We start from the raw sequence: 54,835 nt of genomic DNA on the forward strand, positions 1-54,835 counted from the left end.
CCGTTGATAGACAACCTCGCGAATTCCGGCCAGCAAGTGTTCGCCGACCTGGGCTAAAGAGCCCCCGACGACGATGACAGACGGGTTCAGCAGGCTGACGCACGTGGCCAGAACGCTGCCCAGGTCCCGCCCCGCCTGCCGGACTGCGGCAATCGCCTCGGCGTCGCCGTCGCGCACACGCTGCGCAACCATTGACGGAACGTTATGCCCGGGCTCGGCCGTGATTCCCAGTTTTTTGGCGATGGCTGGTCCGCTGGCGACAGCTTCCAAACACCCCAAATTCCCGCATGTGCACAGTGTGTCCGGACCGCCGGGAACCCGCACGTGCCCGAGATCGCCCGCAGTGCCTTGGGCGCCACGCATCAGTTGGCCGTGGGCTACAAGGCCGGCACCGATGCCGGTGGCGACTTTGACGAACAGGATGTCCTCGTCGTCGGGCAGATTCGCCTTGTGCTCGCCCAGAGCCATGATGTTCACGTCATTGTCGACCAGGACCGGGACGTCGTAGTCCTGGTGAAGTCGGGCCGGAAGGTCATAGCCATCCCAGCCGGGCATGATCGGCGGGCTCACGGGACGACCTGTCTGGAATTCGACGGGGCCAGGAAGGCCGACGCCGATGGCGGCCAGGTCGGAAGCGGTGCATCCCGCCTCCTCGAGCAACCTACCGATGGTTTGAGCCAGCCATCCGACGACTTTCTCTGGTCCGTCGGCAATGGGCAGGGGCTCCCAGAACTCTGCCTTCACTTCACCGGCCAGGTTGGCCAATACGGCCCGCGCGTGCGTCGCTCCGAGGTCTGCGCCGATGACGACGCGGGCGTTCGGGTTTAAGGCAAACAGCGACGGCGGACGTCCACCGGTGGACGTCGAATCGCCCACGGGGGAGACGTATCCGAGCTGCAGTAGGGTATCGACGCGCGAGCCCACGGTCGAGCGGGCCATGCCGGTCAACTGCGCCAACTCGGCGCGAGTGCGGGGCCGTCCGTCGCGGAGTAGTTGGAGGAACTCGCCGGCCTTGGCCAGGTCGGCGGTGCCGTTCTCGGCTGTCTCGATGGCCATCGTTCCTCGTTTCGTGGTCCCCAGTGGTCAGGTGCTTGCAGTGATCATGCCATCGGCCGCCCTCATTCCCGAGTTATTGCGGGAAGTTGTTGCCGATCGACCTTCTGAGTATATTCCTACAGCTTTTGCTTGACGTTCGTCAAAAGTGCTCGTACGCTCAATTTCAACGCCGATGTGACAGCGCTCACGCTAATCCGCAGCGGCTGATGAACCGCCCGACAGCGCACTCCAGAGGAGCTCATTTCATGACAACGTCCGGCCCCACGACTCGGCGCTCACCGCAGCCGAAACCCACCGATGCGCAGGGCGCTTCGGTCAGACCCGGCCTTTCCGTCCAGCTCTACACCGTTCGCGGCCACCTCGCCGAAGACCTCCCCGGAACGCTGGAGAAGATCGCCGGCATCGGCTTCACCAACGTCGAGCCCTACGCGTTCGTTGAGCGTGCCGCCGAGTACCAGGAGCACCTCACCCGGCTCGGCCTCGCCGCCCCGACCGCCCACGTGAAGCTCATCGACGGCGACCTCGAAGCCATCTTCGCCGCAGCAAAGCAGCTCGGCATCTCCACCATCATCGACCCGCACATCGACGAGTCCCGCTGGACCACCCGCGACTCCGTCGCCGGCATCGCCCGCGACCTGAAGGACATCGCCGCCCAGGCAGCCGACCATGGACTGGCCGTCGGCTACCACAACCACGCCTTCGAGCTGGAGAACCGCATCGACGGCACGGCAGCCCTGGAGATCTTCGCCGACGAGGTCGGTACCGCCGTCGTTCTCGAGGTCGACACCTACTGGGCCGAAGTCGGCGGCGAGGACGCCCCGGCCCTGCTGGCCCGCCTCGGCGACAAGGTCAAGGCCCTGCACGTCAAGGACGGACCGAAGAACAAGAACGACAAGGAGCAGGTCGCCGTCGGCGCCGGTTCCATGCCGGTGGCCAAGATCCTCGCCGCCGCCCCGAATGCGTTGCGCGTCGTCGAGCTCGATGACCACGACGGCGACGTCCTGCAGGCAGTGGCCGACTCCTACGCCTTCCTGGCGGGCACCAAGTGAGCGCCGCGACGACGGGCGTCGGCATCGTCGGCGCCGGAACCATCAGCGACCAGTACCTGGGCAACCTCACCCAGTTCCCCGACCTGAAGGTCGTCTTCATCGCCGACCTCGACGAGGAGCGCGCCGCATCCCAGGCCGAGAAGTGGGGCGTCCCGAATTCGGGTTCCTATGAGCAGCTGCTGGCCACTGACGACGTCGAGATCGTCGTGAACCTGACCATCCCCGCCGTCCACGTCGAGGTCGCCCTGCAGGCAGTCGCCGCCGGCAAGCACGTCTGGGGCGAAAAGCCCTACGCACTGGACCGTGAATCCGGCCGCCAGCTCATGGAAGCCGCGAAGGAAGCCGGGGTCCGCGTCGCCGTCGCCCCCGACACCTTCCTCGGTGCCGGCCTGCAGACCGCGCTGCGCGAGGTCCGCGACGGCGCCATCGGCCAGCCGCTCACCGCGCTGACCCTCTTCCAGGTTCCCGGCCCCGAGTCCTGGCACCCGAGCCCGGAGTTCCTCTTCGCCAAGGGCGCCGGCCCGCTGTTCGACGTCGGCCCCTACTACCTGACCACCCTGATCCAGGTCTTCGGGCCGATCCGCCGCGTCGCCGCCCTGTCCTCGCAGGCCCGCAGCTCGCGCACCATCGGTTCCGGTCCCAAGGCCGGTACCGACTTCGTTGTCGAGGTCCCCACCCACGTCAGCGCGCTTATCGACTTCGAATCCGGGGCCAGCGCGCAATCCGTGTTCAGTTTCGACTCCAAACTGCCGCGTGCCGGGTTCGTCGAAATCTCCGGAGCCGAGGGCACCGCGGTGTTCCCGGACCCGAACATGTTTGACGGTGAGACCACCATCCACACCGGCGAGGGCGAGCCGCGCGTCGTCGAGGCCACCGGGTCCTTCTTCACCCGGGGCACCGGCGTGGCCGAACTCGCGCAGGCCATCCGCGAGGACCGCCCCGAACGCGTCCCCGGCGAACTGGCCTTCCACGTCCTGGACGTCATGGCGTCCCTCGTCGAGGCCGCCGACACCGGCACGTTCGTCGACGTCGCCTCCACCGTGAAGATCTCCGCCCCGCTCGACGCGGACTGGGATCCCTCCCGGGCCAGCAACCCGGTCTCCTGAGCACCCGCGGCGGGCTCCGCCGTCGTACAGCTTCCATCACCGCACCACCTCCATCACCGCTCCATCTCACTCACAGCAGAGAAATGAGAACCGTCATGAAACGCACCATGAAATGGGCTGCCGTCCTCTCCATCGGCGCCATGTCCCTGGGCCTGTCGGCCTGCGGCAACAACGGATCCGCCGACACCGGGGACGCCAAGGCCGGCGGCACCATCACCTACTGGGCCTCGAACCAGGGCACGTCGGTCACCGACGACGAGCGCGTGCTGAAGAAGTCGATCGAGCGCTACACCGAGGAGACCGGCACCAAGGTCGAACTCGAGGTCATCCCGTGGAGCGACCTCTACAACCGCATCCTCACCGCCGTCTCCTCCGGCGACGGCCCCGACGTGCTGAACATCGGCAACACCTGGGCCGTGTCCCTGCAGGCCTCCGGCGCGTTCATGCCGTGGGAGGGCGACGCCCTGGAGAAGATCGGCGGGCAGGACCGCTTCGTGCAGACCAGCTGGGCGACCGGCGGCGCCGAGGGCCAGGCCCCGACTTCCGTCCCGCTCTACGGGCTGAGCTACTCCATGTACTACAACACCAAGATGTTCAAGGAAGCCGGGATCGACGCACCGCCGGCCACCTGGGACGAGTTCGTCGCCGACGCCAAGAAGCTGACCAAGGACACCAACAAGGACGGCAAGACCGACCAGTGGGGCGTCTCCCTCGCCGGATCCTCGGTGACCAACAACGCCCACGCCGCCTTCATCCGCGGCCTGCAGAACGGCTCGGCCCTCTACGACGACCAGGGCAACCCGCAGTTCGCCTCCGACGGCGTCGTCAAGGGCGTGAACCAGTGGGTCCAGCTCATGGGCGAGGACGGCGTGGTCAACCCGTCGATGGCCGAGGCCCAGAACGGCTCGGACATGGTGGAGGACTTCGCCGCCGGCAAGTCCGCCATGTTCTTCGACCAGGCTCCCGGCAAGACGCTGAATGCACGGGACATGAAGGACTGGAAGGCCGCACCGGTCCCGATGATGACCGCCGATGCCACCGGGCTGGAAGGCACGCAGTCCCACGTGGCCGGCATCAACGTCTCCGTCTTCGACAACTCCGACAACAAGGAGGCAGCCGTCGACTTCGTCAAGCACCTGACCAGCGATTCAGAGCAGAAGTACCTGAACAAGGAGTTCACCGCCCTGCCCGTGGTCACCGCCGCCTACGACGACCCGGCCTTCAAGTCCGAGGAGATCTCGCTGAAGAAGGACATCCTGGCCAACCACGCCCAGCCGATGCCGCTGTACCCCTCCGAGAGCCAGATGGAGACCCTGGTCGGCACCGCGGTGAAGAACCTCTTCGCCCAGATCGCCCAAGGTGAAAAGGTCACCGAGGCCGACGTGAAGAAGGCGCTCGAAAACGCGAATTCGCAGATGTGAGCACGCCCGCCCCACCCGCCTCGAAACGGCCGAAAGGACAGATGATGGCTCCCACCCTTGAAGCCGGGAACCGCCGCCGTGTAGAGCCGGATCCGGCCGCCCCCACCGAGGGGCGGCCGGTACCCCCGGCCCCGCAACGCAAGCGCAAGAAGGACCTGTTCCCGTACCTGCTGATCGCCCCGGCGACCATCATGGAGCTGCTGATCCACATCATCCCCATGATCCTCGGGGTCTGGATCGCGTTCATCGCGCTGACCCAGCTCAGCATCGGGAACTGGGTGAAGGCCAAGTTCATCGGGTTCGAAAACTTCGTGGCCGGGCTCAGTCTGTCGAGTCCGATCGGCACCCAGTTCTACGGGGCGCTGGGGCGGACCCTGCTGTTCACGGTCATCGTGGTGGCCCTGGCCTGGGCGCTGGGCATGTTCGCCGCGGTCCTGCTCTCCTCGAGCTTCCGGGGGCGTGGGCTGCTGCGGACGCTGTTCCTGGTGCCGTATGCCCTGCCCAGCTACGTGGGCACCATTGCCTGGGCGTTCATGTTCAACCAGCGCGACGGCGTCATCAACCGCTTCCTGGTCGACGACCTCGGGTTGCTGGACCACCGGCCGTTCTGGCTGTTGGGGTCCAATGCCTTCTGGGTGATGGTCATCGTGACGGTGTGGCAGTTCTGGCCCTTCGCCTTCCTGATGCTGCTGGCGGCACTGCAGAACATCCCCGGTGAAGTGTACGAGGCCGCCGCGCTAGATGGGGCCAGCCTGTGGAAGCAATTCACCAACATCACCCTGCCCATGATCAAGCAGGCCAACTCGGTGCTGTTGCTGATGCTCTCGCTGTGGATCTTCAACCAGTTCAACGTCCCGTACGTGTTGTTCGGGCCGGCCTCCCCACCGGAGGCGACGCTGATCTCGCCGCTGATCTACCAGCAGTCCTTCAGCAACTGGAACTTCGGTGTCGGTGGCGCCATGAGCGTCCTGCTCCTGGTCGTGCTGCTGATCGCCTCGGCGTTCTACATCCGACTCGTCATGCCCAAGGGAAAGGGACCCAATGCTTGAGACCCGTGGATTCCGCATCCTGCGCACGTTCGGGCTGCTGGGCCTGTCGATCATCGTCATCCTGCCGCTCTATGTCGTGCTCGTCACCAGCGTCAAGCCGCTCGAGGACGTGCGCGGGCTGTTCACCTGGTGGCCGAGCACCATCACCCTGCAGCCGTACCTGGACATCTGGAAGACCGTCCCGCTGGCCGACTACTTCGTCAACAGCCTCATCGTCACCGTCAGCGCCACCTTCTTCTCGGTGGTGCTGGCCGTCATGGCCGCCTACGCCCTCTCCCGCTTCCAGTTCAAGGGCGCACGGACGTTCTCCCTGGTGGTCCTCTCGACCCAGATGTTCCCGGGCATCCTGTTCCTGCTGCCGCTGTTCCTGATCTTCACGCAGATCGAACGCACGGTCGGACTGCAGCTCTCGGGAACCTACCTCGGGCTGATCCTGACGTACCTGACGTTCTCGTTGCCGTTCGCCATCTGGATGCTCACCGGCTTCCTGGCATCGATCCCGCGCGAACTCGAAGAGGCGGCGATGATCGACGGCACCGGTCGGATGGGCGCCCTGATCCGCGTGGTGCTGCCGGTCGCCAGGCCGGGGATCATCGCCGTGGCCGTCTACTCCTTCATCACCGCCTGGGGCGAGGTCCTCTTCGCCTCGGTGCTGACCAACTCCGACACCCGCACCCTGGCGATCGGCCTGCGTTCCTACGCCTCGCAGACCGATGTGTACTGGAACCAGCTGATGGCCGCCTCGGTGGTCGTCTCGCTGCCCGTGCTCATCGGGTTCATGTTCGTCCAGCGCCATCTCGTGGCCGGCCTGTCCGCGGGTTCCGTGAAATGACCCGCTCCGAACCCACCCGAAGGAGGACCTTGTGAGCCACCCATCCACTGCACCGCTGAAGGTCGGCATCATCGGCGGCGGCTTCATGGCCCGGATCCATGCCCAGGCCGCGCGCGCCGCCGGCGCCGATGTCGTCTCGGTGCTCTCCTCCCGTCCCGAGCGCTCCGCCCGGGCCGCCGCCGACCTGGGGATCCCGCACGCGGCGGCCACCCTGGACGAGTTGCTGGCACGCGTCGATGTCGTGCACGTCTGCTCGCCGAATGCCACGCATGCCGGGCACGCCCGCGCGGTGTTGGAGGCCGGCAAACACGTCGTCTGCGAAAAGCCGCTGGCCATCGCCCCCGAAGAGGCCTCGGCACTGGCCGAACTCGCGACCCGGGCCGGAGTCACCGCGACCGTCCCGTTCATCTACCGCTTCCATCCGATGGCCCGCCAAGCCCGCCACCAGGCCGCAGGCGGGGGTATTGGGCGGCTTCTGACCGTGCGGGGGAACTACCTGCAGGATTGGATGCTGCAGGAGGATGACACCGATTGGCGCGTCGATCCCGCTGCCGGGGGACCGTCCCGGGCCTTCGCCGACATCGGCTCCCATCTGGTGGACCTGCTCGAATTCATCGCGGGGGAGCGGATCGTGCGCATCAACGCCCGGCTCGGTATCGCCCACCCCACCCGCCGCGGACAACCCGTCGACACCGAGGACGCCGCCGTGTGCCTGGTGGAGATGGAAGGCGGCGCCATCGGCAGCCTGATGGTCTCGCAGGTCAACGCCGGACGGAAGAACGCGTTGAGCCTCGAACTCGGGGGGACCAGCGGATCGGTCGCCTTCGACCAGGAGCACCCCGACGAACTCTGGCTCGGCGGACGTGCGGGATCCACCACCCTGGCCCGCGACGCCCCATCGCTGGTCGACGACGCCGCCCGGCTCTCGGTAGTTCCCGCCGGGCACCCGATGGGCTATCTCGATGCCTTCAACGCCTTCGTCGCCGACACCTATGCGACGATCGGCGGGGGAGCACCTGCCGGGTTGCCGACCTTCGCGGACGGTCTGCGCGCCAGCATCCTCACCGCCGCAGTGCTGGATTCCTCCCGCAGCAACAGCTGGGTCGACGTCTCCGCGGCCTCCGACCACCGAGCCGTCCAGCACATCCAGTGAACCCCGAGCCCCCGACCGTCCCTCCGAGGAGGACCTCCATGACCCAGACCCCGCAGCCCGTCACCCTGTTCACCGGCCAATGGGCCGACATGCCGTTCGAGGAACTCGCCCGCCGTGCCGCCGACTGGGGCTACGACGGACTGGAGATCGCCGCGTCCGGCGACCACCTGGACCTGCAGCGTGCCGACGAGGACGACGCCTACCTGGCCTCCCGGCTGGAGATCCTTGACAATTACGGACTGAAGGTCTGGGCCATCTCCAACCACCTCGGCGGCCAAGCGGTGTGCGATGACCCCATCGACTTCCGCCACCAGGGCATCCTGCGCCCCTATGTCTGGGGCGACGGCGAACCGGAGGGCGTGCGGCAACGCGCCGCCGAGGACATGAAGCGCTCGGCACGCGTGGCCCGCAAGCTCGGTGCCGACACCGTCGTGGGCTTCACCGGGTCCAAAGTCTGGCAGTACGTGGCCATGTTCCCGCCCGTGCCCGGCGACGTGATCGACGCCGGCTACCAGGACTTCGCCGACCGCTGGAACCCCATCATGGATGTGTTCGACGGCGAAGGGGTCAAGTTCGCGCTCGAGGTGCACCCTTCCGAGATCGCCTATGACTACTGGACGACGGTCCGCACGCTGGAGGCCATCGACCACCGGGAATCGTTCGGGCTGAACTGGGACCCCAGCCACATGTTCTGGCAAGGGATCGACACCGTCGGCTTCATCACCGACTTCGCCGACCGGATCTACCACGTGGACTGCAAGGACACGCGGCTGCGCCCGCCCCTGGGCCGCAACGGCATCCTCGGCTCCCACCTGCCGTGGGGCGATCCGCGCCGGCGCTGGGACTTCGTGTCCACCGGCCACGGGGACATCCCGTGGGAGGACGCCTTCCGCGCGCTGGCCCACATCGGCTACGACGGTCCCATATCCGTGGAGTGGGAGGACGCAGGCATGGACAGGCTCCATGGTGCGGCCGAGGCCGTCGGGAAGATCCGCGAGCTGCTGTGGAAGCGGCCGGAGGCGTCGTTCGACGCGGCCTTCTCGAACCAATAGGCCGCTGGCGAACGTAGAGGGCATCCTTATCTATGAGCTGCCATGTTTGGCTGCACCATATGCTTTGCTGCCAGGTTCATCGTCGGGCAGCTCCTGATGAACTTTCCGGAGGAGCCCGAGTTCTCGAATCAATGAAACTCGAAGTACGTGAATCTGAGAAGGATAGTTTTCTGGGTCATGCCGGCTTCCATGCAGATAGTCATTACAATGCAGGGACATCTGGTCTAGGATATGGTGCACTTCGGAACTGTCTTCATCGCGGGCAGCCAATCGCGCTTCATCGACTGCATTGCGGACGTTAAAGACGGACGCCGATACAGCGTCAAAATCGCGGTGACCAGGACCGGCGCTCTCGACTCGGGATAGCGACTGAGGTTCGACGAGAGCTCGCTTCCGGGCTAAGTCTCCGATTAGGCGCCTTAGCCCACCGATTTCCTTCTTCTCCAACTCGCGTCGATAAGTGTGCCGTCCCAACAGCCATGTCGTGACGCCAGCGACGATCGCCACGAGGAGACCGCCCAAAACATCTGTAATGACATTGATCCACATGGGGCAAGATTAGTCCCGCGCGAGGGCATTTTGGAGTGAATCTGGCGCAGGGGGCCAAGACTTACATCGAATCAGAGATAGACAGCAATTCTCTGCAATCAATCAAATCCACCACGCTCGTAGTCAGTCCAGCACCCGACCGGCCGGCTTCTCTGGCGTAGGCAACACGCCCTCCATGATTTCCAGGACTCGCCGAGTCGCCCTATCGGGGGCATCGCCCCAAATGATGATCGCGGCTAGGAAAGACGGCTCACCGGCGAGATCCCGGTAGACCAGTCCCGGGGTTTCGATATGCCGGACCGAGGACACCGTCAACGACACGCCCACGCCTGCGGCGACCAGCCCCAGAATGGCGTAGGAATCGGGAGCCTCCTGGGCGATGCGCGGCGTGAATCCGGTCTCGTGCGCAAGCCTCAACCCCATGTCCCGGACATTCGATCCCTTCGTGGCGGGGAACGAAACCCACGGTTCGTGGGCCAGTTCGGCCAGCGGCACCTCATCGAGTGCGGCCAGCCGGTGGTCGGCAGGCAGCGCCACCAGCACGCGCTCGAAGGCGAACACCCGACCATGGACACTCGACTGGTGCAACGGCAGGCGCGAGAAGCCGATCTCGAGTTCACCCGCGGCCACAAGTCCCGGCGCGTGGCCGCCGTAGACCATGGAGCGAAGATCCAACTCGATCCCGGGTTCGGCGGCGCGTATTGCGCGCGCGATCGCCGGCAGGACCTCGCGGCTGCTGGCTCCCGCGTAGCCGATGCGGACCTTCCCGAACACCTCGGGATCGTTTGCCAGGACGGCCAATTCGGTGCGGCGCGCCCAGTCGATGGTCTGTCGGGCCGGTTTGAGGATCGCTTCGCCCTGTTGGGTCAGGTGCACCGAACGTGTATTGCGCGAGAACAGCGGTGCACCCAGATCCGCCTCCAAACGCTTGACCCACTGGCTCAATTGCGGCTGGGCGATGCCGAGCCGGTCTGCGGCCCGCCCGAAATGCAGTTCCTCGGCCACGACGGCGAAGGCCTTGAGGTGCTTGAGTTCCATCCGACCATTTTATAAGAATTCGTTCATAGGCAATGACCGATTGTTTATTGGACAGCTCATCGCGTGTGGGAGCAGTCTGGTCCATGTGCCCCGCGTCATGCCACGGGGTGACCGACCCCATACCGGCCCGGAACATGACGAATGGAACTGGAGGAGCACCATGAGCGCGGAAGCCACACCCCGTTGGACCCGCAGGCCCGAGGGGTCGACCTGGGGCGACTTCGGACCCGACGACCGGATCGGGAGGATGAACCTGCTCACCGCGGCCAAGCTCCGCCAAGGCATCGCCGAAGTCCGGGACTTCACCACCTTCGCGCTGGGCCTGCCGCTGACCCTGCCCGGCGGCACCGCGCTGAACCCGAACCGGCTGCCACCGATCATCCGGCCCAACCTGCGCTCCGGAGCGGTGAACGCCAACTGCCGGCTCGATCGGGTCTACCCCGGTTCCAGCGACATCATGAACGACGACCTGGCGATCCTGCACACCCAGTACTCCACGCAATGGGACGCCCTGTCCCACGTCGGTTCGCTCTTCGACGCGGACGACGACGGCGTCGCCGAATCCGTCTACTACAACGGCTACCGTGCCGGCACCGACGTCACCGGCCCGGCCGATGTCAGCGGAGCCGGACTCGCTGACCTCTCTGTCGGCACCACCTTCTCGGCGGGGCCCCTGGGCATCGACGCGCTGGCCGCCCGGCCCGTCCAGGGCCGCGCCGTCATGGTCGACCTGCACGCCCACCTCGGCGACGCCCACACCATCGTCGGCTTTGAAACACTCGCCGGCATCCTTCAGGCCGACGGCATCGTGGTCGAGGAAGGCGACATCCTCTGCCTCCACACCGGCTTCGCGGAGAAGCTCCTGGAGATGGGCGGGAACCCCGACCCGGAGGTCCTGCACCATTTCGGTGCCGTCCTGGACGGACGCGATCCGGAATTGCTGCAGTGGATCACCGACACCGGCATCGCAGCCATCGCCGCCGACAACTACGCGGTGGAACTCTACCCGGCCCGCGAGGCCGAGGCTCCGGCCTCGGTGCTGCCCTTGCACGAACACTGCCTGTTCCGGCTCGGCGTGCACCTGGGCGAACTCTGGCGCCTCACCCCGCTGGCCGCGCACCTGCGCCGCCAGGGACGCTCCCGCTTCCTGCTGACCGCGCCCCCGCTGAACCTGCCCGGCGCCGCCGGATCCCCGCTGAACCCCATCGCCACCGTCTAGACGCCCGCCGTCCGGGCACAACCGAAGGACACACCTGTGAGCACCACCCAACCACCCCGCGTCCTGATCACCGGGGGAGCGGCCGGCATCGGCGCCGCCATCGTCGAGCGATCCCGCTGCGACGGCTACACCCCCGTCATCATCGACCGGGCCGGCGACGGCATCCGCGCCGATCTCTCCGATCCCGACGACACCGCCCGGGCCCTGTCCGAGGCCCTCGCCGACGGTCCCATCACCCGCGTGGTGAACAACGTCGGCGCCGTCTTCCCCGGATCCGCTGAAGACCAGACCCTGAAGGACCTGGAGCTGGCGTGGTCACTGAACCTGCGCACCGCAGTCCAGGTCACCCAAGCCCTGCTGCCGGGCATGAAGGAGACCGGGTTCGGGCGCATCGTGAACATGTCATCCCGCGCCGCCTTGGGCAAGGAACTGCGCAGCGCCTACGCCGCCACCAAGGCAGGACTCCTCGGGCTGACCCGGGTCTGGGCCCTGGAACTGGGCCAGTACGGCATCACCGCGAACGCCGTCGGCCCGGGCCCCATCGCCACCGACCTCTTCAACGGCGCCAACCCCGCCGACAGCCCGCTCACCCGCGACATCATCGACTCAGTGCCCGTGCACCGCATGGGCACCCCCGACGATGTCGCCCACACCGTCGCCCACCTGCTGGACGAGCGCACCGGGTTCGTCACCGGACAAACCCACTACGTGTGCGGTGGCCTGACCGTGGGCAAGGCCCATGTCTGAGACCACCACCCCACCATCCGCCCAGCCGATCGCCGTGGTCGGTGGCGGCAGCATCGGTGTCGCGTTCGCCGTGGTCTTCGCCCGCGCCGGCCACCCGGTGTGCGTGTCCGATCCCAGCGCCGCGCGCCGGGCCGCCATCCCCGCCGAAATAGCCGCCCGGCTCGAGGCACTGGCCGGGCACGGCCTGCTCACCGAGACCCCTGACGCGATTGCCGCCCGGGTCACCACCACGTCGTCGGTCGCCGACGCCGTCAACGGTGCGGTCCTCATCCAGGAGTGCGCACCCGAACAGCTGGAGCTCAAGCGTGCCCTGTTCGCCGAGATCGACCAGCACGCACCCGCGGACTGCGTCATCGCCAGCTCCAGTTCGGCGATGCCGGCCAGCAGCTTCGCCGCCGGGCTTCCCGGAGCCCATCGCACGCTGGTGGCCCATCCCGGCAACCCGCCCCACCTGATCCCCGTCATCGAACTCGTCCCGGCACCCTTCACCAGCCCGGAGACCGTCGACCGCGCCGAAGCGCTCTACACCGCCGCCGGGCTCTGCCCGATCCGCGTCCACGGCGAACCCGAGGGCTTCGTCTTCAACCGGCTCCAGGGCGCCCTGCTGCGCGAGGCCTACGCCCTGGTCCGTGATGGCGTCGCCACCGTCGAGGACGTCGACACAGCGGTCCGCGCCGGCTTGGGGCGACGCTGGTCCTTCATGGGCCCCTTCGAGACCGTCGACCTGAACACGCGCGGTGGCATCGAATCCCACGCCGCCAAGATGGGCCCCGCCTACCAACGCATGGGCGCCGAACGCGGCCAGCACGATCCCTGGACCGAGGACCTCGTCGCCACCGTCACCGCCCAACGCCGTGCAGTGCTCCCGCTCACCGACTGGGAAGACCGAGTCGCCTGGCGCGACGAACAACTCATGAACCACCTGACCCGCCCGACCCACTCACCGCACCCGACCACGGAAGACCACTCATGACCACACCCACCCAAGAACAGCAGAAGACCAACGTCCTGCAGAAGATCACCGGCTTCTTCACCGAACTGATGCGCCGGTACCTGCCCGACCCGTTCGTCTTCGCCATCGGCCTGACCCTGCTCGCCTTCGTCCTGGCGTTCGCCGTCCAACACCAGAACCCGCTCGATGCGGTGGCCAACTGGGGCGACGGCTTCTGGAACCTGCTGGCCTTCACCACCCAGATGGCCGTCATCCTCGCCGCAGGGTTCGTCCTGGCCAATTCACCACTGGTGGACCGGCTGCTGGACCGGCTCGTCACCCACGTGCACTCGCCGCGGGTGGCCATCGTCGTGGCCACCCTCGTCGGAGGCGTCGGCTCCTACCTGAACTGGGGCTTCGGCCTGGTCATCGGCGGGGTCATCGCCCGCAAGCTGGCCACCGAGATCAAGGGCATCCACTACCCGCTGATCATCGCCAGCGCCTACTCCGGCTTCACCATGTACGGACTGGGCCTCTCGGCGACCATCCCGCTGACCATCGCCACCCCCGGCCACCCGCTGGAAAAGAGCATGGGGCTGATCGGCCTGGATGAGACGATCTTCTCGCTGCCCATGGTCATCACCGCCATCGTCGTCATGGCGACCCTGCCAGTGCTCAACGCGGCACTGCACCCCAAGGCCGGCCAGCCCGTGCGCGAACTGGACCCCGCGCTGTTCGCCACCACCTCCACCGGCCCGGCCACCGACGAGTTCTCCGAGAACACGTTCGCCAACAAGCTGAACAAGTCGCGGATCCTCTCCATGGTCATCGGCATCGCCGGCATCCTGTACGTGGTGCTGCACATGGTCGCCGGCGGCACCGTGGACCTGGACCTGATCAACTTCATCATCCTGTTCCTGGGCATCATCCTGCTCGGCACCCCGATCGCCTACGTGACCAAGCTGAACGAGGGCATCAAGACCGTCTCGGGCATCATCCTGCAGTTCCCGTTCTATGCGGGCATCATGGCGATCATGGCCGGCTCCGGACTGGTGCTGACCATCTCGCAGTGGTTCGTCAACGTCTCCACCGCCGAGACGCTGCCGTTCTGGGGCCTGGTCTCCTCGTTCGTGATCAACTTCTTCGCCCCCTCCGGCGGCGGCCACTGGGTCATCCAGGGCCCCTTCATGATCGAGGCCGCCCACACGCTGGGCGCCTCGCTGCCGCAGACCTCCATGTCGGTCATGCTGGGCAACGCCTGGAACGACCTGGTCCAGCCCTTCTGGATCCTGCCCGCCCTGGCCCTGTCCAAGCTCAAGCTCAAGGACATCATGGGCTACACCGTGGTGATGATGTTCTGGGTCGGCCTGGTCTACATCGTCTCCATCCTCGCCTGGGGCTTCCTGGGCTGATTGGAGCACACCATGGCCTACCTCATCGAAACCTGGGACCGCGACGATGCAGGTTCCCTGCGCGCTGACACCAGGGAAGAACACCTCGGCTACCTCGACGTGAATGCCCGGCTCCTGCTGGCGTGCGGAGCGAAACTGGACGATGCCGGTGAGGTCGCGTCGGGTGGGATCTACTTGCTCGACCTGGAAAGCCGGGACGAAGCAGAGGCTTTCATCGCCGCCGATCCCTTCAGCCGCGTCAATCTGTTTGAACGCGTCGTGGTGACGCGGTGGCGTCAGGCGTATCTGGGTGGGGTCAGCTACCTGTAGCCATGTTCGTGTCCTTCTCACCGAAGACGGGCTCCCTGATGCACGGCGGCGGCGCTCCTTGAGCGTCGTCGTCGTCCTCATTTGATTCAACCCGGGGGAGCCCGGCGTCTAATGACCATCGGGTAGTGAACTGTTGGCGTCAAGAGCGGCCGGCCCGTCCCGGCGATGACCACCGGGATCGCAGCTGCGACAATTGGCCGAAGATCGTCCGGACGGACGACGGGTGCCGCCACTTTCGCGGGGAAGAATGGTCGCCATGACACGTTCCGCCGACATCCACCGTCCGGAAGCCCCCGGAGACACCGAACTGCCTGGGCTGGCCTACCACCGCCTGACGCGCGCGTGGCCCGCCTACCGCTGGTGGAAGCCGCTGGTGGTCGGCGCACTGGGCGCGGGTTTCTACGCCGCGTTCTTCCTGATAGGCATGGTCATCCTGCTCATTGCCGGGATGATCATTCCAGACCTCGGACGCGCGGCCGACGGCTTCTTCGAGGGCCCAGACATCCTGGACCTGAACGACCCCTTCACGTTGGTCGTCACGTTGTCGTCCATCATCCTGATGTGGCCCGCCCTCTGGCTGGCAACGCTCGTGTTGGGTGCCAAGCCCGTGGGGCTGTTGTCCTCGGTTGCCGGCCGCATTCGGTGGACGTGGCTGCTGCGGTGCCTGGGCGTGGCATTCGTGGTGACCGTGGCCGCCCAAGGGATCTCGCTCGCCCTTCCCGGTGCCGGAGCCGACGACCCTGCTGCGCGGTTCGACGGGACAAGCACCCTGGTGGTGCTGGCCGCGGCGCTGGTGCTTGTGCCGATCCAGGCCACCGCCGAGGAATACGTCTTCCGTGGGTACCTGATGCAGACACTCGGCGGGTGGCTACGGCATCCCGCGTTTGCCATTCTCTTGCCCGTGCCGCTCTTCGTGCTGAGCCACGACTACGCGTTGTGGGGCATGATCGATGTTGCCGTCTTCGCCGTCGCGGCCGGCTGGCTGACCTGGCGGACCGGCGGACTCGAGGCGGCGATTGCCCTCCACATCGCCAACAACACGGGAATCTTCGTACTCGTCGCCTTTGGTGCCGTGGACGCCAACGCCGACGACGTCGGCTTCGTGGACCTGCTCATTTCCATGGCCATACTGACAGCGTCCATCGCGGTCATGACCCGCTTGGCGCGGCACCGGAAGATTCAACGGACGAGCTGGTCGACGGTTGGCTTGGCCCCCTCGCGCTAGCATCGGGCAGCAGCGGGCCCACTCGAGGCACGACGGCGGCGCCCCGGAAGCGCCGCCGTCGTGCTCTGGTGTTGCCGTGAAGCGGTGGCTAGCTGTCCACCGATTGCTGTTCGGGATCTTGCAGCTGGGCCAGGGCCGCGGGGTCCTGCAGGTGGGTCAGGGAGAGCGGGCCGGTGTTGCCGTTGATGTACTGGTCGACGTCGGGCGAACCCAACGTCGTGTCCAGATGCTGTGCCCGGCACGAGCCGGTCAGCCGGACGAAGTCCAGGGGGATGTTGGAGTCCGCGTCCGCCTTGTGGTGCGCCGGCGACGGGATGCGCTCCTGCCATTCCGCGGTGACGAGGTAGGCGTACTCCCGATGCTCGGCGATGAAGGCGCGCACGGCCGGGCAGAACGGGAGGACCGCCAGCCGGCTGGCGTGTGCGTCCGTCAAGACGTGGTGGATGAGCATGTCGGTCAGCAGCGCCGACTTGAACTGGCGCTTCATGGAGGTATGCAGGACCCACAGGTCGGCCCCGTCCATGCTGTACTGCACGAAACCCGCCAGTTCGCCCGCCTTGAAGATCTGGTACTGGAACTGGCCGCGGTTGTTCTCGATGGCGATGGGCATGCGCTACGCCACCTCCGTCACGACACTGGAAACGGTCCAAGGAGCGACATGGCGTTGGTGCGGGGGGAGGAAATGGTTCAGGGGGATCACGTTGGCTCCTGCGCAGAACTGGCGGCCCTCTGCTGAACCGGTAATAGCATAGGCAGACAGCAGTAGTGGTTGGCAACTCAGCGGCACAGCCGGTAGCGGGGAACCGACACTCCAGGGTGTGGTCAGCGATGCCAGGGAACGTTTTCGGCAGGACGTTTTGGCCAGCTTCCAACCCTAGGCGCGACCGCGTCAGCGATATATCGTTGAGTATCGCTACCCGATCGGTGGCGAACCACGGAGGAGACCACGATGAACACTTCACATTCGGCCGGAGGGTTCGGCGGAGCCGGCTTCGATGGCGTTTGGCAGGCCCTCGAGGACCTGCGCTCACGGTTCGAGAAGCGCACGGGCACCCGCGCGGGACGCGGTGAGGTGCGTTCGGCGGTACTGGCGCTGCTCGGGGAACGCCCGATGTACGGCTACCAGATCATCCGCGAAATCGAGGAGCGCAGCGGTGGCAACTGGAAACCCAGCGCCGGCTCCGTCTACCCGACTCTGCAACTGCTCGCCGACGAGGGGTTCATTAGCGCCGAGGAATCCAGCGGGCGAAAAATCTACTCGCTGACCGAAGCCGGCCGCGAGGACCTGGACGCCTCCGAGGGCCCGGCGCCGTGGGAAGCGACGGAATCGGAGCGAGGCGGCACCTTCGCGGCCCTGCCCAAGGCAGGCTTCGAACTCGCCCAGGCCGCATCCCAAGTGGGCCGCACCGGGTCGCCGGAACAAGTGCAGGAGGCCGTCGCGGTGCTCGATGAAGCGCGCCGGCGGTTGTACTCGATCCTCGCCCAGGGCTGACCTGGGTGACATTACCTGGCCGGAGCCCGGCACACCCGGGGCCGGGAGCGGGGAACACCCGTGCCCGCTACCGCCGGATCCTGCGGTTCGCGGCGTGGCACCTGGCGGTCGTCTGGTGGTTCGAGCTGTTCCTGCCCCGCATCGGCCTGGCCCGGCTCGCCGTACGCTCGCGGTCACGGCGGATGCGCAATTTCGCGCAACGCTTCCATGCCCTGGCCGTGGAACTCGGCGGCCTGATGATCAAGGTCGGCCAATTCCTCTCCTCCCGGCTCGACGTGCTGCCGCCCGAGATCACCGCGGAACTGGAGGGGCTGCAGGACGAGGTGCCGCCGGTCCCGTTTGCCGACGTTCGGGCCCTGGCCGAGTCCGAGCTGGGTTCGCCGCTGGATCGCGTCTTCGCATGGGTGGATGAGACGCCCGTCGCGGCGGCATCCCTGGGCCAGGCGCACCGGGCGCGGCTGCTGCCCGAAGCTGCCGCCGACGTCGCGTTCGCGGGCGTCATCGTGAAGATCCAACGCCCGGGCATTGAGGCGATCGTCGACGTGGACCTCGCGGCGCTGCGCAAGGTCGGCGGCTGGCTCAGCCACATCCGGTTGGTGTCCCGTCGCGCCGACATGCCGGCGCTGGTCGAGGAGTTCGCCCACACCAGCCTGGAGGAGATCGACTACCTGCACGAGGCCGCGCAAGCAGAACGCTTCGCCGACGAATTCGCCCACAACGACGCCGTTGCCGTGCCCCGGATTGTCTGGGAACGGACCAGCCGACGCGTGCTGGCGCTCGAGGACGTCACGGCCATCAAAATCACCGACCTGGAGGGGCTGCGCGCGGCGGGCATCGACCCGGCGGAGGTCGCCCCCGCCTTCGGCGCGGTCATGTTCGACCAGCTGTTTGGCAGCGGCTTCTTCCACGCAGATCCGCACCCGGGCAACATCTTCGTCACGCCCACCGCCCAACCGGTGGCCGGGCGCCCGTGGAAGCTGACGTTCATCGACTTCGGCATGATGGGCGACGTGCCCCCGGGCACCCGCCGCGGGTTGCGCAAACTGCTGATCGCCGCCGCGTCGCGCGATGGCAGGGGGCTGGTCGCCGCCATTGGCGAGGTGGGGGTGCTGCTGCCCACCGCCGATACCGCGGAACTGGAACGGGCCATGACGCACCTCTTCGCCCGGTTCGGCGGGATGGGATTTGCCGAACTGCGCGAGGTGGATCCACGCGAATTCAGGGATTTCGCCGCCGAGTTCGGTGATGTGGTCCGGTCCCTGCCGTTCCAGCTGCCGGAGAACTTCCTGCTCATTATCCGGGCGATGTCGCTGACCTCCGGGGTGTGCAGTTCCCTGGATCCGAAGTTCAACCTCTGGGACACCGTGGAGCCCTACGCGGCGCAGCTGATCCGCGAGGAGCGGGGAAGCATCGTGCAGGACGTGGCCCAACATGCACTCGACGCGGCGACGACGGCGGTGCGTCTGCCCGGGCGATTGGACGGACTGGTCACCCGCCTCGAGGACGGATCGCTCGCGGTCGCCACGCCGCGCCTCGAACGCCAGGTGGCCCGCCTGGAGCGTACGGCGCGACGGGCCATTTCGGCGCTGGTCTTCGCGGCACTGCTCATTGCCGGGGCGCTGGTCCGGCCGGATGACCAGGTGCTGGGTACCGTGCTGATGAGCGTGTCGGTGTTGCCCCTGCTGCACGGTCTGTTGGCCGGCCGCCGCAGGCTTTGAGCGCGCCTTCCCGGGACGCCCGTCCGCCGGGGCAATAGCCCCTTAACCCACCGACGGCGGCGCAACGTGTGCGCCCCCGTCGTTCTCAGGGGTCCTGCGGGGTCAGCCGAGCGTCGAGGTGTCGATGACGGCGCGGTAGCGGACCTTGGAGGTCATGACGCGCTCGTACGCCTCGTTGATCTGGTCGGCCCCGATGAGCTCGGTGGCCGCGTTGATGCCGTGCTCGGCGCAGAAGTCGAGCATCTCCTGGGTCTCCCGGATGCCGCCGATCAGCGAACCGGCGAAGGAGCGGCGGGCGCCGATCAGGGTGAACGGGGTGACGGGCAGGGCCGCCGGCGGGGCGCCGACGTTGACCATGGTGCCGTCCACGTCCAACAGGGACAGGTAGGCGTTGAGGTCGATCTCGGCACTGACCGTGTTCAGGATGAAGTCGAACGAGCTGGCGAGCTGCGTGAACGTCTCCGGGTCGCTGGTGGCGAAGTAGTGGTCGGCGCCGAAGCGCTTGCCGTCCTCCTGCTTGGAGAGCGTCTGCGACAGGACGGTGACCTCGGCGCCCATGGCGTGGGCGATCTGCACGCCCATGTGGCCCAGGCCGCCCATGCCCACGACGGCGACGCGGGATCCGGGGCCGACCTTCCAGTGGCGCAGCGGGGAGTAGGTGGTGATGCCCGCGCACAGCAGCGGGGCCGCGGAGGCGAAGTCCAGGGCCTCGGGGATGGAGAGCACGAAGCCGGCGTCGACGACCACGTGGGTGGAGTAGCCGCCCTGGGTGATGGTGCCGTCGCGGTCCACCGCCCCGTAGGTGCCGGTGTTGCCCTGGACGCAGAACTGCTCCTCGCCGCGCCGGCACTGCGCGCACTCGCCGCAGGAGTTGACCATGCAGCCGACGCCGACACGGTCACCGACCTGGTGGGTGGTGACGTCGGAACCGACCTCGGTCACGAAGCCGACGATCTCGTGGCCGGGGACCAGCGGGTACTGCTGGGGACCCCAGTCGCCCTGGACGGTGTGGATGTCGGAGTGGCAGATACCGGCGTACTTGATGTCGATCAACACGTCGTTCGGGCCGACGTCGCGGCGTTCGATGGTCGTGGGGGCCAGGGGTTCCCCGGCCGCGGGTGCTGCATAGGCGTTGACGGTCAGCATGGTGTCCTTCGGGTGGGGGACTAAAGTACGATGAACAGCGTAGTACGATGATCATCGTCGTAGCGAATCCCGCCCCGAACCGAAGATGGACTGATGAGCACCCCCCGCACCCTGGAGCACCCCGACGTCGTGGAGCTGTCCCTGGACGCCGTGCTGTCGGCGCTGGCCGATCCGATGCGCCGGCGGATCGTGGTGCAGCTGGCGAACGGCTGCCACGACCAGGCCTGCATCGCCTTCGAGCTGCCCGTCAGCCGATCCACGGCCACCCACCATTTCCGCGTGCTGCGCCTGGCAGGAATCATCGAACAGCGCTACCAGGGCACCGCGATCCTGAACACCCTGCGGAGCTCATGCCTGGAGGAGCGCTTCCCCGGCCTGCTGGCCGCGATCGTCGGGGCCGAGGCGCCGTCCAGTTCGTGATGTAGGGTGTCGCCGCGAAACGGCTTGTTTCGCCAGGTGCGCGACCGGTTCCTCCGCACGTACAGCCGGACGGCGCAAGGCTGCGCCGTCCGGCCGGTGGGCGTTTCCCAGGACGCCCGGCGTGTGTCCCGGGTCAGCCGTTGTTGGCCGCCCGGGGTGCTCCGATCCCGGCGTCGATCTGGTGCGGCCCATCCGCCGATGGCCGGATGTCGAAGTTGAACATCGCGGTGGGCAGGTAGATCGTCGAACACGAGTTCGGGATGTCGACCACCCCGGAGAGCCGTCCTTCCACGGGCGCCGCACCGAGGAGCAGGTAGGCCTGCTCCGGGGCGTAGCCGAACTTGGCCAGGTAGTCGATGGCGTGCAGGCACGCGCGCTGGTAGGACAGATGCGAATCCAGGTAGCGCTGCTCGCCGTCGAGGGTCACCGAGGTGCCCGAGAAGGCCAGCCATTCACTGAACTGGGGTTCGACCCGGCCGGGCATGAAGATGGCGTTCTCGCTGACGCCGTAGGTTTCCATGCCACCGCGGATCAGGTCGACCCGCAGATCGATGAAGCCGCCCATTTCGATGCCGCCACAGAAGGTGATCTCGCCATCGCCCTGGGAGAAGTGGAGGTCGCCCACCGAGAGGTTGGCCCCGTCGACGAACACCGGGTAGAAGACGCGGGTTCCCTTGGACAGGTTCTTGATGTCCTGGTTGCCACCGTTCTCGCGCGGGGGAGCGGTGCGCGCCGCCTCGCCGCCGACCCTGCCCCATTGGTCGCGGGGCAGGCCGCCCAGCACCGCGTGTTCTGCCTCCGGCGGTAGTGCCAGTGGCGGGACGCGGTTCGGGTCCGTGGCGATGAGGTCGCCCTCGCGCTTGTTCCACTTGGCGAGCAGGTCCGCCGACGGTGCGGTGCCCATCAGGCCCGGGTGGATGAGCCCCTCGAAGGAGACTTCGGGGACGTGCCGCGAGGTGGCCACCTGGCCCTGGAAGTCCCAGACGGCCTTGTAGGCGTCGGGGAACTGATCCACCAGGAAGCTGCCGCCATTGTTCTTGGAGAAGATCCCCGTGTAGCCCCAGCCCTGCCCGGCCAGGGGACCGGAGTCCTCCTGCGGGATCGGGCCGACATCGAGGATGTCCACGATCAGCAGGTCGCCTGGCTTGGCGCCCTCGACCGCGAACGGGCCACTGAGCGTGTGCACGGTCAGGAGCGGTGCATCGAGGATGTCCTGGGCCGAGTCGTCGTTGACGATGGCTCCGTCGAACCATTCCCGGCAGTCGACACGGAACACGTCGCCGGGCTTGACGGTGGCCACCGGTGGGATCTCGGGGTGCCACCGGTTGTGCCCCAGTTTCTCCTGGTCCTTGAACTTCTTGTTCGAATCGAGCGAAAAGAGCACTTCAGGCATGTCATCTTCCCTAACTGTGATTCCGGTCCGTGGACCGGGCGGTCCGCGCCGATTCAGGAGCGCGGAAGTTTCTGGTGCAGCGGATTGGTGGTGTAGCCGGAGCCGGGACGGCGTGGGCCGGTCGGCAGGGCGGAAACCACTTCGGGTTCGTGCGCGCTGCGGCGCGTGGCGTCGACCAGCCCGTAGGCCGAACCGCCGGCGATCGAGAGACGGGGGCTGGGCATGCGTCGGCGGGAGGACTTCCCGCAGACGGGGCAGGAGGCCTCATCGGGCCGCTGGTCCATGGGGTGGGACTGCTCGAAGACGTCGCCTTCGGGGCAGCGGAATTCATAGAGGGGCACGATTGCTCCTGGTTCCTCACGGTACGGCTCCCACGGGACGAGAGCGGGCCGCGGGTCAGGGAGCCTGGGTGGCGGGCGGCCCGGTGGCTGCTGCGCTCCTCAGGCGACCACCTCCGAGGTGGTGCCGGTGGTATCCGCCGCCCGGCGGGCGCGTTGGGCCATGACGACGGCGACCACCGCGGCGATCACGCCGCCGGCGGCCGCCGCCCAGGCGGCTCCCGCGGTGGGCCGGTACGCCCCCGTGAGCAGGTAGAGGGCCGGAATCGTTCCGGTGACGTGGGCGACGACGATGGTGAACCAGCCGGTGAAGACCGTCAGATGGTCCATGTGCAGGCCCAGCACGAGGAAGAAGAGGAACCAGAGGACGGCCCACAACAGCCAGATGACGCCGAACGCCGGGTCCTTGACGGTGGTGAATTGCAGGACGGCGAAGACCACTGCACAGACGGTCACGAAGAGCGAGAACCAGCCCAGTCCCTCACCGGGCAGGTCGAAGACCTGGTTGAAGCCGACGTAGAGGTAGGTGAACCCGAAGAGGTAGAGCCCCGAGGCACCGAGAATGGCCGGAAGGTCACCGGCGGCCTGCAGGATGACAATGGTCGGGAAGACGACCTGCATGATGCCCACGCAGAAGTTCAGGATGGCCGCCGATTTGCCCGGGACCAGGCCAATCAGCATCAGCCCGTTGATGAAGAGCACTGCGCCGACGTACAGCAGGCCGACATTGGTCACGACTATCACGCTCCAGAGGTGTACCCAGGCGAAGAAATCGGGTAGCGACACGGATCAACGTAAAATCTTTGTCAAAATGTGATCTGGATCTCAATCTAGGCCGGACCCTCGGGAAGGTCAAGAGCAGGGTGGAGCAGGCCCGCCGGTACGGCTCACCCCGGCAGGATCACTCTGGCAGGATCACTCCGGCAGTGTGGCGATCTGGATGAGGTTGCCGCAGGTGTCGTCGAAGACAGCAGTGGTCACCGGGCCCATGTCGGTGGGCTCCTGGGTGAAGCGCACGCCCAGGGCCTTCATCCGCTGGTATTCGGCGTGGACGTCCTCGACGGCGAACTGGGTGAACGGGATGCCGTCGGCGACCAGTGCCTCCTTGAATGGCTTCGCCGCGGGGTGGCCGCTGGGTTCGAGCAGCAGCTCGGTGCCCTCGGGGTTTTCGGGGGAGACCACCGTCAGCCAGCGGTCCCCGCCGAGGTCGACGTCGTGCTTGACGACGAACCCGAGGATTTCGGTGTAGAACTTCTCGGCCGTGGCCTGGTCGTCGACCATCACGCTGGTCAGGTGGATTTTCATGATCCCACCCTAAACGCACGCAGCGTCGGATCGCTCAGCCGGCAATGCGTTCGCGGATCCTGTCCCGGAGCTGTTCCACTGTCGGCAGCCCGGCGAGCCCGTTCGGGGTCTGGTAGACGCGGCAGGACAATTCGCTGACCGGGGCGGCCCCGGGAAAGAGGTCCACCTCGTCGAGCGTGATCGTGGGGGAGCCGGCAAACGCTGCAGCCGCTCCGGCTGCGTCGTCCACCACCGTGCGGACCACCTCGACGTCCGGGGCGCCCGCCTCGGCCAGGGCCGCGACGATCCGGGCCTGGGTTTCGTCGGAGTTCGGGCAGCCGTCGATGCACAGCAGTTCAATCCTCATGGACCCATTTTCCCCCAGCCGGGAACCCCCTGAACGAGCGACGGCGGCGCGAACCTTCGCGCCGCGGTCGTACTCAATGCCCGGCAGCGGTCAGCCGAGGGTGGAGGTGTCGATGACGAAGCGGTAGCGGACCTTCGAGGCCAGCACGCGCTCGTACGCGTCGTTGATCCCATCGGCGCCGATGAGTTCGGTGGCCGGGGCGATGGAGTGCTCGGCGCAGAAGTCGAGCATCTCCTGGGTTTCGCGGATGCCGCCGACGGCCGAGCCGGCGAACGAGCGGCGCTGGGGGATCAGCGAGAACACGGCAACGGGCAGCGGGGCGGCGGGGGCGCCGACGTTGACCAGGGTGCCGTCCACGTCCAGCAGCGAGAGGTAGGCGTTCAGGTCGATCTCGGCGCTGACGGTGTTCAGGATGAGATCGAACGAGCTGGCCCGCCGGGTGAACGTCTCCGGGTCGCTGGTGGCGAAGTAGTGGTCGGCGCCGAAACGCTTGCCGTCCTCCTGCTTGGAGAGCGTCTGGGACAGCACGGTGACCTCGGCGCCCATTGCGTGGGCGAGCTGGATCCCCATGTGGCCCAGGCCGCCCATGCCCACGACGGCGACGCGGGATCCGGGGCCGACGTTCCAGTGGCGCAGGGGGGAGTAGGTGGTGATGCCGGCGCAGAGCAGCGGTGCAGCGGAGGCGAAGTCCAGCGCCTCGGGCACGCGCAGGACGAAGCCGGCGTCGACGACGACTGCAGTGGAGTAGCCGCCCTGGGTGATGGTGCCGTCGCGGTCCACCGCGCCATAGGTGCCGACGTTGCCCTGCGTGCAGTACTGCTCCTCGCCGCGCCGGCAGTGGGTGCACTCGCCGCAGGAATTGACCATGCAGCCGACGCCGACCCGGTCCCCGACCCGGTGGGTGGTGACCGCCGATCCGACCTCGGCGACGAGGCCGACGATCTCGTGGCCGGGGACCAACGGGTACTGCTGGGGACCCCAGTCGCCCTGGACGGTGTGGATATCGGAGTGGCAGATGCCGGCGTACTTGATGTCGATCAGCACGTCGTTCGGGCCGACGTCGCGGCGCTCGATGGTCGTGGGGGCCAGGGGTTCCCCGGCCGCGGGTGCTGCGTAGGCGTTGACGGTCTGCATGGTGTCCTTCGGGATGGGGGACTGGAGGGCGTCAGCCAGAATAGTCCCGTTGCCCCGCCGGGCGCGATCCCTGTGAGCTGGGCCTCGCCGCCGACGATTCGACGGCGTACCGTGGAGGGGAGGTATTGGTTCGAGGAAAGTGCCATGAAACCAGCAGTGAAGAAGTGGATGCCGGCGGCCGTCATCCCCGTGGTCATCGCCGCGATGGGCGTGGGGGCCGGGATCTCCGCGTCCGCCACCCCGACGCTCGAGCCGAAAACCGCAGGGCAGGTCATCGAGCTGATGGCTGGCGCCGACGTCACCGCGTTCTCCGGCCAACTGCACCTGGCCACCGACCTCGGCCTGCCCGCGCTGCCCGACGCCGGTGCCCCCTCCTCGTTCGGCCCACCCCGGCAGGCGCAACCCGGCGCACCCGCTGCCGGGTCATCGGAGCAGGGTTTCGGGTTGGGTTCCGGCCAGGGTTCTGAGCAGGGCTCCACCTCGGCCGATGCCCCCGATACCCCGGACATCGCCTCCCTGCTGGACCTGCTCACCGGCAGCCACGACGCCCGCGTCTACGTCGACGGGCCGGACAAGGCCCGCGTCCAGCTCATGGAGGGCATGGGGGAGCGGGACGTCATCCGCAACGGGCGCAGCCTCTGGACCTACGATTCGGAGGCCAACCAGGCGGTCCACACCACGCTGCCGCCGACCGCGTCGGCCCGGACGTTCGAGCAGCACGGCGACGCGACGGACGGCGACGCGATGCCGACCCCGCAGCAGCTGGCCGGAAAGTTCCTCGAGGTGGCGGATCCGAGCACCACGACCACCGTGGCGGACGGCTCCACCGTGGCCGGCCGCGACGTCTACCAGCTGGTCCTGACCCCCAAAACCGGGCAGACACTCATCGAGGACGTCACCATCGGCGTCGACTCCGCCACCGGCGTCCCGCTGGCCGTCAGCGTCGACGCGAAGGGCCAGGACACCCCGGCGGTGGATCTCGAATTCACCTCGTTCACCCCGACGGCACCGGACGCGAAGCTCTTTGACTTCACTCCGCCGGCCGATGCCACCGTGCAGCAGAAGCAGCTCCCGCAGAAGCCCCGGCAGGATTCCGTCTGGCCCCACCACACCTTCGGCAAGCAGCTGCAACGCCCGATGCCCTCCGACGACGACGCGGGGCCGCTCCCTGGCACGTCGGGGCATCCGGCCAGCAGCTCGTTCACCGGCACCGGATGGGACACCGTCGCCACGATCCCGGCCGACCAGGTCCCGGCGGGGTTGGCGGCCTCACCGTTGATCGGCCAGCTGGCCACAAAGGTCGACGGCGGCCAGCTGCTGCACACCTCGCTGGTCAACGTGTTGCTGGCCCCGGACGGGCGTCTGCTCATCGGTGCTGTGCCCGTGAAGCGGCTGCAGGCCGTGGCCGACGGAAGCTGAGCGTGGCGCCGCCCGACAGCGGTCTCGCCATCGAGACCAGCCAGCTGAGCAAGTCATTTGGCACCAGGCGGGCCGTGAACAACCTGGACCTGGCCGTCCCGCAGGGGTCCGTCTTCGGGTTCCTGGGGCCCAACGGCTCCGGCAAGACGACGACCATCCGCATGCTCTTGGGCCTGGCGAGCCCCACCAGCGGATCCATCACCGTGCTGGGCCAGCCCATGCCCTCCGCCGGGCAGCAGGTCCTGCCCCGCGTCGGGGCGCTGGTGGAGGGGCCTGCCTTCTACCCGTTCCTCTCCGGCCGGGCCAACCTGCTGCGACTGGATGCTGCCAACCCCCACTCGGCAGCTGCCGACCGGCGCGCCAGGGTGGACCACGCCTTGGAACGGGTCGGGCTGGGGCAGGCGGCCAAACTGGCGGTCCACGCCTATTCACTGGGCATGAAGCAACGCCTCGGCATCGCCAATGCGCTGGCCACCGACCATGAGCTGCTGGTCCTGGACGAACCCACCAACGGGCTGGATCCGCAGGGCACCCGGGAAGTCCGCCACCTGATCGCCTCACTGGCGCAGGCCGGTTCGACGGTGTTCATCTCCAGCCACCTGCTCGGTGAAATCGAGCAGATGTGCACCCATGTGGCGGTGATGAGCAACGGCAACCGCGTCGCCCAGGGCACCCTCGCGGAGCTGCGCTCCGGCGGCAGCGGCTCCGTGGTGGTCCACACCCCAGACGAACAGGGCGCCCGTGGAGTGCTGGCCCGGCTGGGGCTGGCTCCGGAGGTGCGGAGAGCGCCAGCCGGGGAACCCGCGGTCCCAGGCACCGGCGTCGTGCAGGTGCCCTGGCCCGATGGCGGTCCTGAGCCCGAGGCGATCGTCGCGGCCCTGGTGGCTGCCGGGGTGCGGGTGCGCGGGTTCGCGCTCGAGCGGCCCAGCCTGGAGGACCGGTTCGTGGAATTGACGGGGGAGGGGTTCGATGTTGCCCGGTAGCGCGCTGCTCGCCTCTGAGATCGCCCTGGTGTTCCGCCGGCGGCGCACCTGGGCGATGCTGTTGGCGCTCGCCGCGGTGCCCGTGCTGGTGGCGGTTGCGGTCAAGCTGACGTCGGGGCCACCGACGGGACGCGGGCCGGCCTTCCTGGATCGGGTGGCCGGCAACGGGTTGTTCGTGGCGATCGTGGGCATGTTCATGTGCATCCCGCTGTTCCTGCCGTTGACGGTGTCGGTGGTCGCCGGGGACACGGTGGCCGGGGAGGCCGGGCACGGGACGCTGCGCTATCTGCTGATTGCCCCGGCGTCGCGGGGCAGGCTGCTGCTGGTGAAATACCTCGGCGCCGCCCTCTTCTGCCTGGCCGCAGCGCTGGTGGTGGCAGTGGTAGGGATCCTCATCGGGCTGGCCCTGTTCGGCGTCGGACCGGTGACGCTGCTGTCGGGGGACACGATCGGGCTCGGCGAGTCATTCGTCAGGATCGGCCTGATTGCCGCCTACGTTGCGCTGTCGTTGTGGGGGCTGGCGGCGATCGGGCTGTTCATTTCCACGCTGACGGATGTGCCGGTGGGGGCCATGGCGGCGACGGCTGTGCTTTCGGTCGCCGCGCAGATCCTGGGACAACTGCCGCAGTTGGACTGGTTGCACCCGTGGCTGTTCACCCACTACTGGCTCGGGTTCTCCGACCTGCTGCGCGAACCGATCCTGTGGTCATCGTTCGGGCAGAATGCCCTGCTGCAGGCCGGCTACGTGCTCGTGTTCGGGGCACTCGCCTACGGGCGGCTCAGCACCAAGGACGTGCTGTCCTGAGCGGTGCGGATGCGCCTAGTCTGCGGGTCCAGTTCCGAAGCGGCCGCGGCTTGCGAGGATGCTTCCGGCCACGGGATCGCCCCACCAACCGACACCATCGTCGTCGTAGGTGAGATGCTCGGCAATGGTGCCGAGCGGTTCGGCGACATCGAAATCTGCGATCATTTCGCCGCATTCCGTGGGGTCCTCGTCGGCAGGGTTCTCCGTGCCACGGATCAGACCGGCGACGGGCCCCCAGGGGGACGTGTACACGATGTGCAGGGCATCGCCGGAGGTCCACGCATCGAAGACCTCGACGATCTGCCATTCCGTGGGACCGGCACTACCCAGTCGTTGTAGGCAGGCCAGCAGAACCTCCTGGATCCACGAGCGCTCGTGGATTTTCCCCAGGTCATAGATCAGCTGCTCGAGCCGGGGCGTCATCATGCATCGAGCGTAGCGTCGTCGGCGCCGGGAACCGATCGGAAACGGCCTGGAAGAAGACCACGTTCCCCTCACAGGTCCAGGGCCGGGGCAGTCGTCCCCAACATGCAGGGGCTCCCTGTCCGCGAGGTGGCGCCGCTGGCAGGATTAATACATGGAACACGTCACGAACGAGGTCGAGGTCAACGGGTGGGAAATCTCCCGTGCCGCCGGTCTCGCCCGGGACGGTTCCACCCGGCTGAAGGCCGCCGAAGCCCTGGCCCGGTTCGCCGAAGCGGAGAAGTTCCGTGCTGCGGCCATGCTCCACGCGGAAGCGCAACGCGCAGTGCCATCCCTGCTCGATGACCTCGACGATGAACCCGGCATGGGCATCTCGCTTCGCAGCGGAAACATGGCCTCGTTCGCTGCGACCGAGAGTGCCTCCCTGGAGATTGCCCTGGTGCTTGGCCTCTCACCCGGCCAGGGGCACCGGATCCTCGATCAAGCAGACACCCTGGTGGGGCAAACGCCGGAAGTCATCGAATCCCTGACCGCGGGCCGCATCGGTGCGGTCCACGTCCAGCGCATTCTCGATCAAGTCAAGACCATCCAGCCCGACGTGCCGCCCTATCCGGGCCGTCAGGCAGACGAGGCGACCCGGGAGGAATGGGAACGCGAGCGGGCACGGTTGGAGACCGCGGCCCAAGCGGCACGGAGGGATTTCGGTGCCGACATGCTCGCAGCTGCGCCCGGCAAGTCCCCGGCGCAGCTGCGCACCAGGGGCCGGCAACTCCTGGAAAAGTACTACGACATCTCCTACACGAAGCGGTGTCGGACGGCACTGCGTGACCGTCGCATCATCATCGAGGATGCCGCGGATGGGATGTCGTGGCTTTCCGCGTTTTTGCCGACCGCCCGCTGCCAGACCATGTATTCCATGGTGGATGCCGTGGCCAGGGCCTTGAAGGCCGACCCCGAAGCAGCAGCCGCCGTGTTGTCCCCCGATCCGGAGCAGCAGCCCACGTTGCCGGCGAAGGACCTCGCCGATGATCCCGCAGAACTGCGGACCCTGGAGCAACTGCGAGCGGATGTCTTCATGGACATGGTGCTCGACGGCGTCTGTGGAAAAGGGAACTCAGCGATCCAGCCCGAAGTCTTCGTCACCATTCCCGCCACGATGCTTCCGGGATTGCCCGGCGGGCCGCAGGGAATTGACGATACGGCCACCGACGGGACGGGGCCGTGCCCAGGGCCAGCGGGCGACGTTGGTGGGGCTGGCGATGATCCCCCGCCCGTCCAGGTGGGAACGGCAGAGCTTCCCCCCGGAGCCTTGGTGCCGACCCTCCTGGGCGGTGGACCCGTGGACCAGGAATCGGCAGCACGGTTCATGGCAGCCGCCAAGACCTGGTGGCGGGTCGTCACGGATCCGATGACTGGGGCCATCGTGGAGTTCGGGCAGAACAAGTACCGACCCACTGCAGCCCAACGGGCGGCCCTGAGGTTTCGTGATGGTGGCTGCTGCACACCGGGATGCCCCGGCCGGGTGGAACATTGCGATGCGGACCACGTCCAGGAGTGGCACGACGGCGGCGGGACTGACTTGGGCAATTTGGGAATGAGGTGTCGTCGCTGCCACCGGTTGAAGTCACTGGGTTTGCTTCATTTTGAACAAGGCGCCGACGGCAGCACCGTGGTGACCAGTCTTTTTGGAACGCGTCAGGGGACAAGTCCCTCGGCACCGTGGGCGGCCGGGACGGAACCATCGACGCGCGACGCCGACCCGGATGCGCCAGATGACGCGAGCACCCCGGGATCCACCGCAGGGAACCAAGAGGAGCCACCTGCCTGCGGGGAATGGGGAAAGGTCCAGGACGTTCCCGATCCGTCGTGTGAAAATCCGGAGTTTGGACGGTATGCGAAGTCCAGCCAGGCCAAGGGCGCTCGCAAGCGGCGGCTGAAGCGCAACGCTGGCGGCTATGCTCCTCGGAAATCCACTACCCAGGGCCGCGTGGATCCCTGGGAAAGCCATTCGGGCAGCGGCGAAGAAGGCACCGAAGACGTTCCGTTCTAGCCTCGTTCGGCACTCTTGCTGATGAGTACTTCACCTTCGAGCCCATCCGGGTCACGGAAGAACATGCTGAATTCCGACTCGAAATCATTGACCGTTCCGTCGCTGGCACCGGATTCGATGAGGCGGGCGCGGATGGTTTCAAAGGCTTCATGCGATGCAGCCGACAGCCCGAGGTGGTCAAGTCGTCCGCGGCCCCACATGGGTGTTTGCCGATCAGCCTCGGTGTTCCCGTCAATGACGAAGACGTTGAGGACCGTGGCGGGCCCGATCCTGATGTTCGTCATCGTCTCGCCGGGACCGTGGTCCCGGGTCTCGCCCACGACGGCATCGAAGACCGATTCATAGAAGGTCCCGAGTCGTTGGACGTCGTGTGAGATCACGGCAATGTGGTTGATTCCGTCAAGCAACACGAATTACCTGCCCCTTCTGAAGCGATTTCCTTTCGCCCAGTGTGCACTCAGGGCGAATGATCTGGCGAGCGAATTCGCCCGGCCTATTCGACCACGAAGAAATCCAACAACACTGATCCTGGTGCCCGCTCACCGCGCCCCACCAGAATGCGCGATGATAGCCAGCCCCACTTTCCCTGAGCGCGCATGCGCGGTGTGCAGCGAAAATAGATTCGTTCCGGGTCGACCGGTTCTTGACGTACGAGCCGGGCAATGTCCTCGGCCGAACCGGTGCGCAAACCGTAGTTCGAAACGTAGATGCGTTGACCGTCGTCGGTCTCGATGGCGTATTCCGCCTGCAGCTCGGTGAGTGTGTCCGATCTGAGTATTTGGAAGTCGGCTCCTGCCGGGAGGACGGTTCCCCGCAATTCCGGCCCCTCGACGGAGCCCCCGACTATTGGGATGATCCGCCGCGCCCCCTCTGGGGTGGGGCCGACCTCCACGGCAGGGGCAACCTCGATTCTCAGGGTTGCCAGGAACTCGAGTCTCGGTGCCACAGCCACACGTGGTCCGTTTGAATTTGATGTCATAGAGATGCCTCCTGGACTGCTTCGGGGTGTAGTTTCGCGCTTCGCCGCTGTTCGCGTCGTTCGCGCTGTATTCGTGGATCTGGAACCGGGGCGGCGGCAATGAGCCGTTGTGTGTATGGATGTTGAGGAGCGTCGCAGATCCTGCGACTTTCGCCCTCCTCGACGATCCGTCCTTGCTCGAGGACAATCGCTCGATCTGCAAATTCCCGCACGACGGCGAGATCGTGCGTGATGAACAAGTAGGCGACATTCGTTTGTGACTGGATCTCGCCGAGGAGCTCCAGCACGGCGGCCTGGGTGGATACGTCGAGGGCGCTGGTTGGCTCGTCACAGATGACAAGGGCCGGATCAAGCGCCAACGCGCGTGCGATGGCGATCCGCTGGCGCTGGCCGCCCGAGAAGTTCCCGGGATATCGCCCGACAGTATCGGTCGGCATCTTCACCCGTTCCAGCAATTCGGCGATGCGGGCGCTGGCGGTTGCGCGAGTATAGGCGCCGGAGGCCGTGAGCGGCTCCGCTAGGATCTGGCCGATGGACAATGCTGGGTTCAGCGAGCCGTAAGGGTTCTGGAAAATCACCTGCATTTGGTTTGCCAGTGTCCGGCGTTCACGACGGCCGAGTGCGCTGATCTCTTGTTCTCGGAACTTGATCGAACCCCCTTTGGAAGGAGTGAGACCGAGAATTGCCTTTCCAATCGTCGACTTGCCGGATCCGGACTCGCCGACCAACGCCAGGGTTTCGCCTTCGTGAAGGTCGAAGCTGACATCTTGGATGACGCGGAGCGGACGACTTTTGAATCCGGGTTTGCGGTATTCAACAGCCAGCGAGTTGACCTCAAGCAGTTTCTTGTTCACGACTGCAACTCCTTTGCCAGGCTGGGCGTGGCGGCGATCAGTTTCTGTGTGTATTCCTGCGCAGGACGGTAGAAGATATCGTCCGGCAGACCCTGCTCCACGACCTCTCCTTGCGACATGATCAGGATGCGGTCGCAGAGGTCGGCGACGACGCCGAGGTCGTGCGTGACGAGGATGATCGACATGCCGGTTTGATCCCTCAGATCACGCAGCAGATCCAGGATCTCTGCTTGGACGGTGACATCGAGGGCTGTGGTCGGTTCGTCGGCAATGAGCAGTTTGGGAGAGCCGGCTAGTGCAATGGCAATGACGACGCGTTGGATCATGCCTCCTGAGAGCTCGTGTGGATACTTCCGAAGGAGGCGCCCGGGGTCGGGCAGCTGCACCTGCCGCAACAGTTCGAGGGCACGCCCATTCAGGTCGCGGCGAGTGCCACGGTGATGCAGCCGGAGGACCTCGGTCAGTTGGCTGCTTATGGTGAATGCAGGATCGAGGGCAACCATTGGTTCCTGGGAGACCAACCCGATCTCGCTCCCGCGGATCTCTTCGTATTCCGACTCGGTCAACGAGGAAATTTCGCGCCCATCAAGGAATGCGCAGCCGGAGGTGACCTCCCCGTTGGCAGGCAGCAGGCCGAGCAGGCTGAGCGCCGTCACGGTCTTTCCACTTCCAGACTCGCCCACGAGGCCGAGGATTTCGCCCGCCTGGATGCTCCAGTTCAGCTGCTTCACGGTTGGCTCGATGCCTCCGTCGGTTCGGAAACCGACCGAGTAATCATGCACGGCCAGACGGGCGCCCTGATCGGATGAGGGAAGGGAGACATTGCTGCGTCGGTCAATCGGACGTTTTGGGTAGAGAGGGGCAGCTGGCTGCTTCTTGCTTTCAGAAGATAGGTCACGAAGGCCATCACCGAGAAAACCAAAGGCAAAGGTCAGCAGGGCGATGACTCCACCGGTGACGGCGAGGAAGAAGCCATGGGCCGACATCACTTCAGCAGCTTCTCCGACCATCGAACCCCAACTGGGAGCGGGCGGCTTGCTGGCTACCCCCAAGAACCCCAGGCCCGTTTGCACGGAGAGGGCAACTCCACTGAAAATTGAAAGCTGGACCAAAACCGGGCCTACAACTCCGGGCAGGATGTGGCGGGCGATGATACGCATATCCCCGAGGCCCGAAACCACAGCGGCAGAAACATAGAGCTCCTCCTTCAAGGTCAGGACCGATCCCCGGACGATTCGGATGAGGTTGCCCGAAGCCAGCACACCCAGGGTGACCATCGCGGCGGTTTGGCTCTGGCTGAACACTGCCAGTACCGCAAGGATGATGATCATGTTCGGCAGCGCCATGAACATGTCCACGATGATGCCTACGCACTTGTCGACCCAGCCGCCCAGATATCCTGCCACGGAGCCGAGGGCAACCCCGCAGACAACGAAGACGATCAGGGCAATCGCAACACCGAGTAGGGCCGGCTGTCCGCCGTAGAGTAGTCGGCTGAGGATGTCGCGACCGAGCGAATCAGTTCCGAGCAGGTGCTGGGCGGAAGGGCCAGACAGCGCTGATGGAAGGTTCTGTGCCAGTGGGTCGTAGGGGGCCAGAATTCCAGCGCAAATAACGGCCAGACTTACCAATGCAATGAACGCCAGGGGTATGGCGACGGCCAAACGACGCCGTACCCCCTTCCGTCGTGGCCCCTTCCGGACCGCCGAGCTGGGGGAGGCAAGTGGGGAACTCATGAAAGTCGCACCTTCGGATTGAGTACGGTGTAGGCCATGTCGACGATCAAGTTGATGATGACGACGATGACCGTAAAGGTCAGGACGACTCCCTGCGTAACAGGGGTGTCATGGTTATTGATGGCTCCAACGGCCAACGTGCCGAGACCGGGCAATGCGAAAACATTCTCGATAAGCACGGTGCCCGAAAGGCAATGGATCATGGTCAGCCCCGTCATGGTCAGGATCGGGATCCCCGCGTTCTTCAACGCGTGTCTCCACACGATCGATGAGCGTTTGACCCCTGCTGCCCGGAGCGTACGGATGTAGTCCATGTCCAATGTCGTCTTCATGCTGTCGCGGGTGACCTTGGCGATGGAAGCAAGGCCATGCAGCGCCAACGCTGCCCAGGGCAGGATCAAGCACAACAGCCAGGCGCTCGGCGAATCTCCGAATCGGGTGTAGCCGGTGGCCGGGAAAAGCGGGAGGCTGATAGCCAAGATCGACACCAGTACCAGGCCCAGCCAGAAATTCGGGAGAGAGAACCCGACCATGGACAGGGCATCAACGGCCTTGCTAATCCTCTGGCCCCGCGTGGCGCTGATGACGCCGAAGACGATTCCGATGGTCGCGGCAAGCACGACCGTCCCGACCATCAGGGCGAGGGTGACCGGCAAGCGCTGGAGCACACTGGTGGCTACGGGGATAGACGTGAATATCGAGTCTCCCAAGTCGCCGTGCAACAGCCCGCCGAGATAGTCGCCGTAACGGGTGAGGAACGGAGCGTCTAGGTTCATGGCCACCCGTAGTTGTTCGTACTGCTCCTGAGAAGCGTTGACTCCGAGGAGCGTACGGGCTGGGTCGCCAGGCACCAGAGCCTGCAGCAGGTATGTAATTGCTGAGACCAGGATGATCAACGGTATTGAGACCAGCAGGCGGTGCCAGAGGATCTTAAGCATTGGGTTTTTCCCCTCAGGAGTCGAGGTCGATGTCTCGGTTACTTGTTCCCAACTGGTTGCCAGTCATAGATGTACGAGAGCTTGGGTGTCTCACCGAGGAACTTCAGGTCCTGGATCTTCGTCTTGTCGTAGATGAAAATCTCGTTGGCCTTGACCACCGGCAGAGTCACTGCCTTTTCAACCAGGACCCGCATCATGGCCTTGGCGGCGGCACCCTCGGGATCGTCTCCGGCGGCCTGAAGCTTCTTGTAGGCCTTGTCGATGTCGGGATCATCAACGTTGAATGGATTCAGTACACCCCCGGGCAGCCAGCCCATCTGGGAAGCCAGCAGCAACGGACGTCCTGAGGAGTCTTGCTGGAAGGCCCCATACTTCAACGAGACGAGCTTGCTGACCCATTCGCCGGTGTTCGCTCCCGGCTCGAGCTGGACCTTTACGCCTACCTTTTTCAACTGGGCGGCGATCGACTGGACCATCTTGGTGCTGGGTGCTTGCTGACCCTTGTAGGGGACCCCCAACGTGAATCCGTCGGCATAACCGGCTTCCGCCAACAGCTTCTTGGCCTTCTCCGGGTTGTACTCGTAGTAGTTGCTCAATTTGGGGTCGTATCCGGTGTTGGAGTCGCCGGGGACCATCGGTTGCGATTCCGCTGTTCCGTATTCGCCATAGACCGCCTTGGCGATGGCCTCGCGGTCGATGGCGTAATTTAATGCCTGACGGACCTTCTCATTGGCCAGGGCTGGCGACACCTTTCCCTCACGGTCAGCGAAGTAGAGTCCGTTCCAGAAGGTAGGACTACTGACCACCCCGATCTCATCGTTGCCCTTCACCTCGGACATGATGGAAACGTCGCCCTGCATGACATCCACTTGGCCTGTTTTCAAAGCCTGAACCTGCGAGGTGACATTTGGAATCACACGGATGGTGACTTTGTCGTACTTGGTTTGTTGGGGATCGTAGTAGTTCTCGTTGGGAACATAGACATACTTGTCGCCGCTGACCGTTTGAGCCGGATCCAGCTGGTAGGGCCCTGCGCCGAAGGTTGCTGCGTTCAGTGCCTTGGGGTTTTCCAGACCCTTCGGGCTGATGATTCCCCCGCCCATGAACTTGGGGGTGAGCAAGGTCGGCATCAATGGATTGTCGGTGGGACTCGAGATCACCATTTCACTGTCGGAGGTCGGCTGGACGTCCAGATCCTTGAAATAGACGTTCGATGGACCGCTGCCCTTTTTGAAGTAGTTGATGGAGGCCGCGACGTCCTTGGAAGTCAGGGGTGTCCCGTCCGCGAACTTCACGTCCGGGCGCAAAGTGACCTTGAGTCGCTTGAAGTTCTTCCCGAGGAACTCCCATTTCTCGGCTAGACCCGGGACGAGCTTGCCGTCCGCATCGCGTGAGATCAGGGACTGATAAGCCAGATCAACGAACCAGCTGGATGTATTGCCATTGGCTGCGATAGCCGGGTCCAGGCCGATGGGTTCACTTGAGATGGCCAACGTGAGGTCGTCGTGCCCGGATGCGGCCGAGCCGGCAGAAGCGCAACCGGCGAGCGATAAGGCAGCTGCAAGCGCGACGGCGGTAAGGGAAAGGTGACGGGGAGCCATGGGATTCCTCTCTGAATTCCTGGGCAGGTGATGATGGGGTTGGTTAGATGTGGGCGGCGCGTACGCTGTTCGCGGATACGACGGGTAGCTCGATTCGGCTCGGGTGTAATTTGCCGAACTTGACGGTTTGTCGGGCGACTTTGCTGGTGTCGCTGTCGTAGATCGTCCCTCCGGTGTTCGGGTTCGCGTCCCACCGGGGGAAACTGCTGGAGGTGATGTCGACCCGCAGGCGGTGGCCAGCAAGGAAGGCATGGGCTGTGGCGAGAAGCCCGATGTGCAATTCAAGATCCTCGCCCGGCTCGGCCGGCTTCCGGCGTCCAGGGAGGTAAACGCCATCGATGGTGAAGCTATCCCGTTCGGAGACGCGGACGATGCCGTTGGCTATGAGGATCGAGCTGCCGTCCGGGTGGACATCGCAGAGGGACGCGACGAAGTCGGTATCGACCGCATCCGAGGCGGCATGCAGGTTTACGGTGACGGTCCCCAGAACATGCAGCGCACTTGCCAGCGGTTCGCTGGTGAATGAGATGACGTCGTCGCGCTCGTACAGTTCGTTTTGGGCCACGGGACCCACTGGGAATTCCGGGGCCAGGAGGATGGCGCCCCCCAACGTGGGGGCCGGGTCCTCGGGATCGTATGTGTAAGAGGTCGTGCCGGGTTCAATGGAACCCGTGTGCAGGAGAGAATTGTCCGGACCAAAATGCCATGATTCCACTTTGGAGGCCGGCGGCGGGAACTCCTCGAAGCCTAGCCATTGGTTGATCCCCATCATGAAGAGTCTCACTGGAGGCACTCCGATGAGTGCTTCTTCCTTATCCTTGATGGTGGCGTCGAACCACCGCACGATCTGGCCAGTTAGCGACTCGCCTTGGCACGCGTGAGTCGCTTTAGCCAGGGATCCAAAAGCCAGATCTCCGAGGCGATCGGTCGACTGGCGATGCGACCACGGCCCGATCAGAAGGTGTGGCGTTTGGGCACCGGAGTCTGCTGAGGCGGCGTGCAGTCCTGCGTATTGGGACAGTGTTGAACCCAGGAAACAGTCGAACCAGCCGCCAACGATAAACGCCGCAGGTTTGATATCCGCATAGCGTCCCTGCGTGCGGCTGACATGCCTCCAGGGTGCCTCCGCAGACTCGCCGAAGGTCTTGCTGGCGTCGGCCAGGAACCCGGGGACTTCGTCGTGTATGCGCGAAAATGGGCGCAGATCATAGATTTCCTGTGAGTCGAATCGCTTCTGTGTTCTCGAATATGTGCTGACCAGCGATCCGGCGTCGAGTCCTGTGTGACTCCGTCGGAGTTCCTCGAAAGCGATGGAGCCGTGGGCCCAATTAAGCCGGCTGCCGAATTCGTGCGCGCCGCCGCGCATGAGAAATCCGTTGAAAACTGAATGCGACGGCGGATTGATGGGGACAATGGAACGGAGCGGTTCCGGGCCACCGAGCGCAGCGCTCCATTGGGTTTCAGCGCCGTAGGATGAGCCCCACATGCCGACACGTCCATCGGAGCCCGGCAACGTCGCGGCCCAGCGCACGGTATCGGCCCCATCATGCTCTTCATGAAGTGATGGCTCAAACAGGCCGTCGGAGGCGAATCGCCCACGGACGTCCTGGAAGACCAGAACATAGCCACTCTTCACTACCCTCACAATGTCCACGTCACGCAGCATTGGTTCCCGGGACTTGCTGTACGGGTGACGCATCACGATGACCGGGTGGGATTGGCCATCATCAGGTCGGTAAATGTCGGCTCGAAGCTCCGTGCCGTCTCGCATCGTCGCGACGGCGTTGAGCTGAATTCTGATGTCGTTTATTGGTGAAGGGGATTTTTTCCCATAGGAGGTGGTGGTCATTACTTCTCCTTATGTGTCGCAGGCCACAACGGCGTGAAACCATTGTGCTGAACTATCATTGAGAAATGCAATGATTGTTTTATGCCATTAAGGTATCGACTCATGTGTTTTGGCATCACTCGAGAGTGTTCGGCCGATGCAACCCGCCTGCGGGGTTTTGGCATGTGTGCGGACAGTAGGATGTTTGCAATTGGTGTCTTGAACGACGCCGCTAAACGAGAGGATTTCCCGGTGGAGGCGGAACGTTGGCTGCGTGCATCCGGGCTCGCTGATGAGCTTGGTTTTATCGTCTCCCGCGTACGCAGTGAGATCATGATTCCCATTGAGGAGACCATGGAAGGGCATGGCCTCAAACGCCATGCGTATGCGGTCCTCGCCCTCGCCTGCACCGAATTGGGTCCCACCCAGCGCGAACTGGCGAGCATCGTCCGGCTGGACCCGAGCCGGTTGGTGTCCGTTCTGGATGACCTGGAGAGTGAGGGGCTCGTGGCGCGTCGACAGGATCCGCTAGACAGAAGATCCCGGCGGATACAGGCAACTGACGAAGGGCGTGTTGTCCGGGCGCAAGCTGCCGAAGCGGTGGGTGCGACCATTGATGAATTGCTCCACGTGTTCACCTCGGGCGAGCGAAGGAGCCTCGTGGATCTGTTGCAGCGACTGGCCTTCTGTGGGGACAAGGGCTAACGGACCCGGGGCACGAAGGGCGGTGGAGAAAGCTCGGCCCCGCCGGGGACCATTACAGCCGGGTCCCGGCACGTTGTCGGATTTGTTCAAGACGCGGGCCGGCCGTGAGACGTTCACTGGGGGAGTACCCCACTCCCGAAAGGACCCCTCATGACCACCGAATCCACGACGCCGGGCGAACTGAGAGCTCCGGTTTCCGGAGACCACACCACCGACGGAGTGCCCCATGGCTATACCTCGCTGACACCGTTCCTCGTGGTGGAGCCGGCCACCGCGGCCATTGCCTTCTATTGCGAGGTCTTTGGTGCCAAGGTTTTGTCCCGGATGCCCGGTGCACCCATGCCCGATGGGACGCCCACCGTCTCGCATGCCGAACTCGACTTCGGCCGCGGCATCCTGCAGCTGGGGGACCCGATGGCGGGCAATGGGCTCAAACCCCAGGATCCGTCCGCGGTGAACGGCTCGATCTGCGTGTATGTGCCAGACGTGGACGCCGTCGTCGCCAAGGCCGTCGAACGTGGAGCCACGATCGCCGAGCAGCCCTCGAACTTCGTCTCCGGCGATCGGTTCGCGAGCATCATGGATCCCTTCGCCCGACGCTGGAGCGTCATGACCCGGGTGGAGGATCTCTCCCGGGAGGAGTCGGAGGCCCGGGTCAACGTGTGGTTGGAGCAGTTCCTGGCTGGCGGAGATACCGCGTAGGAGTCATCCCGGTCACCGCGGAGAAATCACGTGAGAAGTGCGCCTGATCGGCATAGCCGAGCGCATATGCCAGCCGGGCCAGGTCGGGCCCCGATCCCTGGGCCAACAGGTGGGCAGCCTCTTGGAGGCGACGCCGCTGGATCAGCCATTTGGGGGTGAGGCCCAGCCGGTCGCGCACCAGCCGCTGCAGGGAGCGCTCGCCGAGCCCGAAGCGTGACGCAAGCATCCTGACCTGGAGTAGGCCGCCGTCGTTCTCCGCCTCATCCGCGACGCGGTTGATGAGCAATCCCTCCTCGTCCACTCCCTCTGGAAGCCGGGCAGCGAGCCAGTTCTCAAAGACCTCGAGGTACTGCGGCCGGGGGACGGGCCCGCCATCTGCCTGCTGGGGTGTGACGGGCTTCTGCGTTGCCAATGCGCTGGCGATGTCGGGCCCAACGGTGAAGCCAAAGGACTCTGCCGCCCGGCTGGAATCGGCGAGTTCGGCCAGGGGAACATCGGAGATCAGGGCACCGACGGCAGGTTGGAGGAGCACGCCGAAGGCGCTGCCCTTCCCTGCCAGTCGCCGCCGGCTCAGCCCGGTGACGGGTCCGAAGAGCCGTCCGTGTGGATCCGGGGTGGTCCCGCCGATCTCCACCACCAGATTGCATGCGGGGTAGGCGAGAATCCGTTGCTCGTGCTCGGTATCCGCGGGGATGTCCCAGGTGGAGATCCAGTAGTGCCGGATGAGTCCGGCCATCGGTGGCGCCGGGTCGTGGCGGGTCAGTTCCACGCTCCCCGCTCCGGAGGGGCGCAGGGGACCGCGGCTGGTGGGCATGGAGCCATCGTTGCAGGCGGGCCACCGGGTGTCGATGGATTGCGGCACTTCAATGACCTGACCTGATGCGGATCGCCTTGCGATCGTCCCGACGCCGGTCAGCCTCCGGCTGGCGGTGCGCCGGCATTCAGTGGGAACACGAGGAGCGATCCCGAGGCCGTGGCGACCACCTTTCCCGCGGCGTCCACCACCTCTGCCTCGGCGAACGCGACCCGTCGACCGGGTTTGATGACGCGGCCGGTGCAGCGTAGCGGGCCACTGTCCGCGGTGACCGGTCGCAGGTAGTTCACCTTGATTTCAATGGAGGTGTATCCCATCCCGGCGGGCAGCGTCGAATGCGTTGCGCAGCCCAAGGCGGAGTCCAGCACGGTGCAGACCAACCCGCCATGCACCATGCCGATGGGGTTGTAGTGGGAATCGTCGGGCTGGCAGGTGAAGGTCACCAGGCCATGCTGGACGTCGATGAGGTCCATCTCCATATGGGCGGCGATGGGCGCTGCGGGCAGTTCGCCGGAGGCCATCTTCTGCAGGTACTCCAGGCCGGCGAGGGTGGGCATCGCCGCGAGTGCCTCGTCGACGTCGTGCCAGGTGATGGTCTTTTCGCGGGATGTCACGTGTTCGCTCCTATCAGTGCGTGGTGGTGTCGGGCAGCGGGACGTTCTGCAGGCGCAACTGGCCGCGGGCGAGCACCTTCCCGGTCCCGGCGTTGGTGATGATGACCTCCCAGAGCTGCTGGGTGCGGCCCTGGTGCAGGGCGCGCGCTTCGACGGTGGCTTGGGCGGCGGTGGCGGGCCTGAGGAAGTCGGTGGCGTTGTGGACGCCGACGGCGAATTCGTCCCGTTCGAGGACGGCGTGGCTGGCGCCGATGCTTCCGGCGCTTTCGACCAGGGTGGTGTAGACGCCGCCGTGGACGACACCCCAGGGGGTGTGGTGGTCGGCGTCGAGTTCGACGTGTCCGCGTACCCGGGTGGTGGTGACCTCGTCGACCACCAGGCCGGAGGCGGCCACGAACTTGCTGGCCGCGGCCAAGGACACGTCGGGGGCTCCTGGTGCATCGGACATGGTTGAGCTCCTTCGACCTGACTTCTATGATTGAAGTCAGCCTAGGGTGCCGGTCCAGGAGCGTCAATCACCCGGACCACCCGGACAGGAGGAAACCATGCAGTGGCTCGACTACGACACCGCACACTGCTCGATCCAGAAAACGCTGGAGTTGGTGGGGGAGAAATGGACGTTCCTGGTCCTGCGTGAGGCATTCAACGGGGTCCGGCGCTTTGACCAGATCCGCGACCATGTCGGACTGTCCGATTCGATCCTCTCCAACCGGCTGCGCAAACTGGTCGAGGGCGGCCTGCTCACGGTGGAGCCGTACCGTGAACTGGGTCGACGCACGCGCAGCGAATACCGGCTCACCGACCAGGCCGCGGAGCTCTACCCGGTGATCATCGGCCTGCTGCAATGGGGCGACCGGCACCTGACGGCGCCCTCCGGACCGGCCGTGATCGTGACGCACCGCGATTGCGGGGAACCGGTTCAGGCGGTGGTCCGCTGCGCGGCCGGCCACGAGCTGGACGGGCCCAAGGCCGGGCACGCCGAACCGGGCCCGGGCGCACACCGGCTCGATACCGCGCAGCACGCCCCCTGAACCTGGCCTGACCGCATCGGTCGACGTGCACCAGTGCGCGCGGGACCACCGGCTGGGTAGGGTGGGATCCCGCCGACATCAAGGAGTCATCCCACGCCGCCGTCGTCCTGGCGTCCTCAGCGAAGCAAACGGAGCTGGACGTCCTGCGCCGCCCCTCGACGCGGATGCGTGGACCACCGCGGCCACCAGTTCATCTGATGCCGAGCAGGGGAAGCCGGAGCCTGACATCTTGGAAGCGGCCCTGGAAACGGTCTGGGTCGATGCCGGACATGCCGTATTCGTGGGGGATGCGGTGTGGGATATCCATGCGTGCACGAAGATTTCGCTGCCCACCATCGGGCTGTGCAGTGGCGGGACCGGTGCCGCGGAACTGCAGGAGGCCGGGGCGGACCAGGTGCATGCCCATCCCGCCGAGCTCCTCGAACAGCTGGAATCCAGCATCCTGGGCGAACTGGTCGAGCGGGCACGGGGTTTCTAGCACGGGGGGCCCGCCGATGCGATGGGTACTTCTCCCCATGCTCGAATCGGCTTCAAACCACCGGACCCCCGGCAATGCGTGGCACCCTGATGGATGGAAGCGGATCACGGATCCATCAGCAGCCCCCCAGGAGAACCCATGTCCAGTGCCCGGCCAGCCATCCTTTCAGTTGTCCTCGCTGCTGCCCTCCTGACTGGTTGCAGTTCGGGCGGCTCGTCACCGGACCCGCAGGGAACTGAAGCGGCCACGGGTGCCCCGTCGGGTTCGGCCGGAACGGCCAGCAGCTCACCGGCTGCGGCCTCCGGAGCAGATTCCGGCGTAGGAGTGGAATCCGCCGACACCAGCAAGGTGCTCGCCCAGCAGGAGTACACGCTGCCCGGCACCAAGGACTCCGTCAAGCTGGGCGTGCAATCACTGGTTGTCGAGGGCAAGACGATGGTCCTGAAGCTGGTCGTCACCCCGGAATTCAGCTCGGTGGGGGACAACGAGCCGGTGAGCATCTACGACGCGACCGGGGGCGGCTCCGTCTACATCGCCCCGAAGCTGGTGGACCGCGAGAACCTCAAGGAATACAGCCTGATCCACGACGGCGCCACGTCATGGTCAACGGAGATCGTCACCACGGACACCACCAACCACCAGCCCGTCATCTGGTGGGGCGTCTACGCCGCCCCCGAAGATGACGTCAAGACCATGGACCTGCGGACCATGCCGGGCGTCCCCGAGTTCACGAACGTGCCGATCCAACGATGAGCCGCCCGATGCCCCGTGCAGCCGCAGCAGGTGTGGCGCTCGCCCTCGCCGGCGCGCTCCTGGTCCCGGCTCCGGCCCTCGCCACCGTCCCGGACGGCCCGGACAACGTGCCCGAACCGACGTCGAACCAGCTGGGCGACTCCGTCCAGGTCTTCTCCGACCTGGCCGGTTCGGTCAGGCAGTGGAAGCTGGGGGACTCGGTGTCCAGCGTGGAATCCAAGACCACCGATGGCGGCGAAACCACCATCACCTTGTCCACCGACATCCTGTTCACCCCCGATAGTTCGAAGCTGCCCCGAACTGCCGCCGCGCGGATCGCGAAGTTGGTGGCCAAGGTGCCCCAGAAGGCCCATGTCGCCGTGGCCGGGCACACGGATTCGTTCCAGGGCAAGGTCGACAACCAGAAGCTCTCCGAGGCCCGGGCGCGCGCCGTCGCAGCGGTCCTGAAGGGCAAGCGTGCTGACCTGTTGCTTCAGGTCAAGGGGTATGCCGCCACCCGGCCGGCAGTTCCCGAGGACCCCAAGGACCCCTCGACGTTCGCCAAGAACCGGCGCGTGGAGATCACCTACAGCCGGTAGGGCGGATCCGGCACGCCGCTGGTTGGGCGCTGCAAATCGTGGCAGGGTGGGACCAGCCCCGCCCGGACGATCCGCAGGAGGAATCATGACCGCCATCCACGTCACCCAGTACGGTCCGCTGAGCCAGCTCGTCGTCTCCGACGAGTCAGGCCCCACCGGTGTCGGGGAGGGCCAGCTGCTCGTGAAGGTGGCCGCAGCCAGCATCAACGCCATTGACGCGGGAATGGCCGAAGGTGCCATGGCCGACGACGCACCCCTGGAGCTGCCCTTCACGCTCGGTGGCGACTACTCCGGCACCGTCGAGAAGGTCGGTCCCGGCGTTGGGGGTTTCGCCGTCGGCGACCCGGTGATCGGCCAGGCCAACGTCCTGATGGGCGGCTCGGGAAGTTTTGCCGACCGGCTCGTCGCCCCAGCCCTGTTCGCCGCCCACGCCCCACGCGCCGTGCCGCTGATCGAGGCGGCGTCCCTGCCCCTCGTGGGGGCCAGCGCCGTCCAGGCCCTCGGCACGCTCTCCCCGCTGCGGGGCACCACGCTGCTGGTGCTCGGCGGCGGAGGTTCGATCGGCAGCATTGCGGTCCAACTCGCCAAGGCCGGCGGAGCGCGGGTCATCGCCAGCGCCGCCGGGCCCGACCTGGACTTCGTCTCCTCCCTCGGCGTCGACGAGGTCCACGACTACGCCGACGATTCATGGCTCGCCGGCCTGAAGAACCTCGACGGGATCCTCGACGCCTCCCCGGGAGTGGACCCCACGCTGTACTATCCGATGCTGCGCGAAGGGGGCACCATGGTCTCGCTGCTCACCCAGCACGACGCCGATGCCGCCTCCGCTGCCGGCGTCATGGCCTCCACGCAAATGACGCTGCCCGTCACCGAGACCCTCGATCGCCTCGTGGCGGCCGTCGATGCGGGAGGCCTCACCCTGCGCATTGCCGAGGCCCTGCCGCTGGAACAGGTGGCCGAGGCCTTCGAAGTCGACGTCACCACCGCCGGCAAGGTCCTGCTCGTCGCCGGTCGCTGAGCGCCGAGGGCCACGGGACAAGACATGGACGCACGGCAACTCACCTATTTCCTGGCAGTGGTGGACCACGACGGGTTCGGTCGTGCCGCCGAGCACCTGATGATCGCCCAGCCCTCGCTCTCCCAGGAGATCAAGACGCTGGAGCGGGAGGTCGGCCTGCCGCTCTTCCACCGGGTCGGCCGCCGCGCGGTGCTCAGCGAGGCAGGCCGCGAGCTGATCGGCCCCGCCCGTACGGTGGTCCGCGATCTGCAGGCGGCGGGCATGGCACTTGATGCCCTCAAGGGCGTGCGCAGCGGCAGCCTGGACCTGGTCGCCATGCCCTCACCGGCAGTCGAACCCTTGACCACCATGCTCGCCGGCTTCACTGCCCGGCACCCGCGGATCACGGTCAACGTCGAAGCGGCTTTCACCGTGGACGACGTCGTGGCCTCCATTCGCTCGGGCAGCACCGAAATCGGGTTGCTCGGCTCGGACCGCCTACTGCGTCCAGCGGGCGTTGACGTGCTCGAACTCGAACGCCAGCCACTGATGCTCATCGTCAACCCGCATGCAGACCAGTTTGCCGATCGAGAGGTGCTGCAACGGGAGGATCTGGATGGGCACCGGGTGATCGTCTCGCAACGCGGGTCCCTCATGCGCTGGTTGATCGACGACATGCTGGTCACCGGAATCGACGTGGAAATCGCCGTGGAGGTCGCCCACCGCACCTCCATCCTGCCCCTCGTGTTGGCGGGGATCGGGCACGCGGTGATGCCCTCCTCCTGGGCCGCGCTCGCCCGCCAATCCGGACTGCGGGTCCTGGGCCTGGAGCCGGTGGCCGATCTCCATGTGGCCGTCGCCAGCCGACGTGCAGACCTCACTCCTGCAGCCCGCGCCTTCCTCGACGTTGCCGCCGACCACGCGGCCCTGGCGGAGCCGACGACCGAAACATAGGCCTTGCCTATGTGGCGGATGCAAAACAAGTCTTGGACGCTATGGGCAGATTCTTGCTCTGATGGATCCAACGTCACGACCCTGTGACACGGACCACCTTTTCCGAGGAGCATCATCATGACCCAGCGTTTCAGCATCGCCTCCATCCCGGCAGACCGCGTCGGCCGGGAAGTCGTCGCGGCCGGCCGCCGCGTTCTGGAGACCATCGCCGAGCAGTCCAACGGCGAGATCGCCTTCGACTTCACCGAATTCCCCTGGGGCAGCGACTACTACGCCCGGCATGGGGTGATGATGGACCCCCACGGCCTCGAGGCATTGAAGGACTTCGATGCCATCTACTTTGGTGCCGTCGGATGGGAGAACGTCCCGGACCACGTCAGCCTCTGGGGCCTTCGGTTGAACATCACGCAGAATTTCGACCAGTGGGCCAACATCCGTCCCGTGAAGTTCCTGCCCGGCGTGACCTCGCCGCTGCGCAAGGCAGATGATACAGAACTCGATTGGATCGTGGTCCGCGAAAACAGCGAAGGGGAATACGCCGGCCTCGGCGGACGGAACCTCGCCGGCCGGGGGCCCGGCAACGAAATGGCCCTGCAGACCTCGCTGTTCACGGAGAAGGGCTGCGAACGCATCATGCGCTTCGCCTTCGACCTGGCCCGCACCCGCACCGTCAAGAAGGTCTCATCGGTCACCAAGTCCAATGCCCAGCAGTACGGCATGGTGCTCTGGGACGAGGTCTTCACCCGCGTCGCCGCCGACTATCCGGATGTGGCCACCGAATCGGTGCTGGTGGACGCGATGAGCGCGAAGTTCATTCTCAAGCCCGAGGACCTCTCCGTCGTCGTGGCTTCGAACCTCAACGCCGACATCCTCTCCGACCTCGGGTCGGCGCTCTCGGGCAGCCTGGGCCTGGCGGCCAGCGCAAACCTCAACCCCGAGCGGCGCTTCCCCTCGATGTTCGAACCCGTCCACGGCTCCGCACCGGACATCGCGGGCCAGGGCATCTCCAATCCCATTGGAGCCATTGCCAGCGCCGCGTTGATGCTGGACCACTTCGGCCTGCACGAGGAGGCGCGCCGCGTCGAGGCGGCCATCGAATCTGCGACCGCCTCCGGGCAACTGACCCGCGACATCGGCGGAACCGCCGACACCTCATCCGTCACCGATGCCATCGTGGCCGCGCTGCTGCCGCGGCTGGCCACCGTGTAGGAGCCCGCCATGACACGCAACCCGCAGCGTCGCGGATCGTTGTTCGCCTACGCCCGCAGCGGCCGGATCTACCGGCAGCTCTACTTCTGGGTCCTCGTGGCCATCCTGGTCGGCATCCTCGTCGGCTGGCTGGCCCCCGAGACCGGCCAGGCCATGCAGCCCATCGGCACCACCTTCATCGAGGCGATGAAGATGCTCATCGGCCCGATCGTCTTCCTGACGATCGTCGGTGGCATCGCCAGCGTCGCCGATCTAAAGAAGGTGGGCACCACCGGGCTGAAGGCACTGGGCTATTTCCAGATCGGGACCATCCTGGCCATGCTGCTGGGCCTGGTGGCCATCAACATCTTCCGTCTCGGCGACGGCGTGAATGCCGACGCCAGCAAGATCCAGGCCACCGGAAGCGCGGCAGAGCTCATCGAGAAGGGCGAACACCAGCAATGGTGGGAGTTCCTGACCCATGTGGTCCCGGGGAGCATGGCCGAGCCGTTCGTCGAGGGCGACATCCTGCAGATCATCTTCATGGCGGTCATCTTCGGCGTCGCCCTCAACGCCATCGGCAAGATCGGCGCCCCGGTGCTCGACATCGTCGAACGGCTGACGAAGGTTGTCTTCAAGGTCCTGAACATCATCATGAAGGCCGCACCGCTGGGCGCCTTCGGGGCCATGGCCTTCGCCGTGGGCAAGTACGGCGTGGAGACGCTGACCAGCCTGGGCTGGCTGATCCTGCTGTTCTACGGCACCTCGATCTTCTTCGTGGTCGTCGTCCTCGGCTCGGTCATGGCGTTCCTGAAGCTGAACATCTTCTCGATGCTGCACCACCTGCGCGAGGAACTGCTGCTGATCCTGGGCACCTCAACCGCGGAACCTGCGTTGCCGGGGCTGATGAGCAAGCTCGAACACGCAGGGGTGAAGAAGGAGACGGTCGGGCTGGTGGTGCCGACCGGATACAGCTTCAACCTCGACGGCGCCGCGATCTACCTCTCGCTGGCTTCGCTGTACATCGCGCAGGCGACGAACACCGACCTGACGATCACCCAGCAGCTGGGCCTGCTGGCCGTCATGTTGCTGACCTCCAAGGGTGCAGCAGGTGTCGCCGGTGGCGGGTTCATCGCCCTCACCGCTACATTGAGCACCCTGGGCACCATTCCGGCGGCGGGCATCATGTTGATCTTCGGCATCGACAAGTTCATGTCCGAATGCCGTGCGCTGGTGAACTTCTGCGGCAACGCCGTCGCCACCCTGTTCATCGCCTGGTGGGACAAGTCGCTGGACGTGGACCGGGTGCGCAAGGTGTTCCGCGGTGAGTACGTGCCACCGTTGGCCACCGTGACACCCTCGGGCGCGGAAGGGGAAGCCGCACCAGCTCCGGTGGGAGCGCACCCGGGGGAGAACCCCGCCCATCCGGCGGAATCCGCCAGCGGGGAGGACTCCGGGCCCCGGGGAGCTGAACCAACCGAGGGCGCGGCGCGCGGGGCCACTGACGACGACGATGCCTCCACGCCGGCAGCACTGCGGGCAGGAGTCCGCTGAGCCCGGGATGGCCCGACACGGTGGCGGTGGCCCGGCGATGCAGGTATCGCCGGGCCACCGCCTTTCGGTCTCCGACGCGATGTGGGTAACGTAGCCACCACCGGGATGCATCCGGTGACATTCCGGCGTCCGCCCCAGGAGGCAAGTGCATGACCCCCACCGACACGCCAGCCCGCGCGAACGATGCTGCCGATGGCCCGTCCCTCTTCGGACCCGTCGACCTGACCGGGCTGGACGGGCAGTTCACCCCCGCCGAGAAGGACCTGGCGCTCTCCGTGCGGTCCCTGGTCGATGAGCACATCCGCCCGAACATCGCCCACTGGTATGAGCAAGCGGTCTTCCCGCGGGAGATCATCCCGGAGCTCGCCAAACTGGGGCTGCTCGGCATGCACCTGGACGGCTACGGCTGCGCCGGCAGGTCCGCCGTCGAGTACGGGCTGGCAGCATCGGAACTGGAAGCCGGCGATTCGGGACTGCGGACCTTCGTCTCCGTCCAGGGCTCGCTGGCCATGTCGGCGATCCACAAACACGGGTCCGAAGAACAGAAGCAGCGCTGGCTCCCCGCCATGGCTGCCGGTGAGGCCATCGGCTGCTTCGGACTAACCGAGCCGACCGCCGGGTCGGACCCCGCCGGGATGCAGACCCTGGCCGTCCAGCAGCCCGGCGGCGACTGGGTCCTCAACGGTGCCAAACGCTGGATCGGGATGGCCACCATCGCCGACGTGGCCATCATCTGGGCGCAGACCCGCGAACCCGGGGACGCCCGGGGAGTCCGGGGCTTCGTCGTCCCCACCGATGCGCAGGGATTCCGGGCGGAGGCGATCCCCTCCAAGTTGTCGATGCGGGCCTCCGTGCAATGCGACATCTTGCTCGAGGATCTCAGGCTGCCGGCGGATGCCATCCTGCCCGCCGATTCAGCGATCGGACTCAAGGGGCCATTCGCTTGCCTGAACGAGGCCCGCTACGGGATCATCTGGGGCGTCATGGGTGCAGCGCGCGACAGTTTTGACGCCGTCCTGGACTACAGCGCAGGCCGCTTGCAATTCGGGACCCCGCTGGCCGGACACCAGCTGACCCAGGCGAAGCTCGCTGACATGGCGTTGGAAATCAACAAGGGCTACCTGCTCGCCCTGCAGCTCGGCCGGGCCAAGGATGCCGGAACCCTGGAGCCCGTGGCGATTTCCGTCGGCAAGCTCAACAACTGCCGCGAGGCCATCGCCATCGCCCGTGAGGCACGCGAAATGCTCGGAGGCAACGGCATCACGTTGGATCATTCGCCGTTGCGCCATGCCAACAACCTCGAATCCGTCAGGACCTACGAGGGCACCGACGAGGTCCACGCCCTCATCATCGGTCGCCAACTCACCGGGATCGGCGCCTTCACGGCCGCCGGAAAGTAAACCGGCTCCAGCACGACGGCGGGGCCGACGCCGCGCGGGGAGCTGCCCGCCCAGAACGCCGGATACCCGGTCGGGTTGTCCCGGATCGTTACCGATCCGTGCTCGGTTCCCCAGCCCCACCGGGTCAGAATCGGAATGACCATTCGAAGGACCAATTCGGCCACCCGCTGTGAGGACACCATGGCACGACACACTGCCAGCGCTTCCACCCGTTACCGTCGGCCCGCGATGGGCCTGGTCCTGGCCGGCATGTTGGCCCTGGCCGCCTGCTCCGCCGGGGAACCCTCCAACTCCACGGCACCCACGGCCGATGAGGCGGCGGCCTCCGGAAGCCTTGGGGCACGGAGCAACCCGCCGTCCGGCGCATCGTCCGCACCGGTGTCCGCTGCGACGTCGCTCCCCGCATCCACCACCCCGCCCGCTGCCACGTCCCCCGCCCCCTCGCGGCCGTCATCGTCTGCACCCGCGGCTGGCGGGGAAATCCCGATGACCACGTGGAAGACCGCGAAGATGGCGGGCTTCTCGTTCAAACATCCCGCCCAGTGGTCGGTGCGGATCGACCCGGAATACGGGGACCAGGGAGAGTACTCGAATTACCAGATCGTCGATGGAACCGGAACACCCATCGCCGACTTCACCCCGAACTCGGCAGCGGACACCGACGGCGACGCCGGGGTCTACACCTACACCGACCTGCAGCGGATCCCCGTTCCCCAGCTGGACTACCGGCCCACCATGGTCCTGTTCGAGCACATGGACATCAACCAGCCGGCCGGCCAGAAGGAATACGAACGGCAGCTCGCCCGCCTATCGGTGCGCGACGTGGCCCAGGTGGGCAAACGTGGACACCACCCCTCGCTGCCGTACTTCCACGCGGCCCGGGACGTCTTGCCGTGGTTCTCCACCACCGACCCGTTCTTCAACCAGGGCATGGATCCCCGCACGATCACCGTGGCCCAGGCCACGGCGTTCATGGCCACCGAACGATATCGGGCCATGAAGCAGCTGATGCTCTCACTGCGCTACGACGGCTGATCCTCGAGCCGAGGCTGCGGAACATCCGCAAGAAACCGTTCCAGGTCTTCCAGCACGACGGCGGGGTCCTTGAGCTGGCACTCCCACAGGTCAAGCACCTGCCAGCCGATCGCCCGCAGGTCGGCGTGGTTGCGTTCGTCGCGCTCGGCGTTGCGCCGACGCTTGTCCGCCCAGAATCCGGCATTCGTCGCCGGGGCGTGCCGACCCACCGGACAGTCGTGTTCATGCCAGAAGCACCCGTTGACGAACACGACCTTGCGCCGGGAAGCGAACACCAGATCCGGGCGTCCCGGAAGCTTTCCGCCGCGGAAGGCCACCGTGGGGTCCCGCCTCCGGGCGGCCTGAAGCGCGGCCGCTGAAATCTGCCCATGGAGCCGGTAGCGGTACCCGGCGCGGTGGGCCAGGCGGCGCACCAGCAGCTCCGGTTGGGTGTCCGTCCCGCGGATGCGGGACATCTGCGCCGAACGTTCGGTGAGGGTCAAGCGGTCCATGCCCACAGGATCGCACGATCGTTGGGCATCGGCGAAGCCCCGGAGGCGAATCGGAGACGGTGCTCCCGGGTGGCCGGCGCCAGGATTCGCTAACGCTTCCCGCGGCTCTCGGATGAAACGAACCGCCCACGCTGCCGGTCGTGTTCCAGCAGCCATCGCGGGCGCCAGCGTTGCGGCAACCACCAGGAAAAGAGGAATCCGGCCCCTCCCACGAGAATGAGAAAGGGACAGGTCAACACGAAAGTCTGTGTTGGCGACATGTTCTGGTGGATCCAGCCGTACCACAGGATGTAGCTGCCCGTGACACCGACCCACGCGCAGCAGGCGCTCCAGAGGGCGCACGTCAGCAGACCCCAGTATCTGCCAACCGGGATCAGGAACGGAGGCCGGGTGAGGAATCCACGCCACCGGCCGGTGTAGGCCCATCGCGCCATGAATCCCAGCATTCCGGCACCGAGGGCGCAGAAGCCCGCGGTAAACAACACTCCTGGCATGAAAGCCGGCATAGGTCTGTCCTCTTCGTCGATGTGCAGTCTCCCAGATCCGGCCCGCAGGCTAATGGCCGGGCATCGAACCGTCCGTGGCCAGGCGGCGCTCGATGCGCCGGTCGGGGACCAGCCAGAGGATGGCCACCCCGGCAAAGATGGCGACGGCCACGTAGACCAGCGCAGGCGACTCGTCGCGGCCGAACACCGCGCAGAGGATGCCCGCGATGTAGAGCACGGGGGAGAGCTTGCCCTTCAGATCCCGCCCCACGGCGGTGCGCAACGTCGAGCCGGCGCCCTGGGAACGGATGATGACCGACTGCAGGATGAAGTAGGCCACCGCGAGTGCCAGCAGGTCGGCGCCGTAGATGATCGCCGGAATCCGGGCGAAGGAACTCTCGTCCAGCCAGGCAGTGGTCAGCGGCAGCAACGAGAGCCAGAACAGCAGGTGGAGGTTGGCCCACAAGGCACCGCCGGTGATGCGCTCGGTGATCTGGAACATGTGGTGGTGGTTGTTCCAGTAGATGCCCACGTAGATGAAGCTGAGCAGGTATGTCAGCAGGCTCATCCCCAGCCCGGACGAGGTCAAGGCTGCCCAGTCATGCCCCTCGGGAACGTGGATTTCCAACACCATGATCGTCAGGATCACTGCCATGACCCCATCGCTGAAGGCCTCGACTCGGCTGGTGGGCATCGTCATCATCTCCCGGTTCCATCGGTGATCGGTACCGGGCGATCCTATCCCCAGGAACGACGGCGGTGCACGGCTGCCGCGGCCGAGGAAGACGCCGCTTCTTGCCTGCATGTTGTTTGTTCAAGTTTTCGCTTACGATAACTCCATCACATGTGCCCGGGGTGGTCCCGGGAAGAAAGCTGGGGGGATGAAAACAACATTTTGCCGCGCCATGGCGGTCATGGCGGCGGCCTCGTCGCTGGTCCTCGGTGGCACTGTCGCGGCAAGTGCCGCACCGGTTGCACCGTCCACCGTGACACCCTTCGCCGTGCAGGGCTCCGTCCCGGCGGCGACGACCTCCAAGGTCACCCTGGGAACCATCAGCTCGCCGATCGTGCGGGTGGGCGGTACCGCCACCGTGGCGCCCCAGGCGAAAACCAGTGGTGCGGTGGATATCCGGTCGAAGGCCATCACCGTGGTCCGGGGCAAGAAGACGCTCGTCAGGTCAAAGAGCAGCGCCCGGCTCAAGGCCGGAACCTACTCGGTCACCTCGGTGGTGAAGTACCGGAGCATTTCCGGGACGGGTGCGTCGAAGAAGTACTCGTCGACGAAGACGATCAGCAAGAAGCAGAAACTCGTTGTGCGCTCCGCCGTGGCCATCAAGGGCATTGCCGGCAAGACGGCTCCCTATCGGGGCAAGGCGACGATCAAGCCAAACGTGTCGCGGGCCAGCGGAGTCAGCCTCTCTTCCACCCGCCTGACAGTGAAGCAGGGCTCGAAGAAGGTCGCATCCAACAAGACTTCAGCTGCCTTGAAGGCAGGGACCTACCGCGTCACCACCACCGCGAAGTACCGCATTCCGCTCTACAAGACCAGCACCGTCAAGGCCACGTCGAAGCGGTTGGTCGCCGGCCCCGACACGCCAGCCAGGATGAACTGCAAGGTGACGAAGATCGGACCCGAAGAGAACTACTACTACTACTTTCCCACCCGCGAACTGACCCTGAAATGCACCGGCGCGTTTTCGGGTAGCTACACGACGATGGCCGACTACGCGCTCGACTCACCGGAAGCCCGGGACCTCGGCATTGCCGGGCAGTCCAATTGGTGGGACAACGAAGATTCCGCGACGAAGGTCAACCCCGTGGTCGGCGCCACCGCCTCGCCCTACCTGTTTCCCCAGCGGAATCTCTACACGTCGGTGACGACCAGCAAGAAGGTGACCAAGAAGTCCTGGTCGCCGACCTACTCGACGACGAAGACGCAGACGGTGCGCATCAAGGCGGGCAAGAAACCGAACCACGTCGACGGTACGGGTGGATACAAG

Annotated in this window: 57 protein-coding genes (2 of these 57 only partly in view); 33 read left to right on the forward strand and 24 right to left on the reverse strand. The window is 66.0% G+C overall.

Going from position 1 to position 54,835, the window contains the following annotated elements:
* Window positions 1-1,056 carry the 5' portion of an ROK family transcriptional regulator gene (locus ACN0TP_RS01380; protein WP_417215661.1) on the reverse strand. It extends 132 nt beyond the left edge of the window, so 1,056 of the gene's 1,188 nt are visible here — the first part of the coding sequence; its start codon is at window positions 1,054-1,056; its stop codon lies beyond the left edge, outside the window.
* Between the two features lie 245 nt (window positions 1,057-1,301).
* Between ACN0TP_RS01380 and ACN0TP_RS01385 the strand changes: the two genes are divergently transcribed.
* The 7 genes from ACN0TP_RS01385 to ACN0TP_RS01415 all read left to right on the forward strand — a co-directional run bounded on the left by ACN0TP_RS01385 (window position 1,302) and on the right by ACN0TP_RS01415 (window position 8,718).
* Complete coding sequence (locus tag ACN0TP_RS01385) at window positions 1,302-2,105, forward strand: sugar phosphate isomerase/epimerase family protein (protein WP_417215663.1); 804 nt, start codon at window positions 1,302-1,304, stop codon at window positions 2,103-2,105.
* Window positions 2,102-3,211 (forward strand): Gfo/Idh/MocA family protein, encoded by a 1,110-nt coding sequence (locus ACN0TP_RS01390; protein ID WP_417215664.1) that lies wholly within the window; start codon window positions 2,102-2,104, stop codon window positions 3,209-3,211. The genes ACN0TP_RS01385 and ACN0TP_RS01390 overlap by 4 nt, the downstream gene beginning before the upstream one ends.
* Window positions 3,212-3,306: 95 nt before the next feature.
* Window positions 3,307-4,632: an ABC transporter substrate-binding protein gene (locus ACN0TP_RS01395; RefSeq protein ID WP_417215666.1), complete on the forward strand. Its 1,326-nt coding sequence runs from the start codon at window positions 3,307-3,309 to the stop codon at window positions 4,630-4,632.
* Window positions 4,633-4,673: 41 nt separating this feature from the next.
* Window positions 4,674-5,681 carry a carbohydrate ABC transporter permease gene (locus ACN0TP_RS01400; RefSeq protein ID WP_417215667.1) on the forward strand — a complete coding sequence of 336 codons (1,008 nt, stop codon included), beginning with the start codon at window positions 4,674-4,676 and terminating at the stop codon, window positions 5,679-5,681.
* Complete coding sequence (locus tag ACN0TP_RS01405; protein WP_372698238.1) at window positions 5,674-6,513, forward strand: carbohydrate ABC transporter permease; 840 nt, start codon at window positions 5,674-5,676, stop codon at window positions 6,511-6,513. The genes ACN0TP_RS01400 and ACN0TP_RS01405 overlap by 8 nt, the downstream gene beginning before the upstream one ends.
* Window positions 6,514-6,544: 31 nt before the next feature.
* Window positions 6,545-7,666, forward strand: a complete 1,122-nt coding sequence (locus tag ACN0TP_RS01410) for a Gfo/Idh/MocA family protein (protein ID WP_417215668.1) — start codon at window positions 6,545-6,547, stop codon at window positions 7,664-7,666.
* 38 nt (window positions 7,667-7,704) lie between these two features.
* The gene (locus tag ACN0TP_RS01415; protein ID WP_417215670.1) at window positions 7,705-8,718 is read left to right on the forward strand and encodes a sugar phosphate isomerase/epimerase family protein; all 1,014 of its coding nucleotides are present in this window, start codon (window positions 7,705-7,707) and stop codon (window positions 8,716-8,718) included.
* Window positions 8,719-8,748: 30 nt separating this feature from the next.
* Here the strand turns inward: ACN0TP_RS01415 and ACN0TP_RS01420 are convergent, their stop codons facing one another.
* Window positions 8,749-9,267, reverse strand: a complete 519-nt coding sequence (locus tag ACN0TP_RS01420; protein WP_417215672.1) for a hypothetical protein — start codon at window positions 9,265-9,267, stop codon at window positions 8,749-8,751.
* A 123-nt stretch (window positions 9,268-9,390) separates the two neighbouring features.
* Complete coding sequence (locus tag ACN0TP_RS01425; protein ID WP_417215674.1) at window positions 9,391-10,305, reverse strand: LysR family transcriptional regulator; 915 nt, start codon at window positions 10,303-10,305, stop codon at window positions 9,391-9,393.
* A 160-nt stretch (window positions 10,306-10,465) separates the two neighbouring features.
* On the opposite strand from ACN0TP_RS01425, the gene ACN0TP_RS01430 reads away from it, so the two are divergent.
* From ACN0TP_RS01430 to ACN0TP_RS01455, 6 genes are all read left to right on the forward strand, one after another.
* Window positions 10,466-11,524 (forward strand): cyclase family protein, encoded by a 1,059-nt coding sequence (locus ACN0TP_RS01430; RefSeq protein ID WP_417215676.1) that lies wholly within the window; start codon window positions 10,466-10,468, stop codon window positions 11,522-11,524.
* Between the two features lie 36 nt (window positions 11,525-11,560).
* Window positions 11,561-12,271: an SDR family oxidoreductase gene (locus tag ACN0TP_RS01435; protein WP_417215678.1), complete on the forward strand. Its 711-nt coding sequence runs from the start codon at window positions 11,561-11,563 to the stop codon at window positions 12,269-12,271.
* Window positions 12,264-13,244: a 3-hydroxyacyl-CoA dehydrogenase gene (locus ACN0TP_RS01440; protein WP_417215680.1), complete on the forward strand. Its 981-nt coding sequence runs from the start codon at window positions 12,264-12,266 to the stop codon at window positions 13,242-13,244. Before ACN0TP_RS01435 ends, ACN0TP_RS01440 begins: the two co-directional genes overlap by 8 nt.
* Complete coding sequence (locus tag ACN0TP_RS01445; protein WP_417215682.1) at window positions 13,241-14,614, forward strand: short-chain fatty acid transporter; 1,374 nt, start codon at window positions 13,241-13,243, stop codon at window positions 14,612-14,614. Before ACN0TP_RS01440 ends, ACN0TP_RS01445 begins: the two co-directional genes overlap by 4 nt.
* Window positions 14,615-14,626: 12 nt before the next feature.
* Complete coding sequence (locus ACN0TP_RS01450) at window positions 14,627-14,923, forward strand: YciI family protein (protein WP_417215683.1); 297 nt, start codon at window positions 14,627-14,629, stop codon at window positions 14,921-14,923.
* Between the two features lie 256 nt (window positions 14,924-15,179).
* Window positions 15,180-16,148, forward strand: coding sequence for a CPBP family intramembrane glutamic endopeptidase (locus ACN0TP_RS01455; protein WP_417215685.1), 969 nt, complete (start codon window positions 15,180-15,182; stop codon window positions 16,146-16,148).
* Between the two features lie 88 nt (window positions 16,149-16,236).
* Here ACN0TP_RS01455 and ACN0TP_RS01460 read toward each other — a convergent pair whose 3' ends face one another.
* A complete protein-coding gene (locus ACN0TP_RS01460; protein ID WP_417215687.1) occupies window positions 16,237-16,758 on the reverse strand; it encodes a GNAT family N-acetyltransferase in 522 nt (173 codons plus the stop codon).
* Window positions 16,759-17,097: 339 nt separating this feature from the next.
* Here ACN0TP_RS01460 and ACN0TP_RS01465 point away from each other — a divergent pair, with 339 nt between their 5' ends.
* Both ACN0TP_RS01465 and ACN0TP_RS01470 read left to right on the forward strand, forming a co-directional pair.
* Window positions 17,098-17,640, forward strand: coding sequence for a PadR family transcriptional regulator (locus ACN0TP_RS01465; protein WP_417215689.1), 543 nt, complete (start codon window positions 17,098-17,100; stop codon window positions 17,638-17,640).
* Window positions 17,641-17,645: 5 nt separating this feature from the next.
* A complete protein-coding gene (locus ACN0TP_RS01470) occupies window positions 17,646-19,358 on the forward strand; it encodes an ABC1 kinase family protein (RefSeq protein ID WP_417215691.1) in 1,713 nt (570 codons plus the stop codon).
* Window positions 19,359-19,460: 102 nt separating this feature from the next.
* Here the strand turns inward: ACN0TP_RS01470 and ACN0TP_RS01475 are convergent, their stop codons facing one another.
* A complete protein-coding gene (locus tag ACN0TP_RS01475; protein WP_417215692.1) occupies window positions 19,461-20,504 on the reverse strand; it encodes an NAD(P)-dependent alcohol dehydrogenase in 1,044 nt (347 codons plus the stop codon).
* 93 nt (window positions 20,505-20,597) lie between these two features.
* Here ACN0TP_RS01475 and ACN0TP_RS01480 point away from each other — a divergent pair, with 93 nt between their 5' ends.
* Window positions 20,598-20,924: an ArsR/SmtB family transcription factor gene (locus ACN0TP_RS01480; protein ID WP_417215694.1), complete on the forward strand. Its 327-nt coding sequence runs from the start codon at window positions 20,598-20,600 to the stop codon at window positions 20,922-20,924.
* A 133-nt stretch (window positions 20,925-21,057) separates the two neighbouring features.
* Here ACN0TP_RS01480 and fmdA read toward each other — a convergent pair whose 3' ends face one another.
* From fmdA to ACN0TP_RS01510, 6 genes are all read right to left on the reverse strand, one after another.
* Window positions 21,058-22,317 (reverse strand): formamidase, encoded by a 1,260-nt coding sequence (gene fmdA, locus ACN0TP_RS01485; protein ID WP_343899252.1) that lies wholly within the window; start codon window positions 22,315-22,317, stop codon window positions 21,058-21,060.
* Window positions 22,318-22,370: 53 nt separating this feature from the next.
* Complete coding sequence (locus ACN0TP_RS01490; protein WP_417215697.1) at window positions 22,371-22,658, reverse strand: FmdB family zinc ribbon protein; 288 nt, start codon at window positions 22,656-22,658, stop codon at window positions 22,371-22,373.
* Window positions 22,659-22,757: 99 nt separating this feature from the next.
* Window positions 22,758-23,390, reverse strand: coding sequence for an AmiS/UreI family transporter (locus ACN0TP_RS01495; RefSeq protein ID WP_417215698.1), 633 nt, complete (start codon window positions 23,388-23,390; stop codon window positions 22,758-22,760).
* Between the two features lie 180 nt (window positions 23,391-23,570).
* Window positions 23,571-23,960 (reverse strand): VOC family protein, encoded by a 390-nt coding sequence (locus ACN0TP_RS01500; protein ID WP_417215700.1) that lies wholly within the window; start codon window positions 23,958-23,960, stop codon window positions 23,571-23,573.
* A gap of 34 nt (window positions 23,961-23,994) precedes the next feature.
* Window positions 23,995-24,306, reverse strand: a complete 312-nt coding sequence (locus tag ACN0TP_RS01505) for a thioredoxin family protein (protein WP_417215701.1) — start codon at window positions 24,304-24,306, stop codon at window positions 23,995-23,997.
* 90 nt (window positions 24,307-24,396) lie between these two features.
* Window positions 24,397-25,440 carry an NAD(P)-dependent alcohol dehydrogenase gene (locus tag ACN0TP_RS01510; protein ID WP_417215702.1) on the reverse strand — a complete coding sequence of 348 codons (1,044 nt, stop codon included), beginning with the start codon at window positions 25,438-25,440 and terminating at the stop codon, window positions 24,397-24,399.
* A 144-nt stretch (window positions 25,441-25,584) separates the two neighbouring features.
* Here ACN0TP_RS01510 and ACN0TP_RS01515 point away from each other — a divergent pair, with 144 nt between their 5' ends.
* Genes ACN0TP_RS01515 through ACN0TP_RS01525 form a run of 3 tightly spaced genes read left to right on the forward strand, consistent with a single transcriptional unit; the run spans window position 25,585 to window position 28,647 of the window.
* Entirely contained in the window at window positions 25,585-26,859 is a 1,275-nt protein-coding gene (locus ACN0TP_RS01515; RefSeq protein WP_417215704.1) for a LolA family protein, read from the forward strand.
* On the forward strand, window positions 26,856-27,842 hold the full coding sequence (locus ACN0TP_RS01520; protein ID WP_417216482.1) for an ATP-binding cassette domain-containing protein: 987 nt from the start codon (window positions 26,856-26,858) through the stop codon (window positions 27,840-27,842). Before ACN0TP_RS01515 ends, ACN0TP_RS01520 begins: the two co-directional genes overlap by 4 nt.
* Window positions 27,829-28,647 carry an ABC transporter permease gene (locus ACN0TP_RS01525; RefSeq protein WP_417215707.1) on the forward strand — a complete coding sequence of 273 codons (819 nt, stop codon included), beginning with the start codon at window positions 27,829-27,831 and terminating at the stop codon, window positions 28,645-28,647. The genes ACN0TP_RS01520 and ACN0TP_RS01525 overlap by 14 nt, the downstream gene beginning before the upstream one ends.
* 15 nt (window positions 28,648-28,662) lie before the next feature.
* Here ACN0TP_RS01525 and ACN0TP_RS01530 read toward each other — a convergent pair whose 3' ends face one another.
* Window positions 28,663-29,073 carry a hypothetical protein gene (locus ACN0TP_RS01530; protein ID WP_417215709.1) on the reverse strand — a complete coding sequence of 137 codons (411 nt, stop codon included), beginning with the start codon at window positions 29,071-29,073 and terminating at the stop codon, window positions 28,663-28,665.
* A 151-nt stretch (window positions 29,074-29,224) separates the two neighbouring features.
* Between ACN0TP_RS01530 and ACN0TP_RS01535 the strand changes: the two genes are divergently transcribed.
* A complete protein-coding gene (locus ACN0TP_RS01535; RefSeq protein WP_417215711.1) occupies window positions 29,225-31,120 on the forward strand; it encodes a DUF222 domain-containing protein in 1,896 nt (631 codons plus the stop codon).
* On the opposite strand, the gene ACN0TP_RS01540 is transcribed toward ACN0TP_RS01535, so the two are convergent.
* The 7 genes from ACN0TP_RS01540 to ACN0TP_RS01570 all read right to left on the reverse strand — a co-directional run bounded on the left by ACN0TP_RS01540 (window position 31,117) and on the right by ACN0TP_RS01570 (window position 39,077).
* Entirely contained in the window at window positions 31,117-31,530 is a 414-nt protein-coding gene (locus tag ACN0TP_RS01540) for a VOC family protein (protein WP_417215714.1), read from the reverse strand. The two genes, ACN0TP_RS01535 and ACN0TP_RS01540, sit on opposite strands and share 4 nt — an antisense overlap.
* A gap of 83 nt (window positions 31,531-31,613) precedes the next feature.
* Window positions 31,614-32,099 (reverse strand): DUF3237 domain-containing protein, encoded by a 486-nt coding sequence (locus ACN0TP_RS01545; protein ID WP_417215716.1) that lies wholly within the window; start codon window positions 32,097-32,099, stop codon window positions 31,614-31,616.
* Window positions 32,096-32,953, reverse strand: coding sequence for an ABC transporter ATP-binding protein (locus ACN0TP_RS01550; RefSeq protein WP_417215719.1), 858 nt, complete (start codon window positions 32,951-32,953; stop codon window positions 32,096-32,098). Before ACN0TP_RS01550 ends, ACN0TP_RS01545 begins: the two co-directional genes overlap by 4 nt.
* Complete coding sequence (locus ACN0TP_RS01555) at window positions 32,950-34,617, reverse strand: ATP-binding cassette domain-containing protein (protein ID WP_417215721.1); 1,668 nt, start codon at window positions 34,615-34,617, stop codon at window positions 32,950-32,952. Before ACN0TP_RS01555 ends, ACN0TP_RS01550 begins: the two co-directional genes overlap by 4 nt.
* A gap of 68 nt (window positions 34,618-34,685) precedes the next feature.
* Window positions 34,686-35,627, reverse strand: coding sequence for an ABC transporter permease (locus ACN0TP_RS01560; protein WP_417215723.1), 942 nt, complete (start codon window positions 35,625-35,627; stop codon window positions 34,686-34,688).
* A gap of 38 nt (window positions 35,628-35,665) precedes the next feature.
* On the reverse strand, window positions 35,666-37,228 hold the full coding sequence (locus tag ACN0TP_RS01565; RefSeq protein ID WP_417215726.1) for an ABC transporter substrate-binding protein: 1,563 nt from the start codon (window positions 37,226-37,228) through the stop codon (window positions 35,666-35,668).
* A gap of 43 nt (window positions 37,229-37,271) precedes the next feature.
* Complete coding sequence (locus ACN0TP_RS01570) at window positions 37,272-39,077, reverse strand: CocE/NonD family hydrolase (protein WP_417215728.1); 1,806 nt, start codon at window positions 39,075-39,077, stop codon at window positions 37,272-37,274.
* A 198-nt stretch (window positions 39,078-39,275) separates the two neighbouring features.
* Here ACN0TP_RS01570 and ACN0TP_RS01575 point away from each other — a divergent pair, with 198 nt between their 5' ends.
* Together ACN0TP_RS01575 and ACN0TP_RS01580 are read left to right on the forward strand one after the other, a co-directional pair.
* A complete protein-coding gene (locus ACN0TP_RS01575) occupies window positions 39,276-39,761 on the forward strand; it encodes a MarR family winged helix-turn-helix transcriptional regulator (RefSeq protein WP_417215729.1) in 486 nt (161 codons plus the stop codon).
* A 150-nt stretch (window positions 39,762-39,911) separates the two neighbouring features.
* Complete coding sequence (locus ACN0TP_RS01580) at window positions 39,912-40,463, forward strand: VOC family protein (protein ID WP_417215732.1); 552 nt, start codon at window positions 39,912-39,914, stop codon at window positions 40,461-40,463.
* Here the strand turns inward: ACN0TP_RS01580 and ACN0TP_RS01585 are convergent.
* From ACN0TP_RS01585 to ACN0TP_RS01595, 3 genes are all read right to left on the reverse strand, one after another.
* The gene (locus tag ACN0TP_RS01585) at window positions 40,417-41,277 is read right to left on the reverse strand and encodes an AraC family transcriptional regulator (RefSeq protein ID WP_417215735.1); all 861 of its coding nucleotides are present in this window, start codon (window positions 41,275-41,277) and stop codon (window positions 40,417-40,419) included. The two genes, ACN0TP_RS01580 and ACN0TP_RS01585, sit on opposite strands and share 47 nt — an antisense overlap.
* A gap of 98 nt (window positions 41,278-41,375) precedes the next feature.
* Window positions 41,376-41,891 (reverse strand): PaaI family thioesterase, encoded by a 516-nt coding sequence (locus tag ACN0TP_RS01590; protein ID WP_417215738.1) that lies wholly within the window; start codon window positions 41,889-41,891, stop codon window positions 41,376-41,378.
* A gap of 13 nt (window positions 41,892-41,904) precedes the next feature.
* The gene (locus tag ACN0TP_RS01595) at window positions 41,905-42,339 is read right to left on the reverse strand and encodes a PaaI family thioesterase (RefSeq protein WP_417215740.1); all 435 of its coding nucleotides are present in this window, start codon (window positions 42,337-42,339) and stop codon (window positions 41,905-41,907) included.
* Between the two features lie 97 nt (window positions 42,340-42,436).
* Between ACN0TP_RS01595 and ACN0TP_RS01600 the strand changes: the two genes are divergently transcribed.
* From ACN0TP_RS01600 to ACN0TP_RS01645, 10 genes are all read left to right on the forward strand, one after another.
* Window positions 42,437-42,922, forward strand: coding sequence for a winged helix-turn-helix transcriptional regulator (locus tag ACN0TP_RS01600; RefSeq protein ID WP_417215742.1), 486 nt, complete (start codon window positions 42,437-42,439; stop codon window positions 42,920-42,922).
* 61 nt (window positions 42,923-42,983) lie between these two features.
* Window positions 42,984-43,400 (forward strand): HAD family hydrolase, encoded by a 417-nt coding sequence (locus tag ACN0TP_RS01605; RefSeq protein ID WP_417215745.1) that lies wholly within the window; start codon window positions 42,984-42,986, stop codon window positions 43,398-43,400.
* 138 nt (window positions 43,401-43,538) lie between these two features.
* Complete coding sequence (locus tag ACN0TP_RS01610) at window positions 43,539-44,153, forward strand: hypothetical protein (RefSeq protein ID WP_417215747.1); 615 nt, start codon at window positions 43,539-43,541, stop codon at window positions 44,151-44,153.
* Window positions 44,154-44,161: 8 nt separating this feature from the next.
* Entirely contained in the window at window positions 44,162-44,731 is a 570-nt protein-coding gene (locus ACN0TP_RS01615; RefSeq protein ID WP_417215749.1) for an OmpA family protein, read from the forward strand.
* Window positions 44,732-44,816: 85 nt separating this feature from the next.
* On the forward strand, window positions 44,817-45,749 hold the full coding sequence (locus ACN0TP_RS01620; RefSeq protein WP_417215752.1) for an NADP-dependent oxidoreductase: 933 nt from the start codon (window positions 44,817-44,819) through the stop codon (window positions 45,747-45,749).
* 24 nt (window positions 45,750-45,773) lie between these two features.
* Window positions 45,774-46,682, forward strand: a complete 909-nt coding sequence (locus ACN0TP_RS01625; RefSeq protein WP_417215754.1) for a LysR family transcriptional regulator — start codon at window positions 45,774-45,776, stop codon at window positions 46,680-46,682.
* A gap of 111 nt (window positions 46,683-46,793) precedes the next feature.
* Window positions 46,794-47,891 carry a tartrate dehydrogenase gene (locus ACN0TP_RS01630; protein ID WP_417216483.1) on the forward strand — a complete coding sequence of 366 codons (1,098 nt, stop codon included), beginning with the start codon at window positions 46,794-46,796 and terminating at the stop codon, window positions 47,889-47,891.
* Window positions 47,892-47,900: 9 nt separating this feature from the next.
* Entirely contained in the window at window positions 47,901-49,424 is a 1,524-nt protein-coding gene (dctA, locus tag ACN0TP_RS01635) for a C4-dicarboxylate transporter DctA (protein ID WP_417215755.1), read from the forward strand.
* Between the two features lie 149 nt (window positions 49,425-49,573).
* On the forward strand, window positions 49,574-50,824 hold the full coding sequence (locus ACN0TP_RS01640) for an acyl-CoA dehydrogenase family protein (protein ID WP_417215758.1): 1,251 nt from the start codon (window positions 49,574-49,576) through the stop codon (window positions 50,822-50,824).
* Between the two features lie 180 nt (window positions 50,825-51,004).
* Window positions 51,005-51,859 carry a hypothetical protein gene (locus tag ACN0TP_RS01645; protein WP_417215760.1) on the forward strand — a complete coding sequence of 285 codons (855 nt, stop codon included), beginning with the start codon at window positions 51,005-51,007 and terminating at the stop codon, window positions 51,857-51,859.
* Here ACN0TP_RS01645 and ACN0TP_RS01650 read toward each other — a convergent pair.
* Window positions 51,847-52,350: a very short patch repair endonuclease gene (locus tag ACN0TP_RS01650; protein ID WP_417215763.1), complete on the reverse strand. Its 504-nt coding sequence runs from the start codon at window positions 52,348-52,350 to the stop codon at window positions 51,847-51,849. The genes ACN0TP_RS01645 and ACN0TP_RS01650 overlap by 13 nt on opposite strands.
* 555 nt (window positions 52,351-52,905) lie before the next feature.
* Window positions 52,906-53,538 (reverse strand): TMEM175 family protein, encoded by a 633-nt coding sequence (locus tag ACN0TP_RS01655; protein WP_417215766.1) that lies wholly within the window; start codon window positions 53,536-53,538, stop codon window positions 52,906-52,908.
* 178 nt (window positions 53,539-53,716) lie between these two features.
* Here ACN0TP_RS01655 and ACN0TP_RS01660 point away from each other — a divergent pair, with 178 nt between their 5' ends.
* Window positions 53,717-54,835, forward strand: the 5' portion of a protein-coding gene (locus ACN0TP_RS01660) for a hypothetical protein (RefSeq protein ID WP_417215768.1). The gene runs 150 nt beyond the window's last position; 1,119 of the gene's 1,269 nt are visible here — the first part of the coding sequence; its start codon is at window positions 53,717-53,719; the stop codon falls past the right edge of the window.

It is taken from the genome of Arthrobacter sp. (assembly GCF_048266065.1).
In the GTDB taxonomy this organism is placed as follows: Bacteria; Actinomycetota; Actinomycetes; order Actinomycetales; family Micrococcaceae; genus Arthrobacter_H.

What these genes read in the sequence shown, in the direction of transcription:
- ACN0TP_RS01425 (WP_417215674.1), bottom strand. Translation starts at nt 10,305, where the DNA reads ATGGAACTCAAGCACCTCAAGGCCTTCGCCGTCGTGGCCGAGGAACTG.
- ACN0TP_RS01565 (WP_417215726.1), bottom strand. Translation starts at nt 37,228, where the DNA reads ATGGCTCCCCGTCACCTTTCCCTTACCGCCGTCGCGCTTGCAGCTGCC.
- ACN0TP_RS01440 (WP_417215680.1), top strand. Translation starts at nt 12,264, where the DNA reads ATGTCTGAGACCACCACCCCACCATCCGCCCAGCCGATCGCCGTGGTC.
- ACN0TP_RS01455 (WP_417215685.1), top strand. Translation starts at nt 15,180, where the DNA reads ATGACACGTTCCGCCGACATCCACCGTCCGGAAGCCCCCGGAGACACC.
- ACN0TP_RS01500 (WP_417215700.1), bottom strand. Translation starts at nt 23,960, where the DNA reads ATGAAAATCCACCTGACCAGCGTGATGGTCGACGACCAGGCCACGGCC.
- ACN0TP_RS01420 (WP_417215672.1), bottom strand. Translation starts at nt 9,267, where the DNA reads ATGTGGATCAATGTCATTACAGATGTTTTGGGCGGTCTCCTCGTGGCG.
- ACN0TP_RS01620 (WP_417215752.1), top strand. Translation starts at nt 44,817, where the DNA reads ATGACCGCCATCCACGTCACCCAGTACGGTCCGCTGAGCCAGCTCGTC.
- ACN0TP_RS01615 (WP_417215749.1), top strand. Translation starts at nt 44,162, where the DNA reads ATGCCCCGTGCAGCCGCAGCAGGTGTGGCGCTCGCCCTCGCCGGCGCG.
- ACN0TP_RS01405 (WP_372698238.1), top strand. Translation starts at nt 5,674, where the DNA reads ATGCTTGAGACCCGTGGATTCCGCATCCTGCGCACGTTCGGGCTGCTG.
- ACN0TP_RS01515 (WP_417215704.1), top strand. Translation starts at nt 25,585, where the DNA reads ATGAAACCAGCAGTGAAGAAGTGGATGCCGGCGGCCGTCATCCCCGTG.
- ACN0TP_RS01445 (WP_417215682.1), top strand. Translation starts at nt 13,241, where the DNA reads ATGACCACACCCACCCAAGAACAGCAGAAGACCAACGTCCTGCAGAAG.
- ACN0TP_RS01545 (WP_417215716.1), bottom strand. Translation starts at nt 32,099, where the DNA reads ATGACATCAAATTCAAACGGACCACGTGTGGCTGTGGCACCGAGACTC.
- ACN0TP_RS01415 (WP_417215670.1), top strand. Translation starts at nt 7,705, where the DNA reads ATGACCCAGACCCCGCAGCCCGTCACCCTGTTCACCGGCCAATGGGCC.
- ACN0TP_RS01655 (WP_417215766.1), bottom strand. Translation starts at nt 53,538, where the DNA reads ATGATGACGATGCCCACCAGCCGAGTCGAGGCCTTCAGCGATGGGGTC.
- ACN0TP_RS01430 (WP_417215676.1), top strand. Translation starts at nt 10,466, where the DNA reads ATGAGCGCGGAAGCCACACCCCGTTGGACCCGCAGGCCCGAGGGGTCG.
- ACN0TP_RS01610 (WP_417215747.1), top strand. Translation starts at nt 43,539, where the DNA reads ATGTCCAGTGCCCGGCCAGCCATCCTTTCAGTTGTCCTCGCTGCTGCC.
- ACN0TP_RS01585 (WP_417215735.1), bottom strand. Translation starts at nt 41,277, where the DNA reads ATGCCCACCAGCCGCGGTCCCCTGCGCCCCTCCGGAGCGGGGAGCGTG.
- ACN0TP_RS01400 (WP_417215667.1), top strand. Translation starts at nt 4,674, where the DNA reads ATGATGGCTCCCACCCTTGAAGCCGGGAACCGCCGCCGTGTAGAGCCG.
- ACN0TP_RS01580 (WP_417215732.1), top strand. Translation starts at nt 39,912, where the DNA reads ATGACCACCGAATCCACGACGCCGGGCGAACTGAGAGCTCCGGTTTCC.
- ACN0TP_RS01385 (WP_417215663.1), top strand. Translation starts at nt 1,302, where the DNA reads ATGACAACGTCCGGCCCCACGACTCGGCGCTCACCGCAGCCGAAACCC.
- ACN0TP_RS01510 (WP_417215702.1), bottom strand. Translation starts at nt 25,440, where the DNA reads ATGCAGACCGTCAACGCCTACGCAGCACCCGCGGCCGGGGAACCCCTG.
- ACN0TP_RS01465 (WP_417215689.1), top strand. Translation starts at nt 17,098, where the DNA reads ATGAACACTTCACATTCGGCCGGAGGGTTCGGCGGAGCCGGCTTCGAT.
- ACN0TP_RS01450 (WP_417215683.1), top strand. Translation starts at nt 14,627, where the DNA reads ATGGCCTACCTCATCGAAACCTGGGACCGCGACGATGCAGGTTCCCTG.
- ACN0TP_RS01535 (WP_417215711.1), top strand. Translation starts at nt 29,225, where the DNA reads ATGGAACACGTCACGAACGAGGTCGAGGTCAACGGGTGGGAAATCTCC.
- fmdA (WP_343899252.1), bottom strand. Translation starts at nt 22,317, where the DNA reads ATGCCTGAAGTGCTCTTTTCGCTCGATTCGAACAAGAAGTTCAAGGAC.
- ACN0TP_RS01475 (WP_417215692.1), bottom strand. Translation starts at nt 20,504, where the DNA reads ATGCTGACCGTCAACGCCTATGCAGCACCCGCGGCCGGGGAACCCCTG.
- ACN0TP_RS01460 (WP_417215687.1), bottom strand. Translation starts at nt 16,758, where the DNA reads ATGCCCATCGCCATCGAGAACAACCGCGGCCAGTTCCAGTACCAGATC.
- ACN0TP_RS01505 (WP_417215701.1), bottom strand. Translation starts at nt 24,306, where the DNA reads ATGAGGATTGAACTGCTGTGCATCGACGGCTGCCCGAACTCCGACGAA.
- ACN0TP_RS01570 (WP_417215728.1), bottom strand. Translation starts at nt 39,077, where the DNA reads ATGACCACCACCTCCTATGGGAAAAAATCCCCTTCACCAATAAACGAC.
- ACN0TP_RS01625 (WP_417215754.1), top strand. Translation starts at nt 45,774, where the DNA reads ATGGACGCACGGCAACTCACCTATTTCCTGGCAGTGGTGGACCACGAC.
- ACN0TP_RS01595 (WP_417215740.1), bottom strand. Translation starts at nt 42,339, where the DNA reads ATGTCCGATGCACCAGGAGCCCCCGACGTGTCCTTGGCCGCGGCCAGC.
- ACN0TP_RS01600 (WP_417215742.1), top strand. Translation starts at nt 42,437, where the DNA reads ATGCAGTGGCTCGACTACGACACCGCACACTGCTCGATCCAGAAAACG.
- ACN0TP_RS01645 (WP_417215760.1), top strand. Translation starts at nt 51,005, where the DNA reads ATGGCACGACACACTGCCAGCGCTTCCACCCGTTACCGTCGGCCCGCG.
- ACN0TP_RS01395 (WP_417215666.1), top strand. Translation starts at nt 3,307, where the DNA reads ATGAAACGCACCATGAAATGGGCTGCCGTCCTCTCCATCGGCGCCATG.
- ACN0TP_RS01650 (WP_417215763.1), bottom strand. Translation starts at nt 52,350, where the DNA reads ATGGACCGCTTGACCCTCACCGAACGTTCGGCGCAGATGTCCCGCATC.
- ACN0TP_RS01640 (WP_417215758.1), top strand. Translation starts at nt 49,574, where the DNA reads ATGACCCCCACCGACACGCCAGCCCGCGCGAACGATGCTGCCGATGGC.
- ACN0TP_RS01530 (WP_417215709.1), bottom strand. Translation starts at nt 29,073, where the DNA reads ATGATGACGCCCCGGCTCGAGCAGCTGATCTATGACCTGGGGAAAATC.
- ACN0TP_RS01525 (WP_417215707.1), top strand. Translation starts at nt 27,829, where the DNA reads ATGTTGCCCGGTAGCGCGCTGCTCGCCTCTGAGATCGCCCTGGTGTTC.
- ACN0TP_RS01560 (WP_417215723.1), bottom strand. Translation starts at nt 35,627, where the DNA reads ATGCTTAAGATCCTCTGGCACCGCCTGCTGGTCTCAATACCGTTGATC.
- dctA (WP_417215755.1), top strand. Translation starts at nt 47,901, where the DNA reads ATGACACGCAACCCGCAGCGTCGCGGATCGTTGTTCGCCTACGCCCGC.
- ACN0TP_RS01480 (WP_417215694.1), top strand. Translation starts at nt 20,598, where the DNA reads ATGAGCACCCCCCGCACCCTGGAGCACCCCGACGTCGTGGAGCTGTCC.